Raw genomic sequence first — 56,551 nt, 5'->3', positions numbered from 1 at the left:
CTGGAATTGACCGACGCGCTTGCCTGAGTTCTTTGTAACGGAGCTCAGCTTGGCTGGGGGTTGCCACCCCCGGCTCGGCGCCACGCCCTATCGAAGCGGGCGGACATGCCGCCTCGCGGTGGGGGCGCTGATGGCGCGGAATTCCGCCTGATCGCTACGGCTGGCTCCCGTGCTCAGGGCAGTTCGGGTACGCTCACGTCAGCTGTAACGTTGCGAAGCCGGCGCAAACCTCACCAACACCCCGCCCTCACCCCTTCTTACCGGCGCCATTCGTCCACTCGATGATCGGCTGCCACTGCTCCAGATCCTTTTCCACGCGGCTTTTGGCGACGTCCCACAAGGTGAGGCCGTGGGCCGCCAGCTGCACGTAGTTCTGCGTGTCGCGCAGATAGCCGAGCACCGGCAGCTTCAGCCCCTCGACGAAACGGTGCAACTGCTCAGCCGAACGCGTGCGCGAATCGACGCGCATCCCCACCACGCCAATCTCGATCGCACCTTTCCTGACCGCTTTTTCCTTCGCGAGACGCTCCAGAAATTCCTGCGTAGCCAGAATATCGAACATCGACGGCTGCAGCGGCACGATCACCTTGTCGGCCAGATCCAGCGCGATATTCATGCGATTGCCGTGCAAACCCGCCGGGGTGTCGATGATCGCGTGCTCCAGGCCCTTTGGCGGTTTGGCGGGCGTCTCGGGGTTGACTTCCCATGTTTCGATGGCCGGCAGCGTGTCCGGCCGCAACGACAGCCACGCATGCGCGGACTGCTGCTTGTCGAGATCGGCGAGCGCCACCCACTCGCCGGTTGCGGCGAAATAGCCGGCCAGATTGGTCGACAGCGTGCTTTTGCCCACGCCGCCCTTCGGATTCGCCACCACGATTACCGTCATGAATACTCCCGGAATGAAGCCAGGACGACGCCGGCCGGTCCGCCGCATTCTGCCCTGAACCTTCTGCTTTTGGTTTGTACCTGTTGTCATGTCGGCGCCCCGACTTGCACCGATTCGAGTCCGTGCGCCGATCCAGCCGTTGATAATATCGACAAATGCAGCGAGGCCGAAGCCCCCGAACGGCTAATCGGTCGCCTTGCATCGCCGATTTAACCTTTCCAGGAAGCTAATCCAATGAGCAAACTCCGGCCGGAATACACCGTGGAACGACTGCACGAACGCCAGAAGGGCAAGCTGCCAGGCTTGCTGGGCGTGCATGTGCTGTCGCTGGACGAGGGCGCGCTGACTGCGGAATTGACCGTGCGGGAAGAACTGCTCGCACCGAACGGCTTTCTTCACGCAGCGACGGTAATCGGTCTCGCGGACACCGCTTGCGGCTATGCGTGTCTTGCTCACCTGCCGGAAACGGCACGCAATTTCACGACAGTCGAGCTGAAAAGCAACTTTCTCGGCACGGCGACTGAAGGCACGATCCGCGCGGTGGCGAAGGGCGTGCACCTTGGCCGCAGCACACAGGTTTGGGATGCGACCGTCACCGGTCCCGACGGCAAGACGATCGCCCTGTTCCGCTGCACGCAGATCGTGCTGTATTGATAGAACCGCGGGACATCGCCAACAGCGCGACGCGAAGTCCGCTTCTCCACGATAGTTCTTCGCAGAACGCGATCGCGACGCGGGCGAGTCCGCCGTCAAGCCACCGCAGCCATCAAGCTCGCCAGATCCAGGTGTTCAGCCAGCGTGTCGGCGAGCCGGTCCAGCGACGCTTCGCGCAACGCGGGGTAGTCGATTGCGTCTGCGTCGCTCAGTCCCGCCCAGGCCAACAGCGCGGCGCACGCAGCCGGTGTGTCGAAGAGGCCGTGCACGTATGTCGCGAGGATCTGGCCATCCGCGGAAATCGCACCGTCGGGACGCGCTTCGCCCGGCAGCCCCAGGCGCAGCGCCGGCGATTCCAGCGCCGGTCCTTGCGTCTCGCCCATATGAATCTCGTAACCGCCCACCTCCGGCGAGCCCGGCAACGCGAGGCGGCCGGTCACGTTCTTCAACGTCTTTTCGCGCGTCAGCACTGTCGAGTAGTCGAGCCAGCCAAGGCCCGCCGACGTTCCCGGCGCGCCCTCCACGCCGTGCGGATCGGCAACCTCGCGCCCGAGCAACTGCATCCCGCCGCATATGCCGATCACGCGACCGCCGTAGCGCAAGTGCCGTTGCAGCACCGCGTCCCAGCCCTGCGCACGCAGAAACGCCAGATCGCCGCGCACGTTCTTCGAACCCGGCAGGATGATGAGATCCGCGGGCGGCGGCGGCGTGCCGCTTCGGACGTAATGAAAATCGACCTGCGGATGCGCGCGCAGTGCGTCGAAATCCGTGTGGTTGCTGATGTGCGGCAGCACCGGCACGACGACACGCAACGTGCGCGCGGCGTCGCCGCGCTGCGCCGCGCGCAGTTCGGGCGGCAGCATGTCCTCGGCGTCGAGCGTGAGGCCATGCAGATACGGGACGACACCCAGCACCGGCTTGCCGGTCTTTGCCTCGAGCCAGTCAAGACCAGGCTTCAGCAGTCCGATATCGCCTCGGAAGCGGTTGATGATGAAACCCCGAACACGCGCCTGCTCGCTCGCTGACAGGCACGCAAGCGTTCCTGTCAGATGCGCGAAAACCCCGCCCCGGTCGATGTCCGCCACCAGCACGACCGGACAGTCGACGGCTTCGGCAAAACCCATGTTGGCGATATCCCGCTCGCGCAGATTGATCTCGGCCGGGCTGCCCGCGCCTTCCACGAAAATCGTGTCGTACGCCGCTTGCAGCCGAGCGTAGGACGCAAGTACCGCTTCGAAAGCGACGGGTTTGTACTCGTGATACGCGCGGGCGTCGAGATTCATGCGCGCCTTGCCGTGGATGATCACCTGCGCGCCGCGATCGCTCGTGGGCTTGAGCAGCACCGGGTTCAGATCGGTATGCGCGGCGATGCCGGCGGCCACTGCCTGCAGCGCCTGAGCGCGCCCGATCTCGCCGCCGTCGACGGTCACTGCGCTGTTGAGCGCCATGTTCTGCGGCTTGAACGGCGCGACCCGGACACCGGCGCGCCGCGCGAGCCGGCATAAACCGGCGACCAGCGTACTCTTGCCCGCATCGGACGTGGTGCCCTGGATCATCAGTGTGCCGCGCGGCACGGGTACGGCGTCATGCGAGATCGAATGGATGGTCACGGAAATGTCGGACTCGGCGAAGGAAAGGACGATTAAAGCGGCAGGCGAACACAAGAGGCAAACGACAGGCAGACAGCGCGCCCGCGCCCAATTGAGCGAGAGTCGAACACCAATAACGCAGGAACGACCGCAGCAACCTGAGCGCCAGATGATGGTCACGCATCGCGGCCAGGAATTACGTCCGCCATTACCGGTAACCGCCGCTGCCCGGCATTAGTATCCACCACCCTTGCTCGCCAACCGCGGCATTATCCCATCGCGCCAGCCCGCGCTGCACGCCGGTACAATCACGCGATGATTTCCCGCGACCTCACCTTCGTTCTCGGCGGCGCGCGCTCAGGCAAGAGCGTGCACGCCGAGCAGCTTGCCGCCCAAAGCGCGCTGCCCGTGACCTACATCGCCACGGCACGCATGACCGGCGACGCCGAATTCACCGCGCGCATCGCGCATCATCGTGCGCGGCGCCCCGCACAGTGGCATTTGCTCGAAGCAGACGTCGATCTCGCCGCCGCCATCAGGCAAGCCGACGCGCCGGGGCATTGCACGCTGATCGACTGCCTGACACTATGGCTCGCGAACCTACTATGTCCCGCCGATGGCGAAGGCCTACCGCCCGATCAATATCAAGCCCGCATCGAAGAACTGGAAGCCGCGCTTGCCGGCGCTCGCGGCAAGATCATCGCGGTCAGCAACGAAATCGGCCTCGGCGTGGTGCCGCTCGGCGCGGCAACGCGCCTTTACGTCGACGAACTCGGGCGCCTGAATCAGCGCGTCGCAGCCCTGTCCACGCAGGCCACCATGATGGTCGCGGGCCTGCCGCTCGCGCTCAAAACTGCGGGCGGCGCGTGATGCTTTCGCTTCCTCTTGTCGTGACACTCGCGACCGCGGGCGTGGCCGTCGACCGCTGGTTCGGCGAACCGCGCGGCGCGCATCCGCTGGTGGCTTTCGGCAAATGGGCGGCGCGTTTCGAAGCGCATTACAACCGCGGACGGCGCTTGCGGCTCAAGGGGCTGCTCGCATGGTCGCTTGCCGTGCTGCCGCCGGTGCTGGTGGCGTGGTGGCTCGTCGCCGTGCTGCCGTTTTTCGCCGCCTGCGCAGTGCACGTTGCCTTGCTGTGGTTCGCGCTCGGGGCCCGCAGCCTGCACGACCATATCGAGCCCATCGCGCGGGCGCTCGCGCATCGCGATCTCGCGGAAGCGCGCCTGCTGACGGCGCGGATCGTCTCGCGCGAAACGGCCAATGCCGACGAAGCAGCACTTTCCCGCGCCGCCGTCGAATCCGCACTCGAAAACGGCAATGACGCGATCTTCGGCGCGCTCTTCTGGTTCGCGATCGCGGGCGGTCCGGGCGCGCTCGGATTTCGCCTCGCCAACACCCTCGACGCGATGTGGGGTTACCGCACCCCGCGCTATCTGCGCTTCGGGTGGGCCGCCGCTCGACTGGACGACGTGCTCAACTGGATTCCCGCACGCCTCACCGCCGCGAGCTATGCGCTGCTCGGCGACACGCGCACCGCGTGGCGTTGCTGGCGCGAACAGGCGCCGCGTTGGGACAGTCCGAACGCGGGGCCGGTCATGGCCTCGGGCGCCGGCAGTCTGAACGTGCTGATCGGCGGTCCCGCGGTCTATAACGGCGCGCTCGAACATCGGCCCACGCTCGGCTTCGGGCATCCCGCGAAGGCCGCTCACATTACGGCCGCGCTCATGCTGGTCGAGCGTACGGTGATTTTGTGGCTCGCGGTGCTGATCGTGCTGGCCTTGCTGAGCGTGCCCTTGCATGTCTGAACGAATGGACGAGCGGCGCTCACTTCAACATATCGACGAGCTTGGGCACGCTGGTGAAGCGCCGGCCGCGTGCGCGTCACCCGGTGCAACGATCGAGCACGGCGGCAATCTGCACGAAGCGGCTGAGCGCTATCGCATTCCGTACCCGGAGTGGCTCGATCTGTCGACGGGAATCAATCCGCACGGCTATCCGGTGCCGCCCGTTCCCGCCGACGCCTGGCGCCGCCTGCCCGATGAAGGCGACGACCTCGCCGAGTGCGCCGCGCGCTACTACGGCGCGCCGGACGCGGCGCATGTGTTGCCGGTAGCGGGCAGCCAGGCGGCAATTCGCGCGTTGCCGGCGTTGCTGCCGCGCGCGGTAGCCGGCGTCGCGCCGCTCACCTACAGCGAATATGCGCCTGCATTCGAGCGGGGCGGACATCGCATGATGCCGCTCGATGTTTCGTGGGATGTACTGCCCGATTCGCTCAAGCATGTGGCGGTCGTGAATCCGAATAATCCGACCGCCGGGCATCTGGGCGCTTCGAAGCTGCTCGCCTGGCACGCGCAATTGAGCGCGCGCGGCGGCACGCTGCTCGTCGACGAAGCCTTCGCGGATACGATGCCCGACGCTTCGCTAGCGGCCTTTACGGATCGCGACGGTCTGATCGTGTTGCGTTCACCGGGGAAGTTCTTTGGACTTGCGGGCGTGCGCGCCGGTTTCGTGCTTGCCGCGCCCGCGCTGCTCGACAGCTTGCGCCGCGTGCTCGGCGCGTGGACCGTCAGCGGTCCCGCGCGTCATGCCGTGAAGGCGGCGCTGCTGGACCACGCCTGGCAACAGCAGATGCGCACACGGCTCGAAGCGGACAGCGCGCGCCTCGTCGATCTGTTGCAAGGTCATGGCATTCGTACCCGCAGCACGCCGCTCTTCGCCTGGACCGACGATCCACGTGCCGCAGCCCTGCACGAGGCATTGGCCACGCGCGGCGTGTGGACGCGGCTTTTCGCCTCGTCAGGCAGCGTGCGTTTCGGTTTGCCCGCGAGCGAAGACGAATGGGCGCGCCTTGCCCACAGCTTGCGCGCGGCAGTCGAGACGATCGACGCAACGCGACCGGCCTGATCCGTTGACGCGCGCAAACTGCCCACGTCGCATTGCAATGCAGGGCAGCGCATCGATCCACCCAACGCAAAACTCGACGTTCGACCCAATGAATTTGTCTGCACGATCGCTGCGCCCCGCCCTCGCCGTCATGCTGCTCGCCATCGCATTGCGCGCGCAAGCGGGCATCGCCGTGACCGACGACACGGGCGCCGTGCTCACGCTGCCCGCACCCGCGCAACGCGTAATCAGCCTCGCGCCGCATGTCACCGAGCTGCTTTATGCGGCTGGCGGCGGCGCCAAGATAGTAGGTGCCGTGTCGTACAGCGACTATCCGCCAGAGGCGCAGCAACTGCCGCGCGTGGGTGACAACAAGTCGCTCGATCTCGAACGCATCGTCGCGTTGAAGCCTGACCTTATCGTCGTGTGGCGGCACGGTAACGCACAGCGCCAGCTGGATCGTCTGCGCGAATTGCACATACCGCTGTTCTTCAGCGAGCCGCATCATCTCGACGATGTCGCCGTCTCGCTGACGAAGCTCGGCGAATTGCTCGGCACCTCGTCTACCGCGGATGCAGCCGCCGCCGCATATCGTCGGGACATTGCGCGCCTGCGCGCGCAGTACGCCGACCGGCCAGCCGTTAGCGTGTTCTATCAGGTGTGGGATCAACCGTTGATGACACTCAACGGCGAGCATATGGTCAGCGACGTTATCGAGCTATGCGGCGGGCGCAACGTGTTCGCGAAACTGCAACCGCTCGTGCCCACCGTTTCGACCGAAGCCGTGCTCGCGGCGAATCCGCAGGCAATCGTCACGGCAGCGCCCGGTGCGACGAAGCCCGACACGACCTTGCCTCAGCTCGGCGCGTGGCGCGCATGGCCGCGTCTGTCGGCGGTGGCGAATAACAATCTGTTCTCGATCGACGGCGACCTCATCAACCGCCCCGCGCCGCGCATCGCGCTAGGGGCGAAGCGGATGTGCGAGGACCTGGATCTCGCTCGCTCGCGCGTCAGGCAAAACGCGCAATAACGGGCTTAACGTGCATTAACGCCTGAGCCGATGGGCCCTCAGGCTCACGCGTTCCACTTTACGAGCGACCACTGTTGACTCTCGTCGCCGCGGCGCAGCCAGACGATGTTGGCGGTCTCCAGCGACCATCGCAAGCAACGTTCGAGCGGCACGTCGAGCGCCAACGACGCAATCGCGCGCATCACGCCCGCATGCGTGACCACATACGCCGGCGACAGCTCGCGCGTCTGCGCGTACGCGTCGAACCATGCGCGCACCCGCATGACGAACTGCGCGACGCTCTCGCCGCCATGCGCGCGTGCATGTTCGAAGTTGGACGCCCAGTCGTCGAGCAGTTCGCGATCGATCGCGTCCCAGCGCTGCTCTTCCCAATCGCCGAAATCCATTTCCTTCAGGCGATCGTCATGGCTGAGCACGCAGCCGAAGTCGTTCGCCAGTTCGACGGCGAGCGCCGAGCAGCGCGTCAGCGGGCTCGACATCACGACACGTGGCGCCGGCACCTGCAAGCTTGCGAGTCTTAAAGCAAGTGCCGCGGACGACACGTCGGCCGCCTCGGCGAGCGCCACATCGCTGTGGCCATAGCAAACGCCCGCGTCGAGTGCGACGGCGGGATGGCGAATCATGACGATATCCATGCGAGCCCTAGGAGATAGATGCCCAGTTCAAAGATCTGTTGCGCAAAGCCGAGACAATCGCCGGTGTAGCCGCCAATGCGCTTCACGAAATAGCGGCCCATTGTGAACCGCAACGCGACCAGCATCGCGAGCGCCGAGCCCGCGAACCGCCAGTCGGCCGCGAGCCATCCACGAGGTCCGTCCGGCCACAACAGCCACGGCAATCCGAATGCGGCGGCGCATAACAGTGCTGTGCCGCTCAGGCGCTGCGCGACCGGCTTCGCTTTGCCCTCGGCGCGCACATAGTCGAGCGTGCAGAGATAGCTGATCGCACAGGCGCGGCTCGCCGCATGAGCCGCAACCATCAGACTTGCGGCCCGCAGCGGCGGCAACGAAGCGAGCGTCTGCCACTTGAGAACAAGCGCGACGACAAGCGCAATCGCACCAAAAGCGCCAATGCGCGAATCGTGCATGATGCGTAACGCATCGTCTCGCGTATAGGCGCCACCGAACGCATCGACGCAATCGGCGAGGCCGTCCTCGTGGAACGCGCCCGTTATCAATAGCGACGACGCCATCGACAACAACACCGCAACCCCCGCCGGAAAGACGCGCAGCACCGCCAGATAGACAAGCGCGCTGATGCCGCCGACCAACACGCCGACGAGCGGAAAATAACGCGCCGCCGCGTTCAGATAGTGCGGTTCATAGCCGACCCAGCGCGGCACGGGTACGCGTGTGAAGTAACCCAGCGCCGTGAAAAAGTAGCGCAATTCGGCCAGCGGTTTCATATATGGCTTGCGTGCTCGTTGACTGAAATGCGAAGTACGGCGCGGTTCACGCTTCGCGGTTCGCTACACCGGCCGATTCGAAGCTCGCCATCTCGTTGATGAACGCGCAGGCCGCACGCAGCAGCGGCACCGCGAGCGCCGCACCGGTGCCTTCGCCGAGCCGCATGTCGAGCGATAGCAGCGGCTGTGCGCCGAAATAGTCGAGCATGCGCCGATGTCCCGCCTCGTTCGACGCATGCGCGAACACGCAATATTCACGCACGTCGGGCGCAATTGCGTCCGCGATCAACAGCGCTGAACTGGCGATGAAGCCGTCGACCAGAATCGTCATGCGCGCTTGCGCGGCGGCAAGATAGGCGCCGGCCATCATCGCGATTTCGAAGCCGCCGAAGGTTGCGAGCACATCGAGAGGAGCCGTGGATGCGTCGTGATGCGCAAGCGCCGCCGCAAGCACGCTGCGCTTCTTTGCGAGCCCGGCGTCGTCCAGACCGGTGCCGCGCCCCACGCATTCGTCGATCGGCACGCCGCAGATGCGGCTCATCAGGCACGCCGCCGCCGATGTGTTGGCGATACCCATTTCGCCGAAGCCGATCACGTTGCTGCCGAGTGCAGCGTGATGCCGCACGCGCGCCGCGCCGGCTTGCATCGCAGTGAGCGCCTGCTCGTGCGTCATCGCAGGTTCGTGCGCAAAGTTGCGCGTGCCCGCGCCGACTGGAATGTCGACAAGGCCATCGGTGCGCGGCAACGGCGTCGCGATACCCGCATTGACCACTTCGAGCTCGATGCCCGCGACGCGGCTCAATGCATTGACTGCCGCGCCGCCCGCGAGAAAATTCGCGACCATCTGCGCGGTCACCGCTTGCGGATACGGGCTGACGCCTTCGGCGGCAATGCCGTGGTCGCCGGCGAACACGATCAGCGCGGGGCGCTGGACAGCCGGATGCGTAGTACGCTGAATCAGGCCCATCTGACGCGCGAGCGTTTCGAGCCGGCCGAGACTGCCGGGCGGCTTCGTCTTCGTGTCGATGACGTGTTGAAGCTCGCTGCCTAACGTCTGTTCGAGCGGTTCTACCTGGGGCAATCCGGACAAGCCTGGCGAAGAGGTCATGGGTTTCGTGAAGATAAAAGATGTTTGGTTCTGAGCGTTAGCTTGACGACGTGTCATGGTTCGAAGCGGATTCGTGACGCGAGCGCGGCGCAGGAATGAGCGCCTCGTGCTCGCCGTCGCGAATCAGGATCAACGGATAGCCGAATACGCGGCTCGTCAACGCGGGCGTCAGTACCTCGTGCACACGCCCCGCGTAGGCGGCGCCCGCACCGTCGAGCAGCAGCGCGTGCGTCGCGAACCGGCGCGCGAGGTTCAGGTCGTGACAGGAAAACAGCAGGGTCCGCGCCGACTCACGCGTCCATTCGCTGAGCGCTTCCAGGCACTCGATCTGATGATGCAAGTCCAGATGCGATAAAGGTTCGTCGAGCAGAAGAAGCGGCGCTTGCTGACACAGCACCGCTGCGAGCGCCACGCGCTGACGTTCGCCGCCGGAAAGCGACAGCACGTCTCGCGCGGCTAGTGCGGTGAGCCCCAGCAAGTCCAGCGCGGCACGCGCGGCCTCGCGGTCACCCTCGCCCTCCCAACCCCAGCCGGTCAAATGCGGAAAGCGGTTCAGCATCACGATGTCGAGCACGCTCGCGCTGAATGCGTCGGGCGCGCTTTGCGGCATCAACGCGCGGCGCTGCGCGAGTTGCCGCGTGTGCCAGGCGGACATACGCACACCGTCGAGTTCCACGTGGCCAGCCGAGGGTTCACGCAAACCCGCGAGCGTGGATAAGAGTGTCGTCTTGCCGGCACCGTTCGGACCGGCCACGCACCAGATCTCGCCCGGATAAAACGTATGTGTGAACGCGTCGAGCAACGTGCGCGCGCCCGCACGCAAGCTCACGCGTTGTGCGCTGAGCGTGGACTGCGCGAGGTTGTTAGCGGGCATCATCGGCGGGCACGGAGCAGCATCCAGAGAAACACCGGTACGCCGATGATGGACGTGATCACGCCGACCGGCAGTTGCGCCGGCGCGATCACAAGGCGCGCGATCAGATCGGCGCCCATTACCGCCACCCCGCCGCCGAGAGCCGCGGCGGGCAGCAGCATACGTTGGTCGTTGCCGAACGCGAGCCGCAACATATGCGGCACCACGAGTCCGACAAAGCCGATGGTGCCCGCCGTCGTCACAGCCGCTGCGGCGGCGAGCGAGGCCGCAAGATACACGCGCAGCCGCAACGGCATGACCGCAACGCCCAACGCCTGCGCGGCGGCGTCGCCTCGCAACAGCACATTCAGACGCGGCGCAACGGGCACGATGGCAATCAGCACGACGACCAGCGCGACGAGTGCGGTCCACGGCAGCGCATTGCCATTGAGGTCGCCGGTCAGCCAGAACAACATGCCGCGCAAACGATTGTCCGGCGCAAGATTGAGCAGCAAGGTAATCAGCGCGCCCCAGCCTGCCGCGATGACGGCGCCAGTCAGAAGCAGGCGCGGCGACGTGTCCTGCGGTTCGCCGCGCCACAACTCGCGACGCGCAAGGCCGAGCACGAGGAGAATGGACACGAATGCGCCCGCGAATGCCGACGCATCGACGAGCCACCACGCGCAACCGGCGATCATTGCGACGAGCGCGAAAGTTGCGGCGCCGCCCGATACGCCTAATACATAGGGCTCAGCGAGCGGATTGCGCAACAACACCTGCAGCAGCGCGCCAGCCAATGCGAGCAATGCGCCGCAAGCAAAACCGGCCAGCGCGCGAGGCAAACGCAGCGTGCGCACGATCTCGCCGGCGAGATCGGCAGAGTTCGCATCAGACGCGCCCGCATGCAGCGGCGAAAGCGCCTCGATCACGCGCGCGGGCGCGAGCGACACACTGCCCAATGCGAGCGACGCCATCAATACGGCAAGCGCGGCGACAGCAAGTACGAGCCAGATCGCGGCGGCGCGCTTCGCAGTCATCGCGTGAAGCGTGGCGGGCATCGAACCTTCATGACGGCTCATCGGCGCGTTCCCAGCACGGCGCAGGCATCACTGCTGTTGCCAGCCGACCGTGACATAGGCACCGCGCCGCGGCGAGTTATACGAGTAGGCCGTTTCATAGTCCTTGTTGAACACATTCTGGATTTGCGCGGCCACGTACCATGCCTTCGTGACGTTGTAGCGCGCAGCCAGGTTGACGACACCGTAGCCGCCGAGCTTGCCGCTGCTGTCTTCGCGCGGACCGCTCACGATCCACTCACCGCCCACGCGCCATCCTGCGATACTGCGATTCACCGTCAGCGACGCGAAACGCCGCGCTCGCCGCACGAGGTCGGTATCGTTGTCGAGGTCGACCGGGTTTTGCAGCGTCACCGACGCGCGCACGTCGGTCTTGCCTACATGTCCGCTCCACGATCCTTCGAGTCCTTGCACTTTTGCATGGCCCACGTTTTCGGCCAGATAGATCCCCGGCGTCACCTGCTCATAGTCGATCAGATTCGAATAACGCGTCTGGAAAGCACTCAAACGCATCACACCGAGCGCATTGGATGCGTACTGCAACGCTGCTTCGATCGAATGACTGCGCTCCGGCTGGATGGACGGACTACCGCTCAGCGGATAGTACAGATCGTCGAAGCTCGGCGCGCGAAACGAACTGGAATAGCTTGCGCTTAGCTTCCAGCGCGACGTGATGTCGAAGCCATAGCCGAGATAGTAACTGTTCGCTCCGCCGAAATCGGAGTACTGGTCGCGCCGCAGGTTGGCCTGGATCTGGTTGCGCCCGAAGCGTGCCGTATAACCGGCGAAGCCCGAGTCGACATGACGAGTGGGCGCGGCAAACGTATCGGAGTCGAGACTCTGGTCCAGATGCTCGTAGCCGACCTGCAGTTTCTGCTGCGCGGCCAGCGCGAAATCGTTTTGCCAGGTGTACTGTCGATTGTCGGTGTCGAAGCGGCCGTTATACAGACCGTTGGTGTTCGACACGCTGCGGTCGTCGCCCTGCGCAACGATGAAGTGCGTGGTCCACCAGTCCGTTAGCTTGCCGTTAGCGAAGGCGGACAACTGACGCACTTTCGTGTACAGATTGTTCAGATCGGTCGGCTCGCCGTACGCATTGTCGTAGCTGTTGTTGCCGTTCGACTGCAGATAGCGGACGCCCGCGTCCCAGTTGTCGGTGAACTTATGGCGCAGCGAAGCGGAGATGCTCTCGTTCAGATAGCCGTTCGCATTGGGGTTCGCGTTCGGCGCCTCACGAGGATTGAGCGCGGAAAAACCGTCGTCTTTCGAACGCGCGAGCGAGATGTTGAAGGTCGTGCGGCCGTCCTTATCCAACGCGCCGTTCGCGCCCACCTGTTGCGTCTGCGTGTGGTAGCTGCCGTAGCCCACGGAAAAATTGAAACGCGGCGGATGATCGCCGCCGTCTTTCGTGAACACCTGGACCACGCCTCCGATCGCGCCCGAGCCATACAAGGCCGACACGTTGCCGTTCACTACTTCGACGTGGTCGACCTGATCGAGCGGAATCTGCCCGATTTGCGCGGTGCCGAGACTCACGGAATCGACGCGCACACCGTCGATGAGAATCAGCGATTGCGTCGACGACGCGCCGCGCAAATACAGGCTTGCTGTCGAACCGGGGCCACCTGTGCGCGAGATTTGCGCGCCGGGCGCGAGTTGCAGCAGACCCGGCAGATCGGTTGCGGTGGTGTCGGCAATGTCCTGCTGATCGAATAGCGACGTTTGCGGAATCGTGTCGGCGAGCGCTTGAGGTCCGCGCTCGGCGGTGACGACGACGGGCGACAAAACAGCAGGCGATGATTCGGCGATAGCGACGGATACAGCGCTCGTAGCGACTGGTGCGACAGGTGCGACTGCAACCGACGGCGCAGGCAAACTGTCGGCGGCTTGCGCATGCGCGAGCTGCGGCAGCCCTGCAAATGCGAGCAGCGCCGCGCGGGCGATAGGGGACAGCATGAGTGAAGTTTCCCGTGGATGGCGTGCGCGGCCCGCTTCCCCGCAGGCCGTCGCGTAACGAGGCGCGAGCGCTTTTGACTTCATTTCGCGGGCGCGCGCCTCTCCCTCTGGCCGGTATCCGGGCTGACGACGCTCGATCCCGCCTTCCCACGCGTGACGCGCAGTGGCACACTCGCATGTTGAACTGGAACACGCGATGGGGATCGAACTGCAAACGCGAACTGCAAAGCACGAAGTGCAAAGCGAATGCGGTCGCTTACCGTTGCGGGGGCAGCGCAGGTTCGCGCGTTCAGGTGAACGGCGCGCCCTGCTTCCCGTTTAACTGCACGCGCAATGAATTGCGCGCGCGGGCACCAGAGTGCGGCCAGTGTATGAGCGGCCTCGGGGCCAGTCAAGAATGCGGGTCACGACAGCGATGATTCGGACAGGAGCAGAGTATTGTCCGACGCGATCTGTGACACACGAGTACTTTTTCATCTTCAGTCGAAAAAAGCCTGCATAAAGCGGTGTTGTTACGTCTCGAAACGAGACAAATGTCGGAACGTGCGGCATTCCGCGCTAAAATGCGAGGTCTTTAGAGGACGCAGCACATGCTCACCGAACTCGAAACACTCTCACAGAATATCGGCAAGCTGATAGCGATCAGCCAGCGCCACAACGAAGCGCGTGTTGCGCTTGAAGAGCAGCTCGCCCAGTCGCGCGCCGAGGCAGAAGCCACGCGCACGGAACTTGCCATGGTGCGCGAGGAACGCGATGCACTGCAAGCGGAGCGCGACGCGCTGTCGGCCAAGATCGACGACGCTCAAGTGCGGCTCAATGCGATCCTCGAAAAATTGCCGCGCGCTCGCGGGCACAACGAGCCGGACAACCAGCTCGATCTGCTCGAGCCCGCTCAGCATGAAGTCGAAGCGGAGAGCGACGCCACTCGCCATGGAGAAAATGCATGACCACCAAGCAGATCGAAGTATCGATTCTCGGCGTGCCCTATCGCCTCGCCTGCTCGCCGGAAACGGAAGGCGCGCTGCTTGAAGCAGTCGCACGAGTCGACGCCGAAATGTCGAAGATCCGCAATAACAGCAACGTGCGCGGCACGGATCGTATTGCTGTCATGGCTGCGCTGTCGCTGGCATCGGAACTGCTTAAGCTGCAATCGAGCGTGCGTCACGGAGAAGCATTTCCCGCTGAAGAAATCAGGCGTACAATGCATCAAATGAACGAACAACTGGGTACTGTGATCGAGCAGTACACCATGCAGTAAGCAGCAAGTTTGCAACGTGTCTGGAAGTAGAAGTGGCCGGTCTTCGGGTCGGCTGCAGATTCAACCAGGTGGCACACGTAGCAGCTGAGCAAAGCGCGTGAGAGCATGCACGAGCACACTCGGCAAACGTTTCACCTGAATGGTTTTAGCTTCATCGGTTTAGCTTCCCTGCCTGGTTCGCCAAGGTCATATATTCCTTGAACCAATGCCATGTGCACGGTTGCGGAAATTTGTAGCACGGGCGTGCGCGTCACTCTGTCTGATGTACCCGAAGTGCTGCTAACTGCGACCAATTCTGAACCCCCGGTTCAGGATGCCGGCCTAGCGGCCAAGGCGGGGACCTTATTTGGAACGGCATCGGACTACTGTCCGGTGCCGTTTTTGTTTGGGCTCCGGCTTTTCCAACCTTAACGTTCCTTTCGATTCATGCGCTACTGGCTAATGAAGTCCGAACCGGACGAAGCAAGCATCGACCATCTTGCCAACGCACCGCACCGCACGTTGCCGTGGACCGGCGTGCGCAACTATCAGGCGCGCAACTTCATGCGCGACGCGATGCAGGTCGGCGACGGCGTGCTGTTCTATCACTCGAGTTGTCCCGAGCCTGGCATCGCCGGGATCGCCGAGGTAGCGTCTACCGCTTACCCGGACCCGACTCAGTTCGACAAGAAGAGTCCTTATTACGATCCCAAGTCGTCGCAGGAAACGCCGCGCTGGCTGCTCGTCGACGTGGTCTTCAAGAAGAAGGTTCCGTTGATTCCGCTCGCCGCATTGCGCGAGCACGACGAGCTGAAAGACATGCGCGTGCTGGCGAGAGGCAACCGTCTGTCCATCACGCCCGTCACCGAAGCCGAGTGGCGCTTCATCACGAAGCGACTCGCCTGAGTTCGCCGGTGCTTGCTGCAACGGCGCCACGAACGATGTCGCTCACCGATGCTCATCGCACGGTTAAATTGGGGAACCAAGCTCAGGTTACAAGCGCCTAACGCACTTGCAAACGGACTACCAACGGCGCACACAGCGCCGTGCCGTTGCATCGCGCCTGCCGGATCGTGCGCAATCCTGTTCAAGCAAGGAGTTCCACACAGATGAAAAACACCGCACGTGCACTCGCTTTCGCGCTCGTCTGCGCCGCGCCTGCAGCCCTCGTGCTCACGCCCGCTATGGCACGCGCGCAGAGCGTCGCGCCCTATCAACCGGCCGGCGTGCTGTCGCTGAACGCGCAGGCCAGCGCGGAAGTGCCTCAAGACGTCGTCGAAATCACGCTCTTTTACGAGCAGGAAGCGAGCGATCCGTCGGCTCTTACTTCAACGCTGAACCAGCGTGCCGATTCGGCATTGCAAAAAGCCAAAGGCGTGAGTGGCGTGACCGCACGCACAGGTTCGTTCTCGATTTACCCGTCTACCGATCGCGATGGCCGTATCTCCGCATGGCGCGGCCGCACGGAGGTCGTGCTCGAATCGCACGACTTCGCCGCGGCGTCGAAGCTTGCAGGGCAAATGGCGCCCATCATGCAGGTCGGCAATGTGCAGTTCTCGCTGTCGCCCGCGGCGCAGCGCGCCGCTGAACAAAAGCTGACTGGCGATGCAATCAAATCGTTCCGTGAGCAGGCGGCTTCGTCCGCGCAGGCGTTCGGCTACAGCGGTTATTCGATTCGCGAGGTCAACGTCGGACATAACGGCGCCATGCCGCGGCCCGTCATGATGATGAGCGCGCGCGCCATGGGCGCCGACGCCAAGATGTCGGCCGCTGTGCCGATTGAAGGCGGCACGTCGACGGTAACGGTGAATGTGTCGGGCTCGGTGCAGATGAAGTAATGCGCTGTCCACCTGCCGCCCCATGCGGCGGCAAAAGAAAAACGCCACGGCATGCCGTGGCGTTTTCTATTCAGAGCACAACGTGCCGCGCTACGGCAGCGCGTGCGCAGGTTCGCCGGGACTGCGACGATACGACCACACGAGCATCGCAATGCCAACGAGGATCATCGGCAACGAAAGCCATTGGCCCATGGAGAGACCCATGGCAAGCAGGCCCAGGAAGTCGTCGGGCTCACGGGCGAATTCGACCGTAAAGCGCGCGAGGCCATAACCGATCAGGAACACCGCCGAAATAGCGCCGAGCGGCCTTGGCTTACGCGAGAAGAAGAACAGCACGAAGAAAAGCGCGACGCCCTCGAGCGCGATCTCATACAGCTCTGACGGGTGACGCGGCAGCATGTGATATTGCGTGAAGACTTCGTTCAGCTTCCATTGCGCGGCCAGTTGCGGATGCGCGGCGAGCCATGCGGCGTCGTCGGGCGCGGCGCCTGGAAAGAGCATCGCCCACGGCGCCGACGGATCGGTCACGCGCCCCCACAACTCGCCGTTGATGAAGTTGCCGAGACGCCCTGCCGCCAGTCCTGTCGGCACCATCGGCGCGACGAAGTCGGTGACTTGCAGCCACGAGCGTTTGCGCTGATAGGCGAACAGCACCATGGCGAGCGTCACGCCGAGAAACCCGCCGTGAAACGACATGCCGCCTTCCCACACCTTGAAGATGTCGAGCGGATGCGCGAAATAAAAGCTCGCTTTATAGAACAGCACGTAGCCGAGCCGGCCCCCGAGGATCGTGCCGAGCACGCCGTAAAACAGCATGTCGTCGATATCTTTGGGTGTCCAGCCTTGCGCCGCGACGAACGGCAAACGCAGCCGCAGCCGGCCGACGACGATCGCCGCGATGAACGCGACGAGGTACATCAGTCCATACCAGCGCACGGCGAGCGGCCCCAGATGAATGGCAACGGGGTCGAAATTCGGGTGAATGAGCATCGTGTTGTTATGGGCAGTTCGGGTTCAGAAACTAGTTTGTATCGATAAGGCGCGGCTTGCGCCGTCTGCATTGGACGGCTGCGCATGCAATGCGTTCGCCGCAGTCACGTTAATTACGGTACGCGGGCAGCTTGCCCATCGGCACTCGCCGCATGCGCCCGCACGATTTCGATGAAGCCCGCCAGCACCGGGCTCACTTTCGCGGTTCGCCACACGAGCCCGGTTTCGATAGCGGGCACCGACTCGGACAACGGCCGGTACACGACGCCGGTCCGGCGCAGGTTACGCAACGATTGCGGCACGAGTGCGACACCCATGCCGGCCGACACGAGGCTCACGATGGTCTGCATCTGGATCGCCTCCTGCCCGACCCGCGGCTGAAGCCCCGCCACGCCGTAGCAATCCATAATGATGTCATAAAAGCCTGGCGCCAAACGTCTTGGGAAGATGACGAGCGGTGCATCGGCGAGCTCACGCAGGCTGACCGGCGTGTCGAGCCATTCCGCATGCGGGTCTCCGCCACCTCCGCCACCTCCGCCACCACTGGCCGCCACGCGCGCCGCCGTGTCGGTCGACATGGCGATCACGAGCGGCTCGCGCGCGATCGGCAGCCACGATAGCTGCGCGGCATGACGCGACGGCACGGGGGCAATCACGAGCCCCGCGTCGATGCGTCCGGCGACGAGTTCGTCCACCTGCACGTCGCTCGTTGCTTCGGTGAGTTCAAGCCGCACGCGCGGATAGCGCGCGCCAAAGTCGCGCAGCAAAAGCGGCAACAAGCCATAGTCCGCCGTCGAAACGAATGCGAGCGACAGCGCGCCCGCCTCGCCGCGCGCGAGGCTCTGTGCAAGCGGCCGCAAGCCCTCCGCACCCGCCAGCAGACGCTGCACCTCTGGCAGCAGATCCGCGCCCACAGGCGTCAATTCAACGGACCGCTTGGTGCGCGCGAACAGTTGCACCCCAAGCGTTTCCTCCAGCGCACGGATTGCCTGCGACAGAGGCGGCTGGGTCATTGAAAGGCGCGCGGCCGCGCGGCCGAAGTGCTTTTCTTCGGCGACGGTCACGAAATAGCGCAATTGACGCAGGTCAGGAACGGCAGGCAGCATGATTAATACATTTTACGACCTATTCGGCAGCCAATAATATATTGGACACGCACATCGCAAAATTGCATTCTTGCCTGACGGGTCCGAACTACACTGGACCGACCAGCAAAACAAACAGACCGGAGATCCTCATGCCCTACAACCGTCGTTCGAAGAACATCACGCAAGGCGTGGCCCGTTCGCCGAACCGCTCGATGTACTACGCACTCGGCTATCAGAAAGAAGATTTCGACAAGCCGATGATCGGCATCGCCAACGGCCATTCGACGATCACGCCGTGCAACGCCGGTCTTCAGCGACTTGCCGACGCTGCCGTGGCCGCCGTCAAGGGCGCGGACGCGAATCCGCAGATCTTCGGCACGCCGACTATTTCCGACGGCATGTCCATGGGCACCGAGGGCATGAAGTACTCGCTCGTGTCGCGGGAAGTCATCGCGGACTGTATCGAGACGTGCGTGCAGGGCCAATGGATGGACGGCGTGGTCGTGATCGGCGGCTGCGACAAGAACATGCCGGGCGGCATGATCGGCCTCGCGCGCATGAACGTGCCGGGCATTTACGTGTATGGCGGCACGATCCGTCCGGGCAACTGGAAGGGCACGGATCTGACGATCGTGTCGTCGTTCGAGGCCGTCGGCGAATTCACGGCGGGAAGGATGTCGCAGGAAGATTTCGAGGGCGTCGAACGCAATGCGTGCCCGTCGACGGGATCATGCGGCGGCATGTACACCGCCAACACGATGAGCTCGTCGTTCGAGGCGCTCGGCATGTCTCTGCTCTATTCGTCGACAATGGCCAATCCGGATCAGGAAAAGGTCGACTCGGCGGCTGAATCGGCGCGCGTACTCGTTGAAGCCGTCAAGAAAGATCTGAAGCCGCGCGACATCATCACGAAGAAGTCGATTGAAAACGCCGTGGCCGTGATCATGGCGACCGGCGGCTCGACCAATGCCGTGCTGCACTTTCTGGCAATCGCGCACGCGGCGGAAGTCGAGTGGACCATCGAGGACTTCGAGCGCATGCGCAAAAAGGTGCCGGTGATCTGCAACCTGAAGCCCTCGGGCCAGTACGTCGCCACCGACCTGCACAAAGCCGGCGGCATTCCGCAAGTCATGAAGATCCTGCTCGACGCGGGTCTGCTGCATGGCGACTGCATCACCATCACCGGCAAGACGCTCGCTGAAGAACTGAAGGACGTGCCGTCCAAACCGCGCGCGGATCAGAAGGTGATCTTTCCGATCGATCAGGCGTTGTACAAGGAAGGCCACCTCGCAATCCTGAAGGGCAACCTCGCCGAAGACGGCGCGGTCGCGAAGATCACGGGCCTGAAGAACCCGGTGATTACGGGTCCGGCCCGCGTATTCGACGACGAGCAAAGCGCGCTTGAAGCGATCCTCGCCGACAAGATCGTTGCCGGCGACGTCGTCGTGTTGCGCTACCTCGGCCCCAAGGGCGGCCCGGGCATGCCGGAAATGCTGGCGCCGACTTCGGCGATCATCGGCAAGGGTCTCGGCGAAAGCGTCGGCCTCATCACCGACGGACGCTTTTCAGGCGGCACATGGGGCATGGTGGTTGGTCACGTCGCACCCGAAGCATTCGTGGGCGGCACGATCGGCCTCGTGCAGGAAGGCGACTCGATCACGATCGACGCGCACAAGCTGCTCCTGCAACTGAATGTCGACGACGCCGAACTTCAGCGCCGCCGCGCCGCATGGCAGCAACCGCAACCGCGTTATACGCGTGGCGTGCTGGCGAAGTACTCGGCCCTCGCACTGCCGGCCAACAAGGGCGCCATAACCGGCTGACGCAACGAGCCAGGACCGCACTTGCGGTGACCCGAGAGCCTGAAGACCGGTCAAGCCCTACGTAAAAGCGAAAGGGGCGCACGAAAAACCGTGCGCCCCTTTCCTTTTATAATGTTCTGACCACAAGCCGGGCAACCGCACCGGCGGAGACCAGAATGAAATCAATGTCGTGTACGGTGCTTGCAACGGCTGTTGCATTCGTGACCATGTCGATCGGCATCATCCCGGCCGCGCATGCCGAGGCGCCCATGGGACTCGCGCTTGCCCAACAGCAGAACTGCATGAGCTGCCACTCGGTCTCGCGTCCGTTCATGGGGCCGGCGCTGCACGATGTCGCCGCGAAATATGCCGGCCGCGAAGACGCCGCTATCTACCTGAAGCACAAGATTCTGGACGGCAGCACGGGCGTATGGGGCCCGGTGCCCATGCCCGCGAATACGCAACTTACGCCCGATCAAGCGGCTGCGCTGGCGGGCTGGGTGCTCACGCTTAAATGATCCTGGCTGATTGATTAGCCTGGGCGTGAGCGGAACTCCACCGGTCGCGCCTCGCTCGGGGCACCGCTGCATCGACTGTCACGCGCCGCCCGATCGACGGGCAATCTCCGCTTCAACCGCTTCGCGTACCCAACCGGTCATCTGGTTCTCAAGAGTCGATACGACTTCGCGCGTGACCTGATCGACGAGCCGCGTTGCGTGCTCTTCGACAGCGCTGCGACAGCGTGCTTCGATGACACCGCGCCCTTCGCCCGCGAGGAATCCCGCGACCCGCTCACGCAGCCGTTCGGCGATGCGTTCGGCATCGACAGCGGATTGGCCGTTCGTATCAAGTTCCTGAGCGATATCCGGCGGCACCGTCGCGGCGGCTTCAAACGGCGGAGGCGGTTCCGTCCGACCAAACGTGGCTGCGGACGCTGCCAGCGCGTCGTCATGCGTGTGGTCGGCTTCGGCCGAAACATGCGGCCGCGGTTTGTTCTTGACATGAGCGTGATCGGCCGTCGAACGCGCCTTATCGGTTACGGCAGCGTTAGCCGCAGTCCCCAAAGGCTGCGGCGCAAGCACCGGCTCCGGCGCACGCGTTTCTTCCGGTGTGAGGACCGGCTGCGGCGCGAGTTCGGGCTCCGCGGTGACGTCCGGCTGACGAAGCGTTTCCGCTTCACGCAGCGGCGTTTCCGCTGGCGCAGCAGCCGGAGCAGCGGCGCCAGCCTGCGGCTCGCGACGTTGGGCCACATGGCCCGGCACCAGCACTTCGCTCAGAACCGGGATGGAGTTATCGTTGGGATCGGACACCTGCGCCCTCCGTATTTGAGTCGTAGCGAAAGCAGGCCGCGTATGCGCCGAATCGCCTCGACAGGGCACAACGCGACGCGGAACGGAAACCTAACCGCCCTGCTTGTAGTTGTTCAAAGCATAGCCGCGATCGCGATAGAAGCGGTAGCGTTCGCGGCCCGCAGCGAGCTCGTCGTGTGCGTTACCGACCACTTCCAGCAATCTTTCGAAGCGCGCGAATTGCGCGGGCACGCTCGCGCCCAGATTGAGCAGCACCTGATGATGAGGGACGTCGTCGAGATTCGTGGCCAGCACGATCGGCGTTTGCGCGGCGAGCGGCGTGCCGGCCATGCAGTGCGGCACGAAGTCGAGCGCGGAAAAGGTCCACAACTGTTCGTCGAAAGCGCGCAGGCGCTCAGGCTCGGCCACGACGATGGTGGGCTGTCCCGCCTGATACGCCTTGCGCACCAGGCGGCATGCATACAGCAGCGAGTCGCCGACGTTCGAGTGAAAATCGATTCTCGTCATGGGCGACTCCCGCTGACGCCGGGTGCGATCGCTCGGACACATGCCAAGCGTGCCACGTTACTGCGATGCGTCATTGCGCGGCGCGGTCGATCAGGAACTGCGCGAGGAGCGGCACCGGACGACCTGTCGCGCCCTTCGCCGCCCCGCTCTTCCATGCGGTGCCGGCGATGTCGAGGTGCGCCCACGGATACGCGTCGGTGAAGCGCGACAGAAAGCACGCCGCCGTGACGCTGCCCGCCGGACGCCCGCCGATGTTGGCCAGATCGGCGAAATTCGACTTCAGCTGTTCCTGATACTCGTCGTCGAGCGGCAGGCGCCAGGCCGGGTCGGATGCCTCACGCGATGCGTCGAGCAACTCGCCCGCGAGCGCGTCGTCTTTGGAGAAGAGGCCGCTGTTGTGATGGCCGAGCGCGATGATGCAAGCGCCCGTCAACGTGGCGATGTCGATCACCGCAGCGGGCTTGAAGCGCTCCGCATAAGTGAGCGCGTCGCACAAAATCAGGCGCCCTTCTGCGTCGGTGTTCAGCACTTCGATCGTCAAACCCTTCATGCTGGTGACGATGTCGCCCGGCTTGGTGGCCGTGGCCGAGGGCATGTTCTCGACCGCCGGAATGATGCCGACCACGTTGATGTTCAGGCCCATTTCGGCGACCGCGCGCAATGTGCCCAGCACCGAACCGGCGCCGCACATGTCGTACTTCATCTCGTCCATGCCTTCGCCTGGCTTGAGCGAAATGCCGCCCGTGTCGAACGTCACGCCCTTGCCGACCAGCACCACCGGCGCGGCCTTCGCGGCGCCGCCTTGGTACTGCAGCACGATGAACTGCGCGGGTTCGACCGAGCCGGCCGTGACCGACAGGAACGAGCCCATCTTCAGCGCTTCGCACTGTTTTTCGCCGAGCACTTCGACCTTCAGCTTCCAGTCTTTGGCAAGCTTCTTCGCCGTGTTCGCGAGATAGGTCGGCGTGCAGACGTTGCTCGGCAGATTGCCGAGGTCGCGCGTGAGATCCATGCCGTTGGCAAGCGCCGCGCCCTGCTTTGCCGCGAGCTTGGCGGCTTTCTCGTCGCCCGCATTCACGCTGAAGACAATGCGCTTCAGTGCGCGAGCAGAGTTGTCCGGCTTGCTCTTCATTTGCGTGAACTTATAGGTCAGTTCGCGCAGCGCGAGGATCGCGGCGCGCACGCCCCAGTCGGCCGTACGCTCGAGGATAGGCAGTTGGGCCAGCGTGAAGGTGACCTGCACGACCTTCGTGGCGAGCAGCGCGCGCCACGCCGCGCGCACGGCTTCGCCATAGGCTTTCTGACTGAAAGCGTCCTGTTTGCCGAGGCCTACGAGCAGCACACGCGACGCGCCGATACCCGAGACTTCGTGCAGGAACAGCGTGGTGCCCGCTTTGCCGTCCATGTCGCCCGCCTTGATGATGCGGGTCAGGAGGCCCTTGGTGGCCGCGTCGATCTCAAGTGCCGCGCCCGAGAGCGTTTGCGACTCGAACACGCCGATTACGATGCAATCGGATTTCCCGGTGAGGAAACCGTTTGACGAGCCTTTGGTCCAATCACAGGCTTTTATGCTAAAGTCCATCGCGCTTGTCCTCGGATAAAATCTGGGCTTAGGATGAAAGCCGCAATTATCCGCTATTTTTCCCGCGGCGGCTGCACCGGAGGCGTGACGGGAAGCAACCCGCGCGTCGCTGAGAGCGCCCCCTCTCGTCATCAATAATGATCTTCGAACGCTCCCTCCAGCGCGAACTCGCGTATACGGCTGGTGCCGTGTTCATGGTTCTCCTCACGCTCGTGCTGACCACGATGATGATCCGCATCGTCGGCTTCGCGGCGCAGGGCGAAATCGACCCGCGCGACGTGCTGGTCCTGATCGGGCTGACCGTGATCGGCTATCTGGCCATCATGCTCGTCGCCACACTGTTCGTGTCGATCCTGTTCGTGCTGACACGCTGGTACAAAGACTCCGAGATGGTCGTGTGGCTGTCTTCGGGCGTGAGTCTCACGCAATTCATCAAGCCGATTGGCATCTTCGCCACGCCGATCATCATTCTCATCATGTTCTTCGTGTTCGTCGGCTGGCCGTGGTCCAACCAGCAGAGCAAGCTGATCCGCGCGCGTTTTCAACAGCGAGACGAAGTTTCGCTACTCGCGCCCGGCCAGTTCCGCGAATCGGCGAGCACTCACCGCGTGTTCTTCATCGAGAAGATGTCGCCCGACCAGGGCCATGTGGAGAACGTGTTCGTGACGAGCACGGAGAACGGCAAGGTCAACGTGGTCGTGTCCAAGAACGGCCACACGGAAACGCATAAGAACGGCGACCGCTTTGTGGTTCTGGAAAACGGCCGCCGCTATGAGGGCGAACCGGGACACCCGGATTTCCGCATCATGGAGTTCGAGCGTTACGGCGTCAAAATCGAGAGCCAGCCGGTCGTCAATACGACGAGCACCACCGGCACGCCCACGCTCACGCTGCTGCGCAATCCGACCAGAGACAATCTCGCGGAGTTCGCATGGCGCGCCGGTCTGCCGCTCATCGCGATCAACCTGATGCTGCTCGCCATTCCGCTTGCGCATCAGAACCCGCGGCGCAGCCGCACGATCAATCTTGTCATGGCCGTGCTGATCTATCTGACCTATTCGAATCTGTTGAACGTCGTCCAGTCGTGGATCGAGCAAGGCAAGATGTCGTTCGGGGTTGGACTCGTGAGTCTGCATGTGATCGTGGCTGCGGTTGTCGCGTTCATCTTCTGGCTGCGCGTGCGCAACCGGCCGCTGTTCACGCGGGCCATGTTCACCCGTTCGCAGGGAGCGTGACCGATGCGCATCTATGAAAGGTACTTCGCGCGTCAGATCTATCTCACGTTCATCTTCATTCTGTTCGCGTTTTCGGGCCTGTTCTTTTTCTTCGACCTGATTAACGAACTCAATTCGGTTGGCCACGGCAACTATAAATTCCAGTACGCGGTACTTCGCGTCGCGCTGCAAACGCCGTCGCGTTTCTACGAAATTATTCCGGTTGCCGCGTTGATCAGCGCGATCTACGTGTTCGCGCAAATGGCGGCGAACTCCGAGTACACGATTTTCCGCGTATCCGGGCTTGCCACCAATCAGGCATTGCGCTCTCTGCTGAAGATCGGCATTCCGCTCGTGTTTCTCACGTATCTGATCGGCGAAGTGGTCGGTCCGTACACGGATCAGTTGTCGGAACGTGTGCGGCTGGAAGCGCTGGGGTCGTCGGTATCGAGCAACTTCCAGTCGGGCGTGTGGGTGAAAGACACGCTCACGGCGCGCGCGGACGGCGAGCAGGTTACGCGCTTCGTGAACGTCGGCGAACTGAAGCCGGACGCGACAATCAGTAACGTACGGATTTACGAGTTCGATTCGAAGTTCCGGCTCTCGAATGTGCGCATTGCGAAGTCCGGCGTATATCAGCCGCCGGGGCATTGGCAATTGACCGGCGTGACCGATACGCAATTAATCGACGTGCCGCCGCCTCCGGGCACGCCGGCCGACGCGCTCAATCCTGTGTATCGTGCAAAGCAGGTTGCGCTGCCTGAATATTCGTTGCGCTCAGAGCTTACGCCGCAGATTCTCTCGGTGCTGCTCGTGTCGCCGGATCGCATGTCGATGTTCAATCTGTTCCGCTACATCCAGCATCTGACCGAGAATCATCAGGACACGCAGCGTTACGAGATCGCGCTGTGGCGCAAGGTGCTGTATCCGTTTGCCGTGTTCGTCATGCTGGTGCTGTCGCTGCCCTTCGCGTATCTGCATACGCGGGCCGGCGTGGTCGGCATGAAGGTGTTCGGCGGGATCATGCTCGGCATGAGCTTCCAGTTGTTCAACACGCTGTTCTCGCATATCGGCACGCTCAACACCTGGCCTGCGCCGCTAACGGCGGCAACCCCAGGGCTGGTGTATCTGGTCCTGGGTCTCGTCGGGTTGAAATGGGTTGACCGGCACTAGGAGCCTTTGTCATGGCTACGCATGGATTGGTGTTGTTCGGGCATGGCGCGAGAGATGCGCGCTGGCGCGAGCCGTTTGAGAGGCTGGCGCAGAAGTTAATAGCCGCACGAGCGCACGATGAAGACGCGCAGGCAGTGAGCCTCGCGTTTCTCGAATTGATGGAACCGGATTTGCCCACGGCTATCGGACAGCTTGCTACGCAAGGTTGCACGCTCGTCACCGTGGTGCCCGTGTTCTTCGGGCAAGGCGGACATATCAGGAAGGATTTGCCCGAGTTAATCGAGCGGTGCCGGGGGCTCTACCCGGCTGTCGAAATTCGCTGTGCGGTGGCGGTCGGCGAGGACGAAGCGGTTCTGGACGCAGTTGCAGCGTATTGTTTGCGACAGGTTTAAGAAGGCTGTTCGCGCCGCCGATTGGCGCCTTGAATCGGAAACGCAGTCGAAAACTTAAGCCGCCACCAACATCCCACTCGCAGACTGAAGCGCGCTGATCTGCCGCTCAGCAAACGCCTCCCCAATCATCACCAGACTCGGCTGCGAAGCATCCACCCACCGTTGCGCTTCGCCAGCAGCAAGCTTTTCGAGCGTCAGCGTCAACATCCGCTCACGCTCGGTACTGCAAGCCTCGACAATCGCGACAGGCGTGGAAACGGGCTTGCCTGCATCGATCAATTGCTGCGCAATCTCAACGCCGCTATCGCGGCCCATGTAAAACACAAGCGAATCGGCGTTCACCTGCTCGCGGATTTCGTCGGAGCCCGGCGCGCGGCTGAACGTCGCCAGCGCGACACTGCGCGATACGCCGCGCAACGTCAGCGAGCGCTTCAGCGAGGCCGCGCTAGCCAGCGCCGCCGTAATGCCGGGCACCACCTCATACTCGATGCCGGCCGCCTCGAGAGCGCGCATCTCCTCATCGGCGCGACCGAACAGCATCGGATCGCCGCCCTTCAGGCGGACCACCACCTCGTGCTCCAACGCGGCATCCACGATCTGCTTGTTGATGAACTGCTGCGCCGTCGATAGTTGTCCGCAGCGCTTGCCCACCGCAATCCGGCGCGCGCTGGACGGCGCGTAATCGAGCATCGCGGGCTCCACCAGCGCGTCGTGCAGGACCACATCGGCGGTCGCGAGCAGCCGCGCGCCGCGCACCGTAATCAGGTCCGCAGCACCCGGTCCAGCACCGATCAGATAAACCTTACCCATTTGCCTCAGCCTGTTCGTCAGGGGCGTTCGCGGTGCGCGGCTGCGCCAATCATTGACGCGGAAAACGCCCGGATCATCCCGGCCGCGACCGTGTGATGAGTCGCTTCGTCGATCAGCACGAACGCGCCCGTGCCCTGATGCGAGTCATACACGTCGCACACCAACGGCTTTTGCAATGTCAACGCTACGCGGCCGATATCGTTCATCGCCAGTTCGCGGCGATCGGTCGACTGCGACAGCGTATGCACGTCGAGCACTTCCTTGATCGCGCCGATGCGCGCGAACACCGTATTGGTGGTCTGCTTCAGCAGATACTTGCGCTGCGTGGAAAGCGGCGTGTCGTCGAACCAGCACAGGTCGGCTTCGAGTTTCTTCGCCGGTTCCGGAGCCGCTTCGCGCAAGACGAACGTATCGCCGCGCGACACGTCCACGTCTTCCGCGAGACGGATCGTCACCGTTTGACCGGCGAACGCGCGATCCACTTGCGCCGTGCCGCCGACCACCGGCGCGATGATCTCCGCAACCGTCGCTTCGCGGTTGGCCGGCAACACGACGATCGTGTCGCCCACCTTGACCTCGCCCGCTTCCACACGGCCCATGTAGCCGCGGAAATCGTCGGCCTGGCTGCCGTCCTGACGCGCCACCCATTGCACCGGGAAACGCAGCGCCTGGCCCGTCGGCACTTCGACCGGCAACGCTTCGAGCAGATCGAGCAGCGGCTCGCCCGCATACCACGGCATGCTTTCGCTCGCCGTCACGATGTTGTCGCCCTTCAGCGCCGACACCGGCACGAAGCGCACGTTGCTCAAGCCGAGTTGGCGCGCGAGATCCACATACGCGTCGCGGATCTCGTTGAACCGCGCTTCGCTGTATTCGACCAGATCCATCTTGTTGATGGCAACGATCACGTGCTGCAGGCCGAGCAGCTTGACGATCGCGCTATGCCGCTTGGTTTGCGGCAGCAATTGGGCGACGCCGTCCACGAACGTCACCCGCGTTGCGTCGACCAGAATGATCGCCGCGTGCGCGGTCGACGCGCCCGTCACCATGTTGCGCGTGTACTGCTCGTGGCCCGGCGTATCGGCGATGATGAACTTGCGCTTCGCGGTCGCGAAGTAACGATAGGCGACGTCGATCGTAATGCCCTGCTCGCGCTCGGCTTCGAGGCCGTCGGTCAGCAGCGACAGATCGATTTCGTCGCCCACGGTGCGCTTGTTCTTCGCACGCGACAGTGCGGAAAGCTGATCGCTCAAAACGGCTTTGCTGTCGTACAGCAGGCGGCCGATCAACGTGCTCTTGCCGTCGTCCACGCTGCCAGCGGTAATGAAGCGAAGCACGCCGAGGTCTTCCGGTTGATGAATATTCATGATTGCATTGCCTCGTGTGCTTAGAAATAACCCTGCTTCTTACGCTGTTCCATCGCGGCTTCGGAGACCTGATCGTCCATCCGTGTCGCGCCGCGTTCCGTGATTTCCGTCACGGCCGTTTCGGCGATGATCTTCTCCAGATCGTCCGCGTCGCTCTCGACCGGGCACGTGCAGCTAATGTCGCCCACGGTGCGGAAGCGCACTTGTGCCGTTTCGCTGACTTCGCCTTCGCGCATCGGCGTGAGCGGCGTGACCGGCACGAGCAGGCCATTGCGTCGCACGATCTCGCGTTGGTGGGCGTAGTAGATCGACGGCAGTTCGAGCTTTTCGCGAGCGATGTATTGCCACACGTCGAGTTCGGTCCAGTTCGAGATCGGGAACACGCGCAGATGCTCGCCGTTGTGCAGACGGGCGTTGTACAGACTCCACAGTTCCGGGCGCTGCGCTTTCGGATCCCACTGGCCGAACTCATCGCGGAACGAGAAAATGCGCTCTTTCGCACGGGCTTTCTCTTCGTCACGGCGCGCGCCGCCGATCAGCGCGGTATAGCCGTGCTGTTCGATGGTTTCGAGCAGCGTGACGGCTTGCGCCGCGTTGCGCGAATCCGTTTCTCGGCGCAAACGCACCGTGCCGCGCTTGATCGAATCTTCAACGTGGCCGACCACCAGTTCCGCGCCGATCTCTTTCGCGCGACGGTCGCGGAAGTCGATCACTTCGTCGTAGTTATGACCGGTGTCGATATGCACGAGCGGGAACGGCAACACGGTCTTGCGATTTGCGCCGATGCCGAAGGCCTTCAGCGCGAGCGCCAGCACGACGACCGAGTCCTTGCCGCCCGAAAACAGCAGCGCGGGCTTGCTGCATTCGGCAACCAGTTCGCGCAGGATATGAATCGACTCGGCTTCGAGCCAATCGAGGTGATCCATCCGGTTCGCCGTGTTGGCAAGCGGAGCGTTGACAGTGGAATCGAGCGTGGTGCTCATGTTTGGGTCCTTCGTTGATTCGCTTGTCGAGCGGTTGCCCGTGAAAGCGCTGATATTCAATTCGGTATGTGCGGCGTGAAATGGCAAAGCCAAGTCCTCGACGCAACACAATTCAGGCAATGCATCAGGCCGGAGCGTTCTCGCCGCGGTCGACTGCAATCGGCATAATCGTCGTGATATGAAGTCCGCATTCCTTCGTATCGCGCGATTCCCACCACCAGCGTCCGGCCCGGCTATCTTCGCCCGGACGCACCGCACGCGTGCAAGGCTCGCAACCAATGCTCGGATAACCGCGCGCATGCAGCGGATTCACCGGCACGTCGAAGGCTTTCAGATAGTCCCAAACCTCAGCCTCGGTCCAGTCGGTCAGCGGATTGAACTTCGCGATGTTGCGCGCGGCGTCGTGTTCTTCCTCGTGCAATTCGGCACGCGTCACCGACTGCTCCCGACGCTGGCCCGTCACCCACGCGCTCACGTCCGACAGCGCACGGTTCAACGGCTCGACCTTGCGGATTTCGCAGCAGCGCTTGCGCAGATCGACGCTCTCATAGAAAGCATTTAGCCCATGCGACGCGACGTATTCGTCAATCGCGGCAGCCTGCGGATGAAACTGCTCGATGTCGTAGCCATAGCGCTCTTTCACACGATCGATCATGCCTAGCGTCTCGGCATGCAAGCGGCCCGTATTCAGCGAGAAGATGCCGATCTTCACGCCGCGCGACAAAATCGCATGCGTGAGCAACATGTCTTCGGCGGCGAGACTGCTTGCGAGCTTCACGTTCGAGTGACGAGCAGCGATCGAATCGAGCAGCGCGTCAAGGCGCTCGACCTTCGCGGCGAGTTCCGGTGTGAGCGATTGCAACGAGGCGGCGCTCATGCCGAAGCCTTCTGCGAAGCAGAGGACGAAGCTGCGCGGCGGCGGAACAGCGGCGCCGGCTCGTCGAACGCGCCCTGGTATTGCACGGTAAAGTCGTCGAATGCTTTCAGCGCGTCGCTGATGTCCTTGTCCGCGCGCACCGCAAAAGCGTCGAAGCCGCAACGGAACATCAAACGCACCTGGTCGCGCAGCACGTCGCCGATCGCGCGCAGTTCGCCCTTGTAGCCATAACGCTCACGCAGCAGGCGGCCGATGCTATAACCTCGGCCGTCACGGAACACCGGGAAGTCCACGGCGATCACTGCAAGCTTGTCGAAGTCGCCGGCAATGTCCGCCGGTTCGCTGTCCGGCGCGAGCCACACGCCGAGCTCAGCGGCGCTGCGCGAAGCGCTCAACGCATCGCGCTCTGCCTTCCACAACGCGAGCGGCACCAGCACGCGGCCAGCCGGCAGTTCGGTCACCGCGGGCAGCGAGCCGTCTTCCGCCGGGCGCACGAGCGCCCAGTCATCGTTGACGATCGCGCGGTTCTTGATGATAGAAGCCATCTGTTCTTTATCCTTTGCGCGGTTACGCGTGAGCCGGTTGACGCGACGCGTACACGCGTTCCTTGAACGGAGCCATGCCGATGCGGGTGTACGTGTCGATGAAACGCTCGCCTTCGTGGCGGTTTTCAACGAACGTGTCGATCACCTTCGTCATCACGTCCGGCATTTCTTCCGCCGAGAACGACGGGCCGATCACGCGGCCCAGCTGAGCGCCGCTTGCGCCTGTACCCTGCTCGCCGCCGAGCGTCACCTGATACCACTCCGAGCCGTCCTTATCGACGCCCAGAATGCCGATATTGCCGACGTGGTGATGACCGCAAGCGTTGATGCAACCCGAGATGTTCAGCGATACGTCGCCCAGGTCGTACACGTAATCGAGATCGTTGAAACGTTCCTGGATGGCGAGCGCAATCGGAATCGACTTCGCGTTCGCGAGCGAGCAGAAATCGCCGCCCGGGCACGCGATGATATCGGTCAGCAAGCCGATGTTCGGCGTTGCGAAACCTTGTGCCTTGGCCTTTTCCCACAACGCGAACAGGTCGCGCTTTTTGACGTTCGCGAGAATCAGGTTCTGTTCGTGCGACACGCGGATCTCGCCCAGCGAGTACTCGTCGGCCCAATCGGCGACCGCTTCCATTTGCGCGTCGGTGGCGTCGCCCGGCGCGACTACGCCGTTCTTCAGCGACAGCGTGACCGCTGCATAGCCCGAGACCTTATGCGGACGCACATTGCGCTCGACCCAGCGGGCGAACGCGCGGTTTTCCAGCAGATGCTTTTCGAACGAAGCGTCCGTGTCGGCCAGCTTCTCGTACACCGGCGGCTGGAAATATTGCGACACACGATCCAACTCGGCCTGCGTGAGCGTCGAAGGGCCGTCCTTCAGGTGCTGCCATTCTTCCTCGACCTGCGCGGCGAACTTCTCCGGGGAGAGCGCCTTCACCAGAATCTTGATGCGCGCCTTGTACATGTTGTCGCGGCGGCCGTAGCGGTTGTACACACGCAGCACGGCTTCGCTGTACGTCAGCAGGTGTTGCCATGGCAGGTCTCTGCGGATCACCGCGCCGACGATCGGCGTGCGGCCCAGACCGCCGCCCGCCAGAATGTCGACCACGAGTTCGCCCTGAGCATTGCGCTTCACATACACGCCCATGTCATGAATCTGCACGGCGGCACGGTCTTCGTGCGAACCGGACACGGCGATCTTGAACTTGCGCGGCAGCCACGCGAATTCGGGGTGGAACGTCGACCATTGACGCAGAATTTCCGCCCAGGGACGCGGATCGACGAATTCGTCCGGCGCCACGCCCGCGAACTGATCGGCGGTGATGTTGCGGATGCAATTGCCCGAGGTCTGAATGCCGTGCATCTGCACCGACGCGAGCTTGCGCAAAATCTCCGGCGTTTCCTCGAGCTTGATCCAGTTGTACTGGATGTTCGAACGCGTGGAGAAGTGGCCGTAGCCCCGGTCATGCTCGCGCGCGATCTGCGCGAGCATGCGAAGCTGGTCGCTGCGCAGATTGCCGTACGGAATCGCGATGCGGTGCATGTACGCGTGGCGCTGGTAGTACAGGCCATTCTGCAGGCGCAGCGGACGGAACTCCTCTTCGCTCAATTCGCCCGACAGACGGCGGCGAACCTGATCGGCGTACTGCGCGACCCGTTCATCGACGATGGTCTGGTCGTACTGATCGTATTGGTACATTCGGGGACCCCAATTTTTTTGCGTTACCGCGTGACACGAGGCGATCCGGTTTCGCCGCGCTCTGAACATCTGTGTTTGTCAGCTGGATCGAGTCAGGGTTTAGACCTATCTCTCATTTGCTTATAACAAATACAGATATCCATATTGAAAAAGATGGACAGATCGTAATAAACTCGCCTTATATTTCAAACGACTAAAAAATTCTTTTGATATGCGGAGAGGTTATATATGAACCTGCATCAGTTCCGCTTCGTCCGCGAGGCTGTGCGGCAGAACTTCAACCTGACCGAAGCAGCCAAGGCGCTGTATACAAGCCAGCCAGGCGTTTCGAAGGCGATCATCGAGCTCGAGGACGAACTGGGCGTCGAAATCTTCACGCGCCACGGCAAGCGCGTTCGCTCGCTCACCGAGCCGGGCCGGATCATTCTTCAGTCGGTTGAGCGGATCTTGCAGGAAGTAGAGAGCCTGAAGCGTGTCGGCAAGGACTACGCGGCGCAGGATCAGGGCAACCTCGTGATCGCCGCCACGCATACCCAGGCGCGCTACTCGCTGCCGGCCGCCATCGCCGAATTCAAGAAACGCTTTCCCAAGGTCCACCTTTCGATACTGCAAGGAAGCCCGACGCAGGTCGCCGAGATGGTGCTGCACGACCAGGCGGACCTCGCCATTGCGACGGAAGCGATCGCTAACTATAAGGAACTGGTCTCGCTGCCGTGCTTCCAGTGGCACCACGTGGCGGTGATGCAGCCGGACCATCCTCTGCTCGACCGCAAACTTTTGTCGCTGGACGATCTGACCCAGTATCCGCTGATTACCTACGACAACGCGTTCGCCGGCCGCACCAAGATCAACGAGGCGTTCCGGCTGCGCGGGCTGCATCCGGACATCGTGCTGGAGGCCATCGACGCCGACGTGATCAAAACCTACGTGGAACTGGGTCTCGGCGTCGGCATCATGGCGGACATTGCATTCAACGCCGAGCGCGACCGCCATTTGCGGGCAATGCCGGTCGGCCACCTGTTCGGCAGCAATGTGACGCGAGTCGCGCTCAAACAGGGCGCGTATCTGCGCAGCTATGTGTACACGCTCGTCGAATTGCTGTCGCCGAGCATGAACCGCAAGCTGATCGAACAGGCGCTCAAGGGCGAACACGAAACCTACGAACTTTGAACTCACCACCGCTTCCTGCTATCCCGCTACGGAGACCCATCGATGACGTCGCATAACAACAAACTTCGCGGCCTCGCCGCTCTCGGCGCTCTTTTGTTCGCCACCGCCGCGCACGCCGACATCAAGGTCGGCATCGATCTGTCGAGCACCGGCCCCGCCGCGGTGATCGGCATTACGAGCAAGAACGCCATGCTGATGTGGCCGGCCACCATCGCCGGCCAGAAAGCCGACTACATTTTTCTCGACGACGCCTCCGACCCCGGCGCCGCCGTGCGCAACATCCGTAAGCTGATCAACGAAGATCACGTCGACGTGATCGTCGGCCCGAACATCACGCCCGCGGCGATGGCCGCGCTCGATCCGGTCGCCGAAAGCCAGACGCCGATGATCACGCTGATCGGCTCGGCGAGCGTCGTGGAGCCGCAGGAAGGCAAGAAGGTGTGGGCGTACAAGATGGCGCAGACCGACAGCGCGATGGCCGACGTGATGACGCGCTACATGTCGAACCACAACGTCAAGACAGTCGGTTTCATTGGTTTCGCGGACGGCTACGGCGAGAGCTGGCTCAACGAGTTCAGCAAATTCGCGGCGCTGCGCCACATTCAACTGGTCGCGACCGAGCGCTATAACCGCACCGACGCGAGCGTGACCGGCCAGGGTCTCAAGCTGATGGCCGCGAAACCCGACGCGATCCTGATCGCAGGCGCGGGCACGCCGACCGTGTTGCCGCAGCGCACGCTGATCGAGCGCGGTTTCAAAGGGCCGATCTATCAGACGCATGGCATCGCAACGCCGGAATTCATCAAGCTCGGCGGCAAGGACGTGGAAGGCACCCTGTTTCCGACGCAGCCGGTCGTCGTCGCGCGCACGTTGCCGGCCGATCATCCGGCGAAAAAGGCGGCGCTCGCGTTCGCGAACGAGTACGAGGCGAAGTACGGACCGGGCAGCGTCACGCAATTCGCGGGCGATGCAGCGGGCGTCTATCCGCGTTTGCAGGACGCGGTGACGCGCGCGCTCAAGACCGCGCAGCCTGGCACGGAGGCCTTCCGCGTGGCGTTGCGCAACGAACTGGAACACGCGCATGAACTGGTGGTGCCGAACGGCGTCGTCAATACGAGCGCGAAGGACCACGTGGGACTGGATCAGCGCGCGAGCGTGATGGGCATCATCAGGAACGGCAAGTTCGTTTATCTGAGTCAGTAAGCCTTGTTCTGCGTGCGCACGCTCGAGCGGCGCCGCGGGCTCGGTCTCGCGCGCCGCAACCTCCGTGTACCATGCTGACGGCCAGCTTGCGGTGAGCGCGGGCTCAGGCTAACTTGCCGATTGCGCGACGAGCGCGCGGCGCGCCTGTGCCTCAGGCCACCGGCTCTCGGGCCACCGCCGAATCCGCGTGTATCGCCAATCCGTGAAGTCCGTCAGATCGCGCATGCTAAAGACCAGAAAACGCATCATCATCGCCGCCGTGGTTGCCGTCGTGATTCTCGCCATCGCGATAGCCCAGGCGATCAGAAAGCGCGAGACGCCCGCCACCACGGCGGACACGGCACCTTCCGTGATCGAATTCTCTGCCGACGATCTCACCACGGTCAGCCGCCGCTCGCTCGTCCAGACGCTGCCTCTTACCGGCTCGCTGCGCGCCGTCACGCAAGCCGCCGTCAAATCGAAGGTCGCCGGTTCGGTACTGGAAGTCGCCGTGCGCGAAGGCGACGCCGTGCAGAGCGGCCAGATTCTCGCGAAGATCGATGCCCGCGACTACGTGGCGCGCGCCGAGCAAAGCCGCGGTCAGATGGCCGCGATGGTGGGGCAACTGGACATCGCAAGGCAAACGCTCGAAAACAATCGCGTACTGGTGGAGAAAGGCTTCATTTCGAAGAACGCGTTCGACACTGCGCAAAGCCAGTACGAGATAGCGCGTGCGAATCTCGATGCGGCGCGCGCGGCGCTCGCGTCGTCGAATCTGTCGCTCGCCGACACCGTGGTGCGCTCGCCGCTCAACGGGCAGATTGCGTCGCGTTCGGTCGAGCCAGGCGAAAAGGTCGCCGTGGATACCAAGCTCTTCGACGTGGTCGATCTGCGCACTCTCGAACTCGAAGCGCCGGTGCCGGTCGGCGAGATCGGCCGCGTACGGATCGGCCAGCCGGTGCAGATCATGTTCGACGGCATCGACGGGCCGGTACAAGGCGCAATCACTCGCATCAATCCCGCCGCGCAGCCCGGTTCGCGCTCGATCATGGTGTATGTCAGGGTGGCGAATCCTTCGGGCACATTGCGTGTGGGCATGTTCGGCACCGGCACGATCTCGGTCGGCAGCAGGGAAAACGTGCTGGCGGTGCCCGCCACTGCCGTGCGTACCGATGCCGCGCGCCATAGCGTCTATGCGCTCGTCGGCGGCAAGCTCGTGGAACAGCCGGTGCAGACCGGAATCACCGGCGACGCCGACGGCGGCACGTGGACCGAGATCGTCGGCGGCCCACTGACACCCGGCCAGCAGATCGTGAAGAACAATCTCGGCTCGTTGCGCATCGGCAGCACCGTGCATATGGTGCCCGCGGCGGGAGCTACGGCGCCTGCGTCCAGGCCAGCTCCAATTCCAGTTCCAAGCCCAGCGCCAGCGCCGGTGACCGGCGCGCCCGGCTCCGGCCAGCGCTGAGCGGAGCCCTCGCCCATGTGGTTCACCCGCATCAGCATCGGCAACCCGGTGCTCGCCACGATGATGATGATGGCCTTCCTCGTGATAGGCCTCTTCTCGTATCAGCGGCTCAAGGTCGATCAGTTCCCCGACATCACGTTCCCGATCGTCGTCGTGCAGACGGCGTATCCGGGCGCATCGCCCGAATCGGTCGAGTCGGACGTCACGCGCAAGATCGAGGAAGCCGTCAACACGATCAGCGGCATCGATCAGATCACGTCGCGTTCGTACGACGCGCAATCGGTCGTGATCGTGCAGTTCGATCTCGCGGTGGATGCGGTGCAGGCCGCGCAGGACGTGCGCGACAAGATTGCACTGATCCGCCCCGACCTGCGCGACGGCGTCAAGGAGCCGCGCGTATCGCGCTACGACCCGGCTGATATGCCGATCGTGACGGTTGCGGTCTCGAATGCGCCGGGCGCGTCGCTGTCCACGCGCGATCTCACCACCGTCGCCGATCAGATCGTGCGCAAGCGGCTGGAGACCGTGCGCGGTGTCGGCTCGGTGTCGCTTGTCGGCGGCGTGAAGCGGCAAGTGCAAATCGACGTGAACCCGCAGAAACTGCAGGCGCTTTCGGTCGGCGTGGATCAGGTGATCCGCGCGGTGCAAAACGAGAATCAGGAGATTCCAGCCGGGCCGCTCACGTCGAACAGCGTCGAGCAGACGGTGCAGGTAAAGGGCCGCTTCGAGACGCCGGCCGACTTCAAGCGGATCATCGTCGCCCGGCGCGGCGCGCAGTCGGCGATCCCTACGGCTTCGTCCACCTCCCAGCCGGTGACGCTCGATCAGGTCGCCGACGTGATCGACGGTCAGCAGGAAGCGGACAGCATGGCGCTGCTCAACGGCCGGCGCGCGTTGTTTCTGTCGATCATCAAGGCGCAAGGCGAGAACACGGTCGACGTCGCACATGGCGTGCGCGCGGAAGTCGCGCGCTTGCAGCCGCAGTTGCCGCCAGGCGTAAAGCTCGACATCACCGACGACTCGTCGATCAACATCGAAGAGAGCGTCAATGAAGTGAAGCGCACGTTGTTCGAAGGCGCTTTGCTGACGGTGTTCATCGTGTTCCTGTTTCTGGGCTCGTGGCGCAGCACGGTTATCACAGGTCTTACGCTGCCGATCGCGCTCATCGGCACGTTCGCGGTGATGTACGCGTGCGGCTTCACGATCAATGTCATCACGCTGATGGCGCTGTCGCTATGCGTGGGCCTTCTGATCGACGACGCAATCGTGGTGCGCGAAAACATCGTGCGGCACGTTCAACTCGGCGCCGACCATCGCACGGCGGCGCTCGACGGCACGAAAGAAATCGCACTGGCGGTGCTTGCAACGACCTTCTCGATTGTCGCCGTGTTTTTGCCGGTAGGCTTCATGGGCGGCATCATCGGCCGCTTCTTCCATCAGTTCGGCATCACGGTTGCCGCCGCCGTGCTGATTTCGATGTTCGTCTCGTTCACGCTCGATCCGATGCTCTCGTCGATCTGGCCGGACCCCGATCTCCACGACGCGGATACAGGCCGCAAAGGCTATCGTTACGGCCGTTTCGTCGAACGCTCGCTACACCTGTTCGACAAGCAGATAGCGCAGCTGAGCGCGCTCTATCAACGCCTGCTCGGCTGGTCGCTCGAACATCGGGCGATCACGCTCGTAGTGGCCGCGGCGACTTTTTTCGGCAGCCTGTTTCTCGTGCCTTTTGTCGGCACCGAGTTCGTGCCGAACGCGGATTTCTCGATCACGAAGATCGGCTTGAACACGCCGGTGGGCACGTCGCTCGAAGCCACGTCGAAGAAAGTCCAGCAGGTCGAGGCGATTCTCGCGACTTATCCCGAAGTGCGCTACACCTATGCAACGGTCAACTCGGGCAACACGCAAGGCAAGAACAACGCGCTCATTACCGTGCGGCTGAAAGACCGGCGCGACCGCACACGCGGCGTGGCCGAACTGAATCAGATGTTCCGCGCTCGGCTCGCATCGGTGGCGGGCGTGACCGTGACCGAAATCGGCATGCCGGACGGCGCAGGAAGTACGAAGGCGATCCAGCTCAGCTTGCAGGGCGACAACATGGACGAATTGCGCCGGCTCTCCGAGGCGGCGCAGGCTAGCATGCGCAAGATCCACGGCCTCGTGGATCTCGATTCAAGCCTGAAGGCCGACAAGCCGATCGTCGCGATCAATGTGAAGCGCGAACTCGCATCCGACCTGGGGGTGGGCGTGGCGGATATCGGCACTGCATTGCGGCCACTGCTTTCGGGCGACGCGATCAGCACATGGCGGGCGCCCGACGATCAGGACTACGACGTCAGCGTGCGCTTGCCGCGAGAGCAACGCGAAAGCATCGACGATCTCTCACGGTTGATGATCGCCACCAACCGCACCGACTCGAACGGTGCACCGGTGCTCGTGCCGCTGCGGCAGATCGCGGACATCGTCAAGACGACCGGCCCCGACGTGCTGAATCGCCGCGACCTGCAGCGCGAGGTCATGCTGACCACGAACGTGAACGGCCGCTCATCCGGCGAAGTCGCGTCGGACATTGCGAAGACGCTCGACGCGATGCATCTGCCCGCCGGTTACCGCTACCGCTTCGAGGGTTCGACCAAGAACATGAACGAGTCGCTGGTGTTTGCAGTCGAGGCGCTCGCACTCGCGGTTATTTTTATCTACATGATTCTCGCCTCGCAGTTCGCGAGCTTCGCGCAGCCACTCGCGATCATGGCGTCGCTACCGCTTACGCTGATCGGCGTGCTGGTCGCACTGCTGCTGTTCGGCAGCACGCTCAACATGTTTTCGATCATCGGCTTCGTGATGCTGATGGGGCTCGTCACCAAGAACGCGATCCTGCTCGTCGACTTCGCGAACCAGGCGCGGCGCGGCACGCTGCTCGACGCCTCGGGCAAAGGCCGCGTGATGGAGCGGCGCGAGGCGTTGCTCGAAGCGGCACGCGTGCGCTTGCGACCTATTCTGATGACCACGCTCGCGATGATCTTCGGCATGCTGCCGCTCGCCGCCGCGCTCGGCGAAGGCGGCGAGCAACGCGGGCCGCTGGGGCAGACAGTGATTGGCGGGGTAATTACGTCGTCGATATTGACGCTCGTCGTCGTGCCTGTCGTGTACACCGTACTGGAAGATTGGGCGGGCTGGTTGCGCCGGAAGTTGCGGCGCCGCGCGGGCTGAGCCGCAGGGCGTCGGCGAAATTGTTAAAGTAATAGTCTTTCCCTGATCAGCGGTCCCACACCATGCGCACTACGCGAGCCATCCACGCTGTCGAGCGCTTGAAAACGCGCAGCGGCAATCCGCAGTTCGCCGCGATCAGCCTTTCCGGCGGCCTCTTTTATCTCGTCGACAAATCGGGCGGCACCGACAAGAAAGTCTCCGATCCGCTCGGGCTCGACGACTTCGTCAAGTTTGTCGATGCATACGGTCCGCAGAAACCGCGCAAGGCGAGCAAGCTCGACATTGCGTTCGAAGCCCAGATCAAGAAGAGCAAAGGCGGATGAAGCGTAAAGCCATGCAGCGACCGCGTGGCTCTACGACTTCTCGATCTCGCGCCATTGCCCATCTGCAGCACTGCTCGCGAGCACCGCATCGATAAAGCGCAGACCGGCCACGCCGTCCTCCACCGTGGTGAGCAGCAGGCTTTCCGCCGGCAACGCGCGGCCCTCATCCAACGCTTCGATCTGCAACGCGGCGTCTTTATACAACTGCGCGAATGCTTCGAGATAACCTTCAGGATGACCCGGCGGCACGCGCGTCGCATGAATCGCGCTCGCGCCGCTTACGCGTCCACGCGTCAGGCGTTCGGCTGCCCCGCCGAGCGGTGTGAACCACAGTTCGTTGGGCTGCTCCTGGTCGAACGATATGCCCGCTTTGGTCCCATAAACGCGCAGACGTAAAGCGTTTTCCGCGCCGCTCGCGACCTGGCTCGCCCATAGCATGCCGCGCGCGCCGTTCTCATAACGCAGCATCGCCTGCACATGATCGTCGATGCGGCGCCCCGGCACGAACGTGTGCAACTCGGCAGAAAGCGCGGCAGGCGTCATACCCGTGACGAAAGCGGCAAGGTGATACGCATGCGTGCCGATATCGCCGAGACAGCCCGCCGGGCCCGCTAAAGCCGGGTCTGTGCGCCAGCCGGCCTGCTTGTTCAAGCCGCCCGTTTCGATCGGCTCGGCCAGCCAGTCTTGCGCGTATTCGACCTGTACGACGCGTATCTGCCCAAGCTCGCCCGCTTCGACCAACTCGCGCGCGTGACGCACCAGCGGATAGCCGGAGTACGTATGCGTCAGCGCGAAAAGCTTGTTCTTCTGATGCGCGAGTTTGGCGAGCGCTTCGCCTTCGGCAAGCGAAATTGCAAGCGGCTTATCGCACACCACATGAATGCCCGCTTCGAGAAACGCGGTGGCAACCGGCGCATGCAGATGGTTCGGCGTCACTATCGCGACGGCGTCGATACCGTCGTCGCGCGCTGCTTCCGCTCGCGCCATTTCCTGCCAGTCAGCGTAGCTTCGCGCAATGCCCGCCTCAGCGGCGCTCGCGCGCGCGCGTTCGGGATCGGACGACAACGCGCCGGCGACGAGTTCGAAACGATCGTCGAGGCGCGCCGCGATCCGATGCACCGCGCCAATGAACGCGCCCTGTCCGCCGCCGACCATGCCCAATCTGAGTCTTCTGGATGGCATCTTGTCCGCTCCTTTGCTTACCGCTGGCTCACCGTTGCGATCAGCGCCCTTAAATGCCGAGCACGCGCTTTAACTGCGCTGCATCGACGCCGCTGCCCGCGAAATCGTCGAATGCATGCTCGGCCACGCGAATGATGTGCTCGCGGATAAACTCCGCGCCTTCGCGCGCGCCGTCATGTGGATGCTTGAGCGCGCATTCCCATTCGAGCACTGCCCAGCCCGGGAAATCGTATTGCGCCATTTTGGAAAAGATCGCGCGAAAATCGATCTGGCCGTCGCCGAGCGAGCGGAAGCGTCCCGCGCGCTCCACCCAGCCGCTATAACCGCCGTACACGCCTTGCCTGCCGTTCGGCCGGAACTCCGCGTCCTTCACATGAAACGCCTTGATGCGCTCGTGATAGATGTCGATGAACGCAAGGTAGTCGAGTTGCTGCAGAACGAAATGGCTCGGGTCGTAGAGGATATTCGCGCGCGGATGCTGTTTTACTCCATTCAGGAAGCGCTCGAAGGTCACGCCGTCGTGCAGATCCTCGCCGGGATGAAGTTCGTAGCACACGTCCACACCCGCTGCTTCGAAGGCATCCAGAATCGGCGTCCAGCGGCGCGCGAGTTCGTCGAACGCGGCCTCGATCAAACCGGTTGGACGCTGCGGCCACGGGTACACATACGGCCACGCAAGCGCGCCGGAGAACGACACGTGCGTGGTCAGCCCCAGGCGCTGCGACGCCTTCGCCGCCAGCTTCAATTGCTCGATGGCCCACTGCGTTCGCGCTGCCGGGTCGCCACGCACATGCGGCGCGGCGAAACCGTCGAACAATGCATCGTAAGCGGGGTGCACGGCCACGAGCTGCCCTTGCAGATGCGTCGACAACTCGGTAATCGTGACGCCAGCGTTCTCGACCGTCTCGCGCAGTTCGTCGCAGTACGCCTGACTCGACGCTGCCTGTTCGAGATCGATCAGGCGCGCATCGCACGGCACCTGAATGCCCTTGAAACCGAGCCCCGCAGCCCAGCTAGCCAGATGCGCGAGGTTGTCGAACGGCACTTCGTCGCCCATGAACTGAGCGAGAAAAATCGCCGGACCTTTGATGGTTCTCATCGTATGGTTCCTTTAGCGGGGTGCGCTGTCTCACTACGCGCCCCGCTGCCAATAGACGGTGCAAAGGCTCAGAACGGCGAGTCCGGGAAATAGAACTGCTGCGCGTTCTCCTTCGTGATCAGCACCGACGGAATGATCGTGGTGGCCGGCAGCTTCTCGCCCTTCAGGCGTGCTTCGGCGGTGAGCTTGATTGCGTCGTAGATGAATTTCGGCGAGTACGACACGTCCGCCTGGATGCGTGGCGCGCCGTCCATCACATTCTTCACCATGCCTTTCGAACCCGCGCCGCCGAAAACGATCTTGACGTCGCTGCGCTTCGCCTGGTCGATCGCCTTGAGCACGCCGACCGCCATGTCGTCGTCGGCGGCCCAGACGGCGTCGATGTGCTTGAAGCGCGTCAGATAGTCCTGCATGACCTTGAACGCGTCGTCGCGATTCCAGTTCGCGTATTTCGCGTCGAGAATCTTGATGTTCGGATAGCCCTTCAGCACGCCGGTGAACGCTGTCCAGCGTTCGTTGTCGAGCGTCGTCGGAATGCCGCGCAGCGCGACGATGTCGCCTTTGCCGTCGAGCGCTTTCGCCAGATATTCGGCGGGAATTCTGCCGAACGCGGTGTTGTCGCCGGCCACGTAGGCGTCCTGCGCGCTGGTGTCCGTCAAGCCGCGATCCACCACCGTCACATACACGCCCTTCTTTTTTACCTGCGCGACCGGCTGCGTGAGCGAAGCCGATTCGAACGGGAAAATTACAAGCGCATTGATCTTGTTCACCGTAACCAGATCCTGCAACTGGTTTGCCTGTTCAGGCGCTCCAGCCGCTGTCTTCACGATGACTTTCAGATTCGGATGTTCTTTCTCGAGATCGGCCTTCGCCTTGTTCGCCCACCAGACGATGCCGCCCGTGAAGCCGTGGTCGGCTGTCGGAATCGCGACGCCCAGCGTGACCTTGTCATCGGCTCGTGCAGCGCCCGCGGTGCCCAGTATCCCCAACGCCAGCATGCCGGCGCCGATCGCTCGAATGACCTGCTTCATGGTTGTGTCTCCAATTTGTGCTGTTGTGAGGCGTTCGTGCGCCCCTGCCATTGTGTCGCTTTGCAGCGCTACACCTACCGCCGTCCGCGTTGAACGAACGCGACGAAGATAATCACCACGCCCTGCACCGCCGCGTTCAGATACACGCTGATGATGCTGGTCAAATTCAGAATATTGGCAATGACCGACAGCAGAATTGCGCCGATGACCGTGCCGATCACGCGTCCCTCTCCGCCCTTGAGCGCGGTGCCGCCCACCACCACCGAAGCAATCGCTTCGAGTTCCCATAGCAAACCGGTGGTCGGCGTCGCCGAGCCGAGGCGCGGCACATACAGCACGGTGGCCACGCCAACGCAGATGCCGAGCAGCACATACGTGACGATCTTTACGGTATCGACACGTATGGCCGCATAACGCGCGACCTGTTCATTCGATCCGATCGCCTGCACATGACGTCCGAACGCGGTGCGATTCAGAATCAGCGCGCCGCCCGCCGCCGTCACGAGAAATACCCAGATCGGCACGGGCACACCGAACAGACTCGCGTAATAAACGGGACCATAAAGATCGGATAACGAATTATCCAGCGTCAGCGCGCCGCCATCGGCGAGCCATGTCAGCACCGCGCGAAAAATGCCCAGCGTGCCGAGCGTGACGATGAACGGCTCGATGCGCCCCTTGGTGATCAGCAGCCCGTGCGCGCAGCCGAACAGTCCGCCCAGCACGAACGCGAATGCGATGCCAAGCGTCACGATGACGAGCGGCGCAAAAGTGTGGCCGCCGACGCCCGCCGCAAGCCCGTTCATCAGCCAGATCATGCTGCCCGCGATCAGCGCCGCCATCGAGCCGACCGACAGATCGATGCCGCCCGAGATGATCACGAACGTCATGCCCACCGCGATGATGCCGATGAACGACGTGCGCGTCAGCACGTTCATCATGTTGTCGAGCGTCGCAAAATCGCGATTCAACGCCGTGCCGACGATACACAGCGCGACCAGACCGACGAGCGGTCCGAGTGCATACAGTCGATGCGCGAAGCGCAACGCGCGGCCGGATTGCACGGCTTCAGTGGGTGCCGGTCGCATGGGCGATCAACTCCTCTTCGGTCAGATGGTCGAGCGTCAGCGTGGCTTGCAGGCGTCCCGCGCGCATGACGGCGACGCGATGGCACAAGCCGATCAGCTCGATCAGTTCGGATGAAATGACGATCACCGCGCGGCCCTGCGCGGCGAGACGATGAATCAGGAAATAAATGTCGCGTTTCGCACCGACGTCGACGCCGCGTGTCGGCTCGTCGAGCACGATGACGTCTGGCTCCGGCTGTAGAAACTTGGCGAGCGCAAGCTTCTGCTGGTTGCCGCCGGAGAGCATGCGCGCGCGGCTCGACAGGTCGCCCGTGCGTATGCCGAATTCGCTCACCGCGCTTTTCAATGCGTCGCGGCCCGCTTTCATGTCGAGCAGCGGATGCGCGTAACGTTCGAGCGTCATGAGCGTCACGTTGTCCTGCAGGCTCAGGTTCACGTGCAGGCCCTTGCCTTTGCGGTCTTCGCTGAGATACGTGAGGCCGTGGCGCATTGCTTCGCGTGGACTTTTCAGATCGACGGGACGCCCCGCGATTTCGATGCGTCCAGCCGTGCGCTTGCGCAAACCGATGATCGCTTCGAATGCTTCCGTGCGCCCCGCGCCGACGAGCCCCGCGAAGCCCAGCACTTCACCGGCACGCACGTCGAAGCTCAGATCGTCGACCCATTCCGGCACGGCGAGCCCTTGCACTTTCAGCGCGACCGGCGCGGCGGCGGATACCGTGATCTTCTCGGGGAACATGTCGGACACGTCGCGGCCGACCATCAGGTTGGCCATCTGCTGCCGCGCCAGCGCCGCGGTTTCATTGCGCGCGACGAAGCGGCCGTCGCGCATCACGATGACTTCATCGGTAATGCGCTCGACTTCATCGAGCTTGTGCGAGATGTAAACGATGGTCACGCCATCGGCCTTCAACTTTGCCATCAGCGTGAAGAGACGCTCGGTTTCGGACGGCGTGAGCGTTGCCGTCGGCTCGTCCATGATGAGCAGGCGGGCGCGGCGCGACAGCGCTTTCGCGATTTCCACCATCTGCTTTTCCGCGACGATCAGTTCGCGCACCTTCGTGTCCGGAGCCTTGTCCAGTCCGACCTGAGCGAGGTAACGCGCGGCGTCGGCGCGCATCGCTGCATCGTCGACGAACCAGCCGCGCCGCTTCTCGTGGCCGAGATACATGTTTTGCGCAATCGTCAGATGCTCGGCCAGATTGAATTCCTGATGAATCAGCACGATGCCTTGCGCTTCGGCGTCGCGCGAACCGGCAAAGTGTTGCGCATGACCGTCCACCAGCAATGTGCCCGAGGTCGCGGTTTCATAGCCGGCGAGAATTTTCATCAGCGTGGACTTGCCCGCGCCGTTCTCCCCGAGCAAACCGTAGATGCGCCCCGGCGCGAGATCGAAGCTCACGCCATGCAGCACGCGAACCGGGCCGAAGTCTTTGCGGATGTCGTCGAAGCGGATAGCGAGGCTCATGAGTCACGTGCTCCCGCGAATCACGAGCCGGTGAGGCAGCAGCACACCCGGCACGTTGGCGAGCGGATTGGCAAGCCGCTGCAGCAGAAGGCGCGCGGCGGTTTCGCCCAGTTCGCGCATGGGCTGCGCGATCGTGGTCAGCGGCGGATCGATTTGTGCGGCGATAGAGATGTCGTCGAATCCGACCACGGCGACATCGTCGGGTACGCGCTTGCCGACGCTTCGCAAGCCGTGAAGCACGCCCGTCGCGAGCGTGTCGGACACGGCGAAGATTGCGGTCGGTGCGTCGGGCGGCAGCATCAGCGTGGCCGCCGCCGACGCACCCGCCTCATAGTCAAGGCTGTTCAGGTTCATGCGCCAGCCGTCGAGCGGCGTGATGCCGGCGTCGGTCAGCGCATCCAGATAGCCTTGCTGACGCTGCCGCGCGTACAGATAGTCGATGTCGGAATTGATGAGGCCGATGCGCCGATGTCCGCGAGACAGAAGGTGCCGCACGGCGTCGCCCGCGGCCCGGTAGTTGTCGATGCCCACATACGGCACGCCCACCGCCGGATCGAACTCGCAGCATGCAACCCAAGGCAACGCGCCGGATGCATCGCTTTGTGCCTGCTGGATCGTCGCCGGGTCGAGACAGATCGCGCCGTCGGCGCGGCGGCGGCGCAGCAGGTCGAAGTAGCCGCGCTCGCGGCCGGCGTCCGCGCCCGTGTCGCAGAGCAGCATGAAGTAACCGTGCTGGCGCGCAACGCTGTCGATGCCGCGGACGATCTCGGCGTAGAACGGATTGCCGAAGTCGGGGACCATGGTGAGCAACAGGCGGCTTTCGGCGGTGCGCAGATTGCGCGCGAGCTCGTTGACGCGGTAGCCGCTCGCGTCGACGGCGGCGAGCACCTTGTCGCGAGTCGCGGGGCGCACGTTCTCGTGGGCATTCAGCACGCGTGACACAGTCGCCACCGACACTCCCGCCTGCCTCGCCACGCCCGCGATAGAGAGCCCTTCCGCCGAACGCGACGCCCGCGAAAGCGGTTGCGGCCGCGACTCGTCGCCGGTTGCGGACACCGCTGCGGGCTTCGCTTTTGATGTCGATCTGGACAAGGCAGCGGCTTCCGGAAATGTAATCGATTACATTTTTTAGCGAACGAGTGTGGAAGTGCAAGGCCGGATTCCTAGGGATTTACACGGGGGCATCGGCGAAAAGCGAGGCGGCGACGAACACACGAGCTCCGCGACGAATGCGCGAACCCGGGCGGCGCCTGCGAAAGCCCGCTCGGCGCGATGCCCGCCTCGGCCCCGGACTGCCGGCACCATTTGGTACAATCCCGCAGTTACCCTGCCGCGGCTTGCGCATCGAGTGTTAGTGCTGACATCAGCGGGCTCTCCGCCGAAGCCGCCGCGCAGTGGGAAAATCGCAAAACTCGCCAAACCAGAACCGCCAAACCCACCATGAACATCGAGCAAGCGCGTTTCAACATGATCGAACAGCAGATCCGCCCCTGGGAAGTGCTCGACCAGGACGTGCTGAATCTGCTGTCGATCGTCAAGCGTGAAAACTTCGTCCCCGCCGCATACCGCGATCTGGCTTTCGCCGACTTCGAAGTGCCGTTGCCGGCCGGTCAGCATATGCTGGCGCCGCGCGTCGAGGCGCGCACGCTGCAGGAACTGGCGGTGAAGAAACATGAGAGCGTGCTCGAAATCGGCGCCGGTTCCGGTTACATGGCGGCGCTGCTCGCGCACCGCGCGCAACACGTGCTGACAGTCGATATCGAACCGGAACTCGCGGAACTGGCAAAGAACAACCTGATCGCGAATGGCGTGCTGAATGCCGAAGTCGCGACCGGCGACGCCGCGCGCGGCTGGGCCGCCGCTGCTCCGTACGACGTGATCTGCGTGTCGGGCGGACTGCCCGTGCTGCCGCAGGAAATTCTCGAACACCTGAAGATCGGCGGCCGTCTGGCAGCGTTTGTCGGCACCGCGCCGGTCATGAAGGCGCAGATCATCACGCGTATCGACGAAAAGCAGTACCGCGTCGCCGACGTGTTCGAAACCTACGTCGAACCGCTCGTCAACGCGGTGCAGCCGCCGCGCTTCAAGTTCTGATTCGCGTGTTTTTCACGGACGGCCGGCGCGCCGCCGTCCTCTGAACGGAAGTCTCGCTGATGCAAAACCTGACCGCTCCCGCACTCGCCGAATGGCTCGCCGACACGTCGCGTCCCGCACCCGTGCTGCTCGACGTGCGCGAGCCGTGGGAAATCCAGACGGCGGCGATGGCCGGCATCGTGTCGATTCCCATGCGTGAAATTCCCGCGCGCAGCGAAGAACTCGACGACGACGCGCAAATCGTCTGCATCTGCCACCACGGCGCACGCAGCGCGCAGGTCGCGATGTTCCTCGAATCGCGCGGCCACGCGAACGTCTTCAATCTGCAAGGCGGGATCGACGCATGGTCGCGCCAGGTCGACCCGTCAGTTCCCACTTACTGAGCCCACGGGCAATGAAGCGTCAGCACGCGCCGCTCCTGGCGTCTGCTCTGGCGCTTGCTTGCGCGCTTGCCTGCGTGTTGCACGCGCCGCTCGCGCAAGCAGTCGATCTCTCCCAACTCTACGACGAAGCGCTCTCCAACGACGCGCCTCTGCAAAGCGCGCGCGCCGCGCTCGCCGCCAATAGCGAGGAACTGCCGCTCGCACGCGCGAAGCTGCTGCCGCAAGTCTCGGCGTCGCTCAATGGCAGCCGTCAGAGCACCGACTTCGGCGGTGGCTTTCCGGCGTCGTACGGCAACACCTACGGCTATGTGGTCTCGCTTACGCAGCCACTCATTCATGTGGACAGCTGGTACGGCTATGCGCAGGGCAAGCTCGCGGTCGCGTCCGCGCAGGCCTCGTTCGCGCAGGCGCGCCAGGATCTGATCGTGCGCCTTGGCGAGGCGTACTTCGACGCGCTCGCCGCGCAAGACAGCGTTGCCATCGCGCGGTCGCAGAAGGCGTCGATCGCGCAACAACTAGAATCGGCAAAGCGTTCATTCGAAGTGGGCAACACGACGATCACCGACACGAACGAAGCGCAGGCCAAATACGATCAGGCGGTCTCGCAGGAAATCGCCACGCAGAACGATCTCGCCGTCAAGCTGGCGGCGCTGCAGCAGATCGTCGGGCATCCGGTCGAGCATATCGACGGTCTCGCGGCCGGGGCTCCGCTTCCGCCGCCCGTGCCCGCGGACATCAACCAATGGGTCGATGCGGCGAGCGACGCGAACTACCAGGTGGTACTCAGACAGATCGCGCTCGATAACGCGCAGCGTGAAACGTCGAAGGCGAAAGCCGGCCATCTGCCGACTGTGGATCTGGTCGCGAGCCGCTCGCATAGCAGCCTGGGCGCGGCGGGAGCCGGCAACTTCGGCGGGAATTTCGGCGGCGGCTTCGGCAGCGGCGCGAATACGCCTTCGCCCGGCACGCCTGCGCTGGCAGCTGAACTCGGCAACCTGGGCTCCTCGTACACGAACAGCACGATCGGCGTACAGGTCACGATTCCGCTTTTCGCAGGCGGCGCCACGCAAAGCCGCGTTCGCCAGACGCTCGCACTCGAGGACCAGGCTGCCGCCGATCTCGACACTGCCCGGCGCAACGCGGCGCTCTCCGCGCGCCAGGCGTTTCTCGGCGTGGTCAGCGGGCTCGCGCAAGTGCGTGCGCTGCAGACTGCCGAGCGCTCCGCGCGCACGTCGCTCGAATCGAATCTGCTTGGCTATCAGGTCGGCGTGCGTATCAACATCGATGTGCTGAACGCGCAAGACCAGCTCTTCTCCGCGCGGCGCGACCTGGCAAAGGCGCGTTACGACACGCTGATCAATAGTCTCAAGCTGAAGGCCGCCACTGCGAACCTCACCGATCAGGACGTCTTGCAGCTGAGCTCGCTGCTATCTCCCGTCGACGATGGCGCATTGACCGCGCTGCCACAAGCGCCCACAGTGCCGCATCCGGGCGCCGCGGCGAAGGGCGCGGCGGGCAAGCTCGGGCGGCGGGGGTTGTCCGGTACGGCCACAACGCAATAGCCGCTGCTGCAGTTCAAAGCCGGGCTGATCCGCGGACCGATTCGCGGACTGTACCGTTCACCCGGCATATAAATCGCTCGCGCTTCAACGACGATCTTCCACGCATCTTCCTGCAGAACGGGACCCAACTGTGCGGCCTCACTCTCGCATTTGTCCTCGCGTGCGGCCGCTTTGAACCCTCTCCCATCTTTCTGAATGTCATCGGGGCTTAACTTGAGTTACTCAAGATCCGTTCCCATTCGATCTCTTACAACCGACATCAGGAAGCCTATGTTGTTCCAACCACCCGCACGCCGCCCGTTATCGACTTTCGTTGCTTTATGCACCCTGCTCGCGCTGGGCGCGTGCGGCAGCAGTGACGACCTCCAGAGCAGTGCGGCCGTCGCGCCCGCCCCGCCGGCGGATCCTGGATTTGTGGACAGTGCCTCCATTCCTCCCGTGCCGGCATTCGTCGACAATGCTGCTTCCAATCAAAGAAACGACGCGCACTTCGCGACCCTCGATACGAATGCCGGCGTACGTGTGGTCGCGCGCTTCCTCGACCTGTGGCAGCCGTCGACGATGATTGTCGACGCGGGAGCGTCCGCGCCTGCAGTCGACGGTTTCCCCGCCGTGGTTGCCTCGACATGCTCGGGTCTCATCAACTCAGGCACGGCGTGCGGCACGGTCCTCAATGCGGCCGTGTTGAATCAGAACACACAGTTCGTCGTCAACGAGACGGTCTCGCGCACCCAGGCGCAAGCGGACGCAGCGTATTTCGACGACCGCCGCAACAAGGGATACAGCGTGACAGACGGTATGGGACCGTTGACCGGCGCATGGCTCGGCCTCACGCAGCAGACCACCACTATCACCTCGATTCCCGCGAATGCGACCACCACGCTGTACAACGACGCAGGCAACAACACGGGCGTTGGCCGTCCGGCCAATGCCGCGTTCGGCACCGTGGTCGACTTTGTCAACGCAATGAGCACGAACGGTTCGACAGAACCTGCGAAGCGCTTCTACAAATACGCGAGGCCGTACCGCTGGAGCAGTTCGGTGGTGGTCGTGCCGACACTCGTGCCGGCCGAAAGCACGACGCCCGCCACCGATGGCGGCTTCATCAGCGGCCATACGGCGGAGGCAATGCGCGACTCGATGGCCATGGCTTACGTGGTCCCGCAGCGCTTCCAGGAAATGATGAGTCGTGCGATGGAACTGGGCGAAAACCGTATCGTCGCAGGCATGCATTCGCCGCTCGACGTGACAGGTGGACGGATGCAGGGCCTGGCGGTTGTGGCTGCCAATCTGTATAACCCGGCCAACGCGTCTTTGAAGGCCGCCGCCTACGCGCAGGCCCAAAGCGCTTTGATGACGCAAACCAGCACGACGAACAACACGTTCAACGCGTTCGCGCATTCGGGCACGACCGCGACGGACCGTTTCGCCGACTACACGGCCAACCGGTCGGACTACTTGCGCCGGATGACATTCGGCTTCGCGCAAATCGAAGCGACCGATGCAGCGCCGGTGGTTCCGAAGGGTGCGGAACTGCTGCTGGAAACCCGCTTTCCGTACCTCAGCGCGGATCAACGCCGCGTCGTGCTGAAGACGACCGAACTTCCGTCGGGGTATCCCGTCATGGACGATGCCGAGGGCTGGGGCCGCCTGAACATGTTCGCAGCCGCGGACGGCTATGGCGCGTTCAACGGCAATGTGATCGTCTCGATGGACGCGACACAAGGCGGCTTCAACGCGCTCGACACCTGGCGCAACCCGATCTCGGGCACGGGCAAGCTCACCTTGCAAGGAACCGGCACGCTGAGACTGGCCGGAGCCAACACCTACTCGGGTGGCTCGCAGATTGCAGGCGGCACGCTCGAAGCCGACTCGGCGTCCGCGCTCGGAACAGGTGACGTGTATCTAGGTGCGGGCTCGCTGGTCGTCAATGCGCCCGGTGTGGTTTCGGTCGTCGGCAAATTCACGCAGCTTGCAAATACGACGCTGGAGCTCAATCTCGGCGCCAATGGACAAGGCTCGATGAAGGTCGGCGCTCAGACCACGGTTCTCGGCGGAACGCTGCATGTGAAGTTCGTCGACGGCTTCAAACCCAAGGCGGGCGATACGATCACTGTGATCAGCGGCAATGGTTCGAACGTGAAGTTCTCCGCTGTTTCCGTTGATGGCTTCAAAGCCACGCCGGTCTACTCATCAACCGGCGTTCAGGTCCATCTCGATTCGTAACCAAGGCGGCAAGGCTCCCCGCCTTCGCCACATCGGCTGCGAGTCCGCTCTGCGCGGACTCGCAGCCTTGCATTTACCCCTGAATGAACGCCAGCAGATCAGCGTTGAGCACATCTGCGTTCAACGTCAACATGCCGTGTGGGAAGCCCGGATACGTCTTCAATGTTCCGTTCTTCAACAGCTTGATCGACTTCAGCGCCGCATCGGCAAACGGCACGATCTGGTCGTCTTCGCCGTGCAGCACGAGAGTCGGCACGCTGATCGAGCGAAGGTCTTCGGTCTGGTCCGTTTCCGAGAAGGCCTTGATGCCTTCGTAGTGCGCCTTGGCGCTGCCCATCATGCCCTGACGCCACCAGTTCTGGATCACGCCTTGATGGACCGTTGCGCCCGGACGATTGAAGCCGTAGAACGGCCCCGCCGGAACGTCGACGAAGAACTGCGCGCGATTGTCGGCAAGCGCCTTGCGAAAGCCGTCGAAGACTTCAAGCGGCAGACCTTCCGGGTTTGCTTCGGTCTTGAGCATCAGCGGCGGCACGGCGCTCACCAGCACCGCCTTCGCGACGCGGCCAGCCGGTTCGCCGTGCTTCGCCACATAGCGAGCCACCTCGCCGCCGCCAGTCGAATGGCCGATATGTACGGCGTTGCGCAGATCGAGCGCTTCGACCACCGCGAACGCGTCGGCGGCGTAGTGGTCCATGTCGTGTCCGTCGGAGACTTGCGACGAGCGGCCGTGGCCGCGCCGGTCGTGAGCGATCACGCGGAAGCCCTTCTGAACGAAGAACAGCATCTGCGTATCCCAGTCGTCGGAAGACAACGGCCAGCCGTGATGGAACACGATCGGCTGCGCGTCCTTCGGACCCCAGTCTTTGTAGAAAATTTCGACATTGTCCTTCGTTGTCACGTACGGCATGGTCGTTTCTCCTGTTTCACGTTTTGGGCAATAGCAGACTGGATGATCCGGCGCGAGTGTTACGAAAGCCACCATGGTGGCAACAAACTGTGGAGCGAATCTGGCAACGCGCTGAAAGGAGAATACTGACACGCGCCGCGTTATGGAAGCGCGATGAAAAGAACTGATCGTTGCGCCGCTGCCATCAATCGCCTCTTGGCACGCTCACTCTCGTCGCAATTTATTGCGCCGCTTCGTCCACCCGATTGAGAAATTTCGCAGGGTTTCCCGAATACCAGACAGGCACCATGCTCGGTCCATTTCGGGAGCCGTGTGATGAGACTCATGAAGATAGCGATGCTGGCCGCAACCGTGTTGCCGTTGGCGTCGTATGCCGCACTCGGCGGCCCGCCGGTCACGGGAGCGTCCATGCCGCTCATGCTGCGCGCCGCCACGCCGCAGTCCGCTTCGGCGTCCGCTCCGGCGTCCGCAAGCAGCCAGCCGGCCGGCGGGCTCGTTAGCGCGGCGCCCTACTCGGTGCGTCAGTCGAACGACGCGAACGGCGCCACGATCCGCGAATACGTGTTGAGCGCCAACGTCGTCTTCGCCGTGACCTGGGACGGCCCGGTGCGCCCGAACATGCGCGCGCTGCTCGGCAGCTACTTCGCGAATTACGTTGCATCCGGGCAAAGCGGCGTGCGCGGCTCCGGTCCTCTGATCGAAGGCAACGACGACTTCCGCATCGAATCCGCAGGCCGCCTTGGGCGCTTCTTCGGCATGGCCTGGGTGCCGCGTCTGATGCCCGCGGGCGTGCGTCCGGGCGATCTCGAATAACAGCCATGCGCTTCCCGGGAAAACACATGAATACATTGAAAAAGACGCTGTCGCTCGCGGCGGTCATCGGCGTCCTGACGCTTGCCGCTTGTGGCGGCGGGGGCGGCGGGAGTGCCGGCTCCGGCACTCAGGGCAATAATTCGGCAGGCTGGAACGCCACGCCGCAATGGACACCGCACGGGTCCGGCGCCTCCGGCGGTTCGGGGAATTCATCGCCGCCCGCTACAGGCGACAACACGGTCACGATCCGCGTCGACAATACGATGGGCGGCGTCAACCTGCTCAAGGCCTCGATCAGGCTATGCGTGCCGGGCACCCAGAACGCGCCGCAATGCGTGACCGTCGACAACATGCTGGTCGACACCGGCTCCACCGGCGTGCGGATCGCCGCGCGCGCCATTCCCACACTGGCCCCGCTGCTGCTCATGCAAGTCGGCGCAGTCGACGACATAAGCGGCTCCGCCCCCATCGTCGAATGCATGCCGTTCGCCTCAGGCTATACGTGGGGCTCGGTCAAACGCGCCGACATTACGATCGGCAGCAAGACAGCGAGCAACCTTCCAATCCAGGTGTACGCGGACAACGCATTCGCCGCCCCCGACGACTGCACGAACTACGGTGCCGACCTGGGCGGCGGCGCCTTCGCTGGCATTAACGGTATTCTCGGCGTCGACAGTTTCGCTACAGACTCAGCCGACGCGGTCACTACCGCGATTCCTGGCAATTACTACTACTGCCCGTCGCAGAACTCGTGCATTAGCACACGCATGCTAGCCGGCAAGGAAGTGAAGAACCCCGTAGCCGCATTCGCCACGGACAACAACGGCACGATCATCCGCCTGCCCGCTGTGCCGGCCGGCGGCCAGACGAGCGTCACGGGGCAACTGGTGTTCGGCATCGGTACGCAGCAGAACAACGCGTTGCCGCCGAGCGCGACCGTGCTCGCCATCGACAAATACGGCGCTTTCACGACGCAGTATCGCGGCAAAGTCTTTACCCGCAGCGTGATCGACAGCGGCACTAATGCATACGCCTTCCCCGACGACACCATCGCGACGAGTGCGGACGGCTGGTACACGCCTGCCACGCCGCTGAATATGAGCGCAACAATGGAGGCCACCAACGGCACAGGCAAGCCGCTCGATATGCCGTTCTCCATTGCTGATACGAGCAACCTGCGATTATCCGGCTACTACGCTCTCAGCAACGCCGGCGTGAACTTCGCGTACAGCGGGAAAAACGGCATGTTCCTGTGGGGGCTGCCGTTTTTCTATGGCCGGGACGTCTACACAGTAATGGGGAACGCGAAGGTCGGTAACCAGAGCGGACCGTTCGTCGCGTTCTAGCGTACTGACGCAAACCACGCGCAATGCATGAGGCCGGCGCGGCACGCGCTGGCCTCATGCAAACGCCTGATGCAAAGACCTGATGCAACCCCTACGGCGAACTCCTAAAGTCAGCGCATAAAGCCATCGCCCGAAGCTTCAATCCGTCTCCCTCAACACCTCGGCCACCGTCGCAAAAATCTCGTCGATCTGAGCCTCTTCGATAATGAGCGGCGGCGAGAACGCGAGAATGTCGCCGGTATAGCGTGTCAATACACCCTTCTGGAAACATCGCACGAACACGTCGTAAGCGCGTGTGCCAGGCGCGCCGTCGCGCGACGCAAGCTCGACGCCGCCCACCAGCCCGAGGTTGCGAACGTCGATCACATGCCGTTCACCGCGCAGCTTGTGAATCGCGCGCTCGAAAAGCGGCGCCATCCGCGCGGCCCGATCGAACAACTGCTCGCGCTCGTAGAGGTCGATCGTCGCGCATGCCGCCGCAGCCGCAATCGGATGTCCCGAGTACGTATAGCCATGAAACAGCTCGATGCCGCCCGGCGCGCCGTTCACGATCGAGTCGTGAATCTGGCCGCTTGCGGCCACCGCGCCCATCGGAGCGGCCGCGTTGTTGGTGCCCTTCGCCATCGTCAGCAGGTCGGGTGTGACGCCGAAATACTGCGCGGCGAACGGCGCGCCGAGGCGGCCCCAACCCGTGATGACTTCGTCGAAGATCAGCAGAATGCCGTACTTGTCGCAAATCTCGCGCAACCGTTGAAGATAACCTTGCGGCGGAATCAGCACGCCTGTCGATCCGGCCACCGGCTCGACGATCACCGCCGCAACCGTCGACGCATCGTGCAGCGCGACGATCCGCTCGAGTTCGTCGGCGAGATGCGCGCCCCACGCCGGTTGGCCCTTCGAATAAGCGGCCTCTTTGATGTTCAGCGTATGCGGCAAATGATCGATCGACGGCAGTAGCGCGCCCGAAAACGCCTTGCGGTTGGGCGCAATGCCGCCAACGGAAATTCCGCCGAAGCCGACGCCGTGATAGCCGCGCTCGCGTCCAATGAAGCGGGTGCGTTGTCCCTCGCCACGCGAGCGGTAATAGGCAAGCGCGATCTTCAGCGCGGTGTCGACTGCTTCCGAGCCTGAGTTCACGA

53 protein-coding genes, 1 other RNA gene and 1 riboswitch (2 of these 55 only partly in view) are annotated in these 56,551 nt (G+C 63.2%); of the genes, 27 read left to right on the top strand and 27 right to left on the bottom strand.

The window, feature by feature from the left end; translation table 11 throughout:
• Window positions 1-10, top strand: the 3' portion of a protein-coding gene (gene panD, locus J2W46_RS13990) for an aspartate 1-decarboxylase (protein WP_008924033.1). 377 nt of this gene lie to the left of the window's left edge; 10 of the gene's 387 nt are visible here — the last part of the coding sequence; the start codon falls outside the window, past its left edge; its stop codon occupies window positions 8-10.
• Between the two features lie 237 nt (window positions 11-247).
• Here panD and J2W46_RS13985 read toward each other — a convergent pair whose 3' ends face one another.
• Window positions 248-886, bottom strand: coding sequence for a ParA family protein (locus J2W46_RS13985; protein WP_020065177.1), 639 nt, complete (start codon window positions 884-886; stop codon window positions 248-250).
• A 234-nt stretch (window positions 887-1,120) separates the two neighbouring features.
• On the opposite strand from J2W46_RS13985, the gene J2W46_RS13980 reads away from it, so the two are divergent.
• Window positions 1,121-1,540 carry a PaaI family thioesterase gene (locus J2W46_RS13980; RefSeq protein WP_088172956.1) on the top strand — a complete coding sequence of 140 codons (420 nt, stop codon included), beginning with the start codon at window positions 1,121-1,123 and terminating at the stop codon, window positions 1,538-1,540.
• Window positions 1,541-1,635: 95 nt separating this feature from the next.
• Here J2W46_RS13980 and J2W46_RS13975 read toward each other — a convergent pair whose 3' ends face one another.
• Window positions 1,636-3,096 (bottom strand): cobyric acid synthase, encoded by a 1,461-nt coding sequence (locus J2W46_RS13975; RefSeq protein WP_310354704.1) that lies wholly within the window; start codon window positions 3,094-3,096, stop codon window positions 1,636-1,638.
• 348 nt (window positions 3,097-3,444) lie between these two features.
• Between J2W46_RS13975 and cobU the strand changes: the two genes are divergently transcribed.
• The 4 genes from cobU (at window position 3,445) to J2W46_RS13955 (ending at window position 7,042) form a co-directional block, all read left to right on the top strand.
• A complete protein-coding gene (gene cobU / locus J2W46_RS13970; RefSeq protein WP_087751575.1) occupies window positions 3,445-3,999 on the top strand; it encodes a bifunctional adenosylcobinamide kinase/adenosylcobinamide-phosphate guanylyltransferase in 555 nt (184 codons plus the stop codon).
• On the top strand, window positions 3,999-4,934 hold the full coding sequence (gene cbiB / locus J2W46_RS13965) for an adenosylcobinamide-phosphate synthase CbiB (RefSeq protein ID WP_020065173.1): 936 nt from the start codon (window positions 3,999-4,001) through the stop codon (window positions 4,932-4,934). The genes cobU and cbiB overlap by 1 nt, the downstream gene beginning before the upstream one ends.
• Entirely contained in the window at window positions 4,927-6,033 is a 1,107-nt protein-coding gene (cobD, locus tag J2W46_RS13960) for a threonine-phosphate decarboxylase CobD (protein ID WP_374726830.1), read from the top strand. The genes cbiB and cobD overlap by 8 nt, the downstream gene beginning before the upstream one ends.
• Before the next feature lie 88 nt (window positions 6,034-6,121).
• Complete coding sequence (locus J2W46_RS13955; RefSeq protein WP_310354447.1) at window positions 6,122-7,042, top strand: cobalamin-binding protein; 921 nt, start codon at window positions 6,122-6,124, stop codon at window positions 7,040-7,042.
• A 44-nt stretch (window positions 7,043-7,086) separates the two neighbouring features.
• Here J2W46_RS13955 and cobC read toward each other — a convergent pair whose 3' ends face one another.
• From cobC to J2W46_RS13925, 6 genes are read right to left on the bottom strand one after another with little or no spacing between them, the layout of a single operon-like run.
• Entirely contained in the window at window positions 7,087-7,677 is a 591-nt protein-coding gene (gene cobC / locus J2W46_RS13950; protein WP_027804176.1) for an alpha-ribazole phosphatase, read from the bottom strand.
• Window positions 7,662-8,447: an adenosylcobinamide-GDP ribazoletransferase gene (locus tag J2W46_RS13945; RefSeq protein ID WP_310354446.1), complete on the bottom strand. Its 786-nt coding sequence runs from the start codon at window positions 8,445-8,447 to the stop codon at window positions 7,662-7,664. Before J2W46_RS13945 ends, cobC begins: the two co-directional genes overlap by 16 nt.
• Window positions 8,448-8,493: 46 nt before the next feature.
• Window positions 8,494-9,555, bottom strand: coding sequence for a nicotinate-nucleotide--dimethylbenzimidazole phosphoribosyltransferase (cobT, locus tag J2W46_RS13940; RefSeq protein ID WP_087751370.1), 1,062 nt, complete (start codon window positions 9,553-9,555; stop codon window positions 8,494-8,496).
• 37 nt (window positions 9,556-9,592) lie between these two features.
• Window positions 9,593-10,432, bottom strand: a complete 840-nt coding sequence (locus J2W46_RS13935) for an ABC transporter ATP-binding protein (protein ID WP_310354444.1) — start codon at window positions 10,430-10,432, stop codon at window positions 9,593-9,595.
• The gene (locus tag J2W46_RS13930) at window positions 10,429-11,487 is read right to left on the bottom strand and encodes a FecCD family ABC transporter permease (protein WP_204520385.1); all 1,059 of its coding nucleotides are present in this window, start codon (window positions 11,485-11,487) and stop codon (window positions 10,429-10,431) included. Before J2W46_RS13930 ends, J2W46_RS13935 begins: the two co-directional genes overlap by 4 nt.
• Before the next feature lie 27 nt (window positions 11,488-11,514).
• Complete coding sequence (locus J2W46_RS13925; RefSeq protein ID WP_310354442.1) at window positions 11,515-13,440, bottom strand: TonB-dependent receptor plug domain-containing protein; 1,926 nt, start codon at window positions 13,438-13,440, stop codon at window positions 11,515-11,517.
• A 92-nt stretch (window positions 13,441-13,532) separates the two neighbouring features.
• Window positions 13,533-13,813, bottom strand: a riboswitch (cobalamin riboswitch).
• Between the two features lie 217 nt (window positions 13,814-14,030).
• On the opposite strand from J2W46_RS13925, the gene J2W46_RS13920 reads away from it, so the two are divergent.
• From J2W46_RS13920 to J2W46_RS13900, 5 genes are all read left to right on the top strand, one after another.
• Window positions 14,031-14,387, top strand: a complete 357-nt coding sequence (locus J2W46_RS13920) for an ATPase (protein ID WP_027775693.1) — start codon at window positions 14,031-14,033, stop codon at window positions 14,385-14,387.
• Complete coding sequence (locus J2W46_RS13915; protein WP_020065163.1) at window positions 14,384-14,698, top strand: cell division protein ZapA; 315 nt, start codon at window positions 14,384-14,386, stop codon at window positions 14,696-14,698. The genes J2W46_RS13920 and J2W46_RS13915 overlap by 4 nt, the downstream gene beginning before the upstream one ends.
• Window positions 14,699-14,860: 162 nt before the next feature.
• A non-coding RNA gene (gene ssrS / locus J2W46_RS13910) (6S RNA) lies at window positions 14,861-15,042 on the top strand.
• 82 nt (window positions 15,043-15,124) lie between these two features.
• On the top strand, window positions 15,125-15,583 hold the full coding sequence (locus J2W46_RS13905) for an EVE domain-containing protein (RefSeq protein ID WP_310354439.1): 459 nt from the start codon (window positions 15,125-15,127) through the stop codon (window positions 15,581-15,583).
• A gap of 203 nt (window positions 15,584-15,786) precedes the next feature.
• Window positions 15,787-16,515 (top strand): SIMPL domain-containing protein, encoded by a 729-nt coding sequence (locus J2W46_RS13900; RefSeq protein WP_310354438.1) that lies wholly within the window; start codon window positions 15,787-15,789, stop codon window positions 16,513-16,515.
• A 90-nt stretch (window positions 16,516-16,605) separates the two neighbouring features.
• On the opposite strand, the gene lgt is transcribed toward J2W46_RS13900, so the two are convergent.
• On the bottom strand, window positions 16,606-17,505 hold the full coding sequence (gene lgt, locus J2W46_RS13895; RefSeq protein WP_310354436.1) for a prolipoprotein diacylglyceryl transferase: 900 nt from the start codon (window positions 17,503-17,505) through the stop codon (window positions 16,606-16,608).
• Between the two features lie 113 nt (window positions 17,506-17,618).
• The gene (locus tag J2W46_RS13890; protein WP_087751373.1) at window positions 17,619-18,611 is read right to left on the bottom strand and encodes a LysR family transcriptional regulator; all 993 of its coding nucleotides are present in this window, start codon (window positions 18,609-18,611) and stop codon (window positions 17,619-17,621) included.
• A gap of 131 nt (window positions 18,612-18,742) precedes the next feature.
• Between J2W46_RS13890 and ilvD the strand changes: the two genes are divergently transcribed.
• Together ilvD and J2W46_RS13880 are read left to right on the top strand one after the other, a co-directional pair.
• The gene (gene ilvD, locus J2W46_RS13885; RefSeq protein ID WP_310354434.1) at window positions 18,743-20,416 is read left to right on the top strand and encodes a dihydroxy-acid dehydratase; all 1,674 of its coding nucleotides are present in this window, start codon (window positions 18,743-18,745) and stop codon (window positions 20,414-20,416) included.
• 155 nt (window positions 20,417-20,571) lie between these two features.
• A complete protein-coding gene (locus J2W46_RS13880) occupies window positions 20,572-20,913 on the top strand; it encodes a c-type cytochrome (RefSeq protein WP_088172965.1) in 342 nt (113 codons plus the stop codon).
• Window positions 20,914-20,991: 78 nt separating this feature from the next.
• Here J2W46_RS13880 and J2W46_RS13875 read toward each other — a convergent pair whose 3' ends face one another.
• The 3 genes from J2W46_RS13875 to J2W46_RS13865 all read right to left on the bottom strand — a co-directional run bounded on the left by J2W46_RS13875 (window position 20,992) and on the right by J2W46_RS13865 (window position 23,794).
• A complete protein-coding gene (locus J2W46_RS13875) occupies window positions 20,992-21,705 on the bottom strand; it encodes a DUF2486 family protein (protein WP_310354432.1) in 714 nt (237 codons plus the stop codon).
• Window positions 21,706-21,795: 90 nt separating this feature from the next.
• Complete coding sequence (locus J2W46_RS13870; protein WP_020065155.1) at window positions 21,796-22,212, bottom strand: DNA polymerase III subunit chi; 417 nt, start codon at window positions 22,210-22,212, stop codon at window positions 21,796-21,798.
• A gap of 70 nt (window positions 22,213-22,282) precedes the next feature.
• Window positions 22,283-23,794 carry a leucyl aminopeptidase gene (locus J2W46_RS13865; protein ID WP_310354430.1) on the bottom strand — a complete coding sequence of 504 codons (1,512 nt, stop codon included), beginning with the start codon at window positions 23,792-23,794 and terminating at the stop codon, window positions 22,283-22,285.
• A 137-nt stretch (window positions 23,795-23,931) separates the two neighbouring features.
• Between J2W46_RS13865 and lptF the strand changes: the two genes are divergently transcribed.
• Genes lptF through J2W46_RS13850 form a run of 3 tightly spaced genes read left to right on the top strand, consistent with a single transcriptional unit; the run spans window position 23,932 to window position 26,573 of the window.
• On the top strand, window positions 23,932-25,029 hold the full coding sequence (gene lptF, locus J2W46_RS13860) for an LPS export ABC transporter permease LptF (protein WP_020065153.1): 1,098 nt from the start codon (window positions 23,932-23,934) through the stop codon (window positions 25,027-25,029).
• Between the two features lie 3 nt (window positions 25,030-25,032).
• On the top strand, window positions 25,033-26,181 hold the full coding sequence (lptG, locus tag J2W46_RS13855) for an LPS export ABC transporter permease LptG (RefSeq protein WP_020065152.1): 1,149 nt from the start codon (window positions 25,033-25,035) through the stop codon (window positions 26,179-26,181).
• Window positions 26,182-26,192: 11 nt separating this feature from the next.
• On the top strand, window positions 26,193-26,573 hold the full coding sequence (locus J2W46_RS13850) for a sirohydrochlorin chelatase (RefSeq protein ID WP_310354427.1): 381 nt from the start codon (window positions 26,193-26,195) through the stop codon (window positions 26,571-26,573).
• A 54-nt stretch (window positions 26,574-26,627) separates the two neighbouring features.
• Here the strand turns inward: J2W46_RS13850 and cobA are convergent, their stop codons facing one another.
• From cobA to J2W46_RS13820, 6 genes are all read right to left on the bottom strand, one after another.
• Window positions 26,628-27,383 (bottom strand): uroporphyrinogen-III C-methyltransferase, encoded by a 756-nt coding sequence (gene cobA, locus J2W46_RS13845; protein WP_204520378.1) that lies wholly within the window; start codon window positions 27,381-27,383, stop codon window positions 26,628-26,630.
• Window positions 27,384-27,400: 17 nt separating this feature from the next.
• Window positions 27,401-28,753 carry a sulfate adenylyltransferase subunit 1 gene (locus J2W46_RS13840; protein ID WP_310354700.1) on the bottom strand — a complete coding sequence of 451 codons (1,353 nt, stop codon included), beginning with the start codon at window positions 28,751-28,753 and terminating at the stop codon, window positions 27,401-27,403.
• 17 nt (window positions 28,754-28,770) lie between these two features.
• On the bottom strand, window positions 28,771-29,733 hold the full coding sequence (gene cysD / locus J2W46_RS13835) for a sulfate adenylyltransferase subunit CysD (protein ID WP_027775707.1): 963 nt from the start codon (window positions 29,731-29,733) through the stop codon (window positions 28,771-28,773).
• Between the two features lie 124 nt (window positions 29,734-29,857).
• A complete protein-coding gene (locus J2W46_RS13830; protein ID WP_310354426.1) occupies window positions 29,858-30,610 on the bottom strand; it encodes a phosphoadenylyl-sulfate reductase in 753 nt (250 codons plus the stop codon).
• Window positions 30,607-31,155, bottom strand: coding sequence for a DUF934 domain-containing protein (locus J2W46_RS13825; RefSeq protein ID WP_310354425.1), 549 nt, complete (start codon window positions 31,153-31,155; stop codon window positions 30,607-30,609). The genes J2W46_RS13830 and J2W46_RS13825 overlap by 4 nt, the downstream gene beginning before the upstream one ends.
• Before the next feature lie 22 nt (window positions 31,156-31,177).
• Complete coding sequence (locus tag J2W46_RS13820) at window positions 31,178-32,857, bottom strand: nitrite/sulfite reductase (RefSeq protein WP_310354423.1); 1,680 nt, start codon at window positions 32,855-32,857, stop codon at window positions 31,178-31,180.
• 228 nt (window positions 32,858-33,085) lie between these two features.
• Here J2W46_RS13820 and J2W46_RS13815 point away from each other — a divergent pair, with 228 nt between their 5' ends.
• From J2W46_RS13815 to J2W46_RS13795, 5 genes are all read left to right on the top strand, one after another.
• Window positions 33,086-34,027 carry a CysB family HTH-type transcriptional regulator gene (locus J2W46_RS13815; protein ID WP_020065144.1) on the top strand — a complete coding sequence of 314 codons (942 nt, stop codon included), beginning with the start codon at window positions 33,086-33,088 and terminating at the stop codon, window positions 34,025-34,027.
• A gap of 42 nt (window positions 34,028-34,069) precedes the next feature.
• Window positions 34,070-35,230 carry an ABC transporter substrate-binding protein gene (locus J2W46_RS13810; protein WP_310354421.1) on the top strand — a complete coding sequence of 387 codons (1,161 nt, stop codon included), beginning with the start codon at window positions 34,070-34,072 and terminating at the stop codon, window positions 35,228-35,230.
• A gap of 223 nt (window positions 35,231-35,453) precedes the next feature.
• Window positions 35,454-36,677, top strand: a complete 1,224-nt coding sequence (locus tag J2W46_RS13805) for an efflux RND transporter periplasmic adaptor subunit (RefSeq protein WP_310354420.1) — start codon at window positions 35,454-35,456, stop codon at window positions 36,675-36,677.
• Window positions 36,678-36,692: 15 nt separating this feature from the next.
• On the top strand, window positions 36,693-39,887 hold the full coding sequence (locus J2W46_RS13800; protein ID WP_310354419.1) for an efflux RND transporter permease subunit: 3,195 nt from the start codon (window positions 36,693-36,695) through the stop codon (window positions 39,885-39,887).
• Window positions 39,888-39,949: 62 nt separating this feature from the next.
• Window positions 39,950-40,210 (top strand): hypothetical protein, encoded by a 261-nt coding sequence (locus J2W46_RS13795; RefSeq protein WP_020065140.1) that lies wholly within the window; start codon window positions 39,950-39,952, stop codon window positions 40,208-40,210.
• 30 nt (window positions 40,211-40,240) lie between these two features.
• On the opposite strand, the gene J2W46_RS13790 is transcribed toward J2W46_RS13795, so the two are convergent.
• The 6 genes from J2W46_RS13790 to J2W46_RS13765 all read right to left on the bottom strand — a co-directional run bounded on the left by J2W46_RS13790 (window position 40,241) and on the right by J2W46_RS13765 (window position 47,170).
• Window positions 40,241-41,392 carry a Gfo/Idh/MocA family protein gene (locus J2W46_RS13790; RefSeq protein ID WP_027804173.1) on the bottom strand — a complete coding sequence of 384 codons (1,152 nt, stop codon included), beginning with the start codon at window positions 41,390-41,392 and terminating at the stop codon, window positions 40,241-40,243.
• A gap of 49 nt (window positions 41,393-41,441) precedes the next feature.
• Entirely contained in the window at window positions 41,442-42,491 is a 1,050-nt protein-coding gene (locus tag J2W46_RS13785) for a sugar phosphate isomerase/epimerase family protein (protein ID WP_310354416.1), read from the bottom strand.
• Window positions 42,492-42,559: 68 nt separating this feature from the next.
• Window positions 42,560-43,522 (bottom strand): substrate-binding domain-containing protein, encoded by a 963-nt coding sequence (locus tag J2W46_RS13780; protein ID WP_020065137.1) that lies wholly within the window; start codon window positions 43,520-43,522, stop codon window positions 42,560-42,562.
• A 74-nt stretch (window positions 43,523-43,596) separates the two neighbouring features.
• Window positions 43,597-44,610 carry an ABC transporter permease gene (locus J2W46_RS13775; protein ID WP_020065136.1) on the bottom strand — a complete coding sequence of 338 codons (1,014 nt, stop codon included), beginning with the start codon at window positions 44,608-44,610 and terminating at the stop codon, window positions 43,597-43,599.
• Window positions 44,591-46,078, bottom strand: coding sequence for a sugar ABC transporter ATP-binding protein (locus J2W46_RS13770; RefSeq protein WP_020065135.1), 1,488 nt, complete (start codon window positions 46,076-46,078; stop codon window positions 44,591-44,593). The genes J2W46_RS13775 and J2W46_RS13770 overlap by 20 nt, the downstream gene beginning before the upstream one ends.
• Window positions 46,079-46,081: 3 nt before the next feature.
• Window positions 46,082-47,170, bottom strand: a complete 1,089-nt coding sequence (locus J2W46_RS13765) for a LacI family DNA-binding transcriptional regulator (RefSeq protein WP_027804172.1) — start codon at window positions 47,168-47,170, stop codon at window positions 46,082-46,084.
• Between the two features lie 348 nt (window positions 47,171-47,518).
• Here J2W46_RS13765 and J2W46_RS13760 point away from each other — a divergent pair, with 348 nt between their 5' ends.
• The 4 genes from J2W46_RS13760 to J2W46_RS13745 all read left to right on the top strand — a co-directional run bounded on the left by J2W46_RS13760 (window position 47,519) and on the right by J2W46_RS13745 (window position 52,343).
• Entirely contained in the window at window positions 47,519-48,172 is a 654-nt protein-coding gene (locus J2W46_RS13760) for a protein-L-isoaspartate O-methyltransferase family protein (protein ID WP_020065132.1), read from the top strand.
• A 59-nt stretch (window positions 48,173-48,231) separates the two neighbouring features.
• Window positions 48,232-48,555, top strand: a complete 324-nt coding sequence (locus J2W46_RS13755; RefSeq protein ID WP_088172974.1) for a rhodanese-like domain-containing protein — start codon at window positions 48,232-48,234, stop codon at window positions 48,553-48,555.
• A gap of 11 nt (window positions 48,556-48,566) precedes the next feature.
• Window positions 48,567-50,117, top strand: coding sequence for a TolC family outer membrane protein (locus tag J2W46_RS13750; protein ID WP_310354412.1), 1,551 nt, complete (start codon window positions 48,567-48,569; stop codon window positions 50,115-50,117).
• A gap of 270 nt (window positions 50,118-50,387) precedes the next feature.
• The gene (locus J2W46_RS13745; RefSeq protein ID WP_310354410.1) at window positions 50,388-52,343 is read left to right on the top strand and encodes an acid phosphatase; all 1,956 of its coding nucleotides are present in this window, start codon (window positions 50,388-50,390) and stop codon (window positions 52,341-52,343) included.
• 73 nt (window positions 52,344-52,416) lie between these two features.
• Here J2W46_RS13745 and J2W46_RS13740 read toward each other — a convergent pair whose 3' ends face one another.
• The gene (locus J2W46_RS13740) at window positions 52,417-53,253 is read right to left on the bottom strand and encodes an alpha/beta fold hydrolase (protein WP_204520370.1); all 837 of its coding nucleotides are present in this window, start codon (window positions 53,251-53,253) and stop codon (window positions 52,417-52,419) included.
• A gap of 315 nt (window positions 53,254-53,568) precedes the next feature.
• On the opposite strand from J2W46_RS13740, the gene J2W46_RS13735 reads away from it, so the two are divergent.
• On the top strand, window positions 53,569-54,066 hold the full coding sequence (locus J2W46_RS13735; protein WP_310354408.1) for a DUF2844 domain-containing protein: 498 nt from the start codon (window positions 53,569-53,571) through the stop codon (window positions 54,064-54,066).
• A gap of 26 nt (window positions 54,067-54,092) precedes the next feature.
• Window positions 54,093-55,412, top strand: coding sequence for a DUF3443 domain-containing protein (locus tag J2W46_RS13730; RefSeq protein WP_310354406.1), 1,320 nt, complete (start codon window positions 54,093-54,095; stop codon window positions 55,410-55,412).
• 138 nt (window positions 55,413-55,550) lie between these two features.
• Here the strand turns inward: J2W46_RS13730 and J2W46_RS13725 are convergent, their stop codons facing one another.
• Window positions 55,551-56,551 carry the 3' portion of an aspartate aminotransferase family protein gene (locus J2W46_RS13725; RefSeq protein ID WP_310354403.1) on the bottom strand. 331 nt of this gene lie beyond the right edge of the window, so the window shows 1,001 of its 1,332 coding nt (coding positions 332-1,332); its start codon lies off the right edge, out of view — the gene reads right to left on this strand; the stop codon is at window positions 55,551-55,553.

Origin of the sequence: Paraburkholderia strydomiana (assembly GCF_031456815.1) — a bacterium.
Lineage (GTDB): Bacteria > Pseudomonadota > Gammaproteobacteria > Burkholderiales > Burkholderiaceae > Paraburkholderia > Paraburkholderia caledonica.
This window is presented reverse-complemented; position numbering and strand designations above follow the sequence as displayed.

Bases quoted from the DNA above. Each gene is read 5' to 3' on its own strand.
- cysD (WP_027775707.1), bottom strand. From the start codon at position 29,733: ATGAGCACCACGCTCGATTCCACTGTCAACGCTCCGCTTGCCAACACG.
- cobU (WP_087751575.1), top strand. From the start codon at position 3,445: ATGATTTCCCGCGACCTCACCTTCGTTCTCGGCGGCGCGCGCTCAGGC.
- J2W46_RS13985 (WP_020065177.1), bottom strand. From the start codon at position 886: ATGACGGTAATCGTGGTGGCGAATCCGAAGGGCGGCGTGGGCAAAAGC.
- J2W46_RS13820 (WP_310354423.1), bottom strand. From the start codon at position 32,857: ATGTACCAATACGATCAGTACGACCAGACCATCGTCGATGAACGGGTC.
- J2W46_RS13750 (WP_310354412.1), top strand. From the start codon at position 48,567: ATGAAGCGTCAGCACGCGCCGCTCCTGGCGTCTGCTCTGGCGCTTGCT.
- lptF (WP_020065153.1), top strand. From the start codon at position 23,932: ATGATCTTCGAACGCTCCCTCCAGCGCGAACTCGCGTATACGGCTGGT.
- J2W46_RS13800 (WP_310354419.1), top strand. From the start codon at position 36,693: ATGTGGTTCACCCGCATCAGCATCGGCAACCCGGTGCTCGCCACGATG.
- J2W46_RS13810 (WP_310354421.1), top strand. From the start codon at position 34,070: ATGACGTCGCATAACAACAAACTTCGCGGCCTCGCCGCTCTCGGCGCT.
- J2W46_RS13925 (WP_310354442.1), bottom strand. From the start codon at position 13,440: ATGCTGTCCCCTATCGCCCGCGCGGCGCTGCTCGCATTTGCAGGGCTG.
- J2W46_RS13955 (WP_310354447.1), top strand. From the start codon at position 6,122: ATGAATTTGTCTGCACGATCGCTGCGCCCCGCCCTCGCCGTCATGCTG.
- cbiB (WP_020065173.1), top strand. From the start codon at position 3,999: ATGCTTTCGCTTCCTCTTGTCGTGACACTCGCGACCGCGGGCGTGGCC.
- J2W46_RS13770 (WP_020065135.1), bottom strand. From the start codon at position 46,078: ATGAGCCTCGCTATCCGCTTCGACGACATCCGCAAAGACTTCGGCCCG.
- J2W46_RS13870 (WP_020065155.1), bottom strand. From the start codon at position 22,212: ATGACGAGAATCGATTTTCACTCGAACGTCGGCGACTCGCTGCTGTAT.
- J2W46_RS13785 (WP_310354416.1), bottom strand. From the start codon at position 42,491: ATGAGAACCATCAAAGGTCCGGCGATTTTTCTCGCTCAGTTCATGGGC.
- J2W46_RS13815 (WP_020065144.1), top strand. From the start codon at position 33,086: ATGAACCTGCATCAGTTCCGCTTCGTCCGCGAGGCTGTGCGGCAGAAC.
- J2W46_RS13730 (WP_310354406.1), top strand. From the start codon at position 54,093: ATGAATACATTGAAAAAGACGCTGTCGCTCGCGGCGGTCATCGGCGTC.
- J2W46_RS13760 (WP_020065132.1), top strand. From the start codon at position 47,519: ATGAACATCGAGCAAGCGCGTTTCAACATGATCGAACAGCAGATCCGC.
- cobC (WP_027804176.1), bottom strand. From the start codon at position 7,677: ATGGATATCGTCATGATTCGCCATCCCGCCGTCGCACTCGACGCGGGC.
- lptG (WP_020065152.1), top strand. From the start codon at position 25,033: ATGCGCATCTATGAAAGGTACTTCGCGCGTCAGATCTATCTCACGTTC.
- J2W46_RS13850 (WP_310354427.1), top strand. From the start codon at position 26,193: ATGGCTACGCATGGATTGGTGTTGTTCGGGCATGGCGCGAGAGATGCG.
- J2W46_RS13920 (WP_027775693.1), top strand. From the start codon at position 14,031: ATGCTCACCGAACTCGAAACACTCTCACAGAATATCGGCAAGCTGATA.
- J2W46_RS13775 (WP_020065136.1), bottom strand. From the start codon at position 44,610: ATGCGACCGGCACCCACTGAAGCCGTGCAATCCGGCCGCGCGTTGCGC.
- J2W46_RS13805 (WP_310354420.1), top strand. From the start codon at position 35,454: ATGCTAAAGACCAGAAAACGCATCATCATCGCCGCCGTGGTTGCCGTC.
- J2W46_RS13930 (WP_204520385.1), bottom strand. From the start codon at position 11,487: ATGAGCCGTCATGAAGGTTCGATGCCCGCCACGCTTCACGCGATGACT.
- J2W46_RS13890 (WP_087751373.1), bottom strand. From the start codon at position 18,611: ATGCTGCCTGCCGTTCCTGACCTGCGTCAATTGCGCTATTTCGTGACC.
- lgt (WP_310354436.1), bottom strand. From the start codon at position 17,505: ATGCTCATTCACCCGAATTTCGACCCCGTTGCCATTCATCTGGGGCCG.
- J2W46_RS13790 (WP_027804173.1), bottom strand. From the start codon at position 41,392: ATGCCATCCAGAAGACTCAGATTGGGCATGGTCGGCGGCGGACAGGGC.
- J2W46_RS13755 (WP_088172974.1), top strand. From the start codon at position 48,232: ATGCAAAACCTGACCGCTCCCGCACTCGCCGAATGGCTCGCCGACACG.
- J2W46_RS13975 (WP_310354704.1), bottom strand. From the start codon at position 3,096: ATGATCCAGGGCACCACGTCCGATGCGGGCAAGAGTACGCTGGTCGCC.
- J2W46_RS13795 (WP_020065140.1), top strand. From the start codon at position 39,950: ATGCGCACTACGCGAGCCATCCACGCTGTCGAGCGCTTGAAAACGCGC.
- cobD (WP_374726830.1), top strand. From the start codon at position 4,927: ATGTCTGAACGAATGGACGAGCGGCGCTCACTTCAACATATCGACGAG.
- cobA (WP_204520378.1), bottom strand. From the start codon at position 27,383: ATGGGTAAGGTTTATCTGATCGGTGCTGGACCGGGTGCTGCGGACCTG.
- J2W46_RS13745 (WP_310354410.1), top strand. From the start codon at position 50,388: ATGTTGTTCCAACCACCCGCACGCCGCCCGTTATCGACTTTCGTTGCT.
- J2W46_RS13780 (WP_020065137.1), bottom strand. From the start codon at position 43,522: ATGAAGCAGGTCATTCGAGCGATCGGCGCCGGCATGCTGGCGTTGGGG.
- J2W46_RS13900 (WP_310354438.1), top strand. From the start codon at position 15,787: ATGAAAAACACCGCACGTGCACTCGCTTTCGCGCTCGTCTGCGCCGCG.
- J2W46_RS13905 (WP_310354439.1), top strand. From the start codon at position 15,125: ATGCGCTACTGGCTAATGAAGTCCGAACCGGACGAAGCAAGCATCGAC.
- J2W46_RS13830 (WP_310354426.1), bottom strand. From the start codon at position 30,610: ATGAGCGCCGCCTCGTTGCAATCGCTCACACCGGAACTCGCCGCGAAG.
- J2W46_RS13880 (WP_088172965.1), top strand. From the start codon at position 20,572: ATGAAATCAATGTCGTGTACGGTGCTTGCAACGGCTGTTGCATTCGTG.
- ilvD (WP_310354434.1), top strand. From the start codon at position 18,743: ATGCCCTACAACCGTCGTTCGAAGAACATCACGCAAGGCGTGGCCCGT.
- J2W46_RS13825 (WP_310354425.1), bottom strand. From the start codon at position 31,155: ATGGCTTCTATCATCAAGAACCGCGCGATCGTCAACGATGACTGGGCG.
- J2W46_RS13740 (WP_204520370.1), bottom strand. From the start codon at position 53,253: ATGCCGTACGTGACAACGAAGGACAATGTCGAAATTTTCTACAAAGAC.
- J2W46_RS13945 (WP_310354446.1), bottom strand. From the start codon at position 8,447: ATGAAACCGCTGGCCGAATTGCGCTACTTTTTCACGGCGCTGGGTTAC.
- J2W46_RS13935 (WP_310354444.1), bottom strand. From the start codon at position 10,432: ATGATGCCCGCTAACAACCTCGCGCAGTCCACGCTCAGCGCACAACGC.
- J2W46_RS13735 (WP_310354408.1), top strand. From the start codon at position 53,569: ATGAGACTCATGAAGATAGCGATGCTGGCCGCAACCGTGTTGCCGTTG.
- cobT (WP_087751370.1), bottom strand. From the start codon at position 9,555: ATGACCTCTTCGCCAGGCTTGTCCGGATTGCCCCAGGTAGAACCGCTC.
- J2W46_RS13915 (WP_020065163.1), top strand. From the start codon at position 14,384: ATGACCACCAAGCAGATCGAAGTATCGATTCTCGGCGTGCCCTATCGC.
- J2W46_RS13865 (WP_310354430.1), bottom strand. From the start codon at position 23,794: ATGGACTTTAGCATAAAAGCCTGTGATTGGACCAAAGGCTCGTCAAAC.
- J2W46_RS13980 (WP_088172956.1), top strand. From the start codon at position 1,121: ATGAGCAAACTCCGGCCGGAATACACCGTGGAACGACTGCACGAACGC.